Source organism: Mycobacterium sp. (genome assembly GCF_052144515.1).
Lineage (GTDB): Bacteria > Actinomycetota > Actinomycetes > Mycobacteriales > Mycobacteriaceae > Mycobacterium.
This window is the reverse complement of record NZ_JBKQQD010000288.1, coordinates 1-40,495: the sequence shown is the minus strand read 5'-3', so window position 1 is coordinate 40,495 and position 40,495 is coordinate 1. Positions and strand designations below refer to the sequence as shown.

The 40,495-nt window shown below is 65.4% G+C and carries 43 protein-coding genes and 4 pseudogenes; 24 read left to right on the top strand and 23 right to left on the bottom strand.

What is annotated here, in order from left to right:
* Positions 1-339: pseudogene (locus ACLP9N_RS19030) on the top strand (hypothetical protein); the annotation flags it as partial.
* A 50-nt stretch (positions 340-389) separates the two neighbouring features.
* Here the strand turns inward: ACLP9N_RS19030 and ACLP9N_RS19025 are convergent.
* Complete coding sequence (locus ACLP9N_RS19025) at positions 390-1,145, bottom strand: L,D-transpeptidase (RefSeq protein ID WP_442408876.1); 756 nt, start codon at positions 1,143-1,145, stop codon at positions 390-392.
* 161 nt (positions 1,146-1,306) lie between these two features.
* Between ACLP9N_RS19025 and ACLP9N_RS19020 the strand changes: the two genes are divergently transcribed.
* Entirely contained in the window at positions 1,307-1,963 is a 657-nt protein-coding gene (locus ACLP9N_RS19020; RefSeq protein WP_442408875.1) for a cysteine hydrolase family protein, read from the top strand.
* 17 nt (positions 1,964-1,980) lie between these two features.
* On the top strand, positions 1,981-2,913 hold the full coding sequence (locus ACLP9N_RS19015) for a LysR family transcriptional regulator (protein WP_442408874.1): 933 nt from the start codon (positions 1,981-1,983) through the stop codon (positions 2,911-2,913).
* Between the two features lie 7 nt (positions 2,914-2,920).
* Here ACLP9N_RS19015 and oxc read toward each other — a convergent pair whose 3' ends face one another.
* A complete protein-coding gene (oxc, locus tag ACLP9N_RS19010) occupies positions 2,921-4,612 on the bottom strand; it encodes an oxalyl-CoA decarboxylase (RefSeq protein ID WP_442408873.1) in 1,692 nt (563 codons plus the stop codon).
* Between the two features lie 235 nt (positions 4,613-4,847).
* On the opposite strand from oxc, the gene ACLP9N_RS19005 reads away from it, so the two are divergent.
* Complete coding sequence (locus ACLP9N_RS19005; RefSeq protein ID WP_442408872.1) at positions 4,848-6,437, top strand: FadD7 family fatty acid--CoA ligase; 1,590 nt, start codon at positions 4,848-4,850, stop codon at positions 6,435-6,437.
* Positions 6,438-6,441: 4 nt separating this feature from the next.
* On the opposite strand, the gene ACLP9N_RS19000 is transcribed toward ACLP9N_RS19005, so the two are convergent.
* From ACLP9N_RS19000 to ACLP9N_RS18990, 3 genes are all read right to left on the bottom strand, one after another.
* Positions 6,442-6,945 (bottom strand): DUF2231 domain-containing protein, encoded by a 504-nt coding sequence (locus ACLP9N_RS19000; protein WP_442408871.1) that lies wholly within the window; start codon positions 6,943-6,945, stop codon positions 6,442-6,444.
* Positions 6,946-6,959: 14 nt separating this feature from the next.
* Positions 6,960-9,140: an elongation factor G-like protein EF-G2 gene (locus ACLP9N_RS18995; RefSeq protein ID WP_442408870.1), complete on the bottom strand. Its 2,181-nt coding sequence runs from the start codon at positions 9,138-9,140 to the stop codon at positions 6,960-6,962.
* Between the two features lie 149 nt (positions 9,141-9,289).
* A complete protein-coding gene (locus tag ACLP9N_RS18990; RefSeq protein WP_442408869.1) occupies positions 9,290-9,715 on the bottom strand; it encodes a TIGR03668 family PPOX class F420-dependent oxidoreductase in 426 nt (141 codons plus the stop codon).
* A 190-nt stretch (positions 9,716-9,905) separates the two neighbouring features.
* On the opposite strand from ACLP9N_RS18990, the gene ACLP9N_RS18985 reads away from it, so the two are divergent.
* The 4 genes from ACLP9N_RS18985 (at position 9,906) to ACLP9N_RS18970 (ending at position 14,982) form a co-directional block, all read left to right on the top strand.
* Positions 9,906-10,979 (top strand): S1C family serine protease, encoded by a 1,074-nt coding sequence (locus ACLP9N_RS18985; RefSeq protein WP_442408868.1) that lies wholly within the window; start codon positions 9,906-9,908, stop codon positions 10,977-10,979.
* Positions 10,980-11,100: 121 nt separating this feature from the next.
* Positions 11,101-12,876 carry a maltose alpha-D-glucosyltransferase gene (gene treS / locus ACLP9N_RS18980; protein ID WP_442408867.1) on the top strand — a complete coding sequence of 592 codons (1,776 nt, stop codon included), beginning with the start codon at positions 11,101-11,103 and terminating at the stop codon, positions 12,874-12,876.
* Complete coding sequence (locus tag ACLP9N_RS18975) at positions 12,873-14,249, top strand: maltokinase N-terminal cap-like domain-containing protein (protein ID WP_442408866.1); 1,377 nt, start codon at positions 12,873-12,875, stop codon at positions 14,247-14,249. The genes treS and ACLP9N_RS18975 overlap by 4 nt, the downstream gene beginning before the upstream one ends.
* A gap of 52 nt (positions 14,250-14,301) precedes the next feature.
* A complete protein-coding gene (locus tag ACLP9N_RS18970; RefSeq protein WP_442408865.1) occupies positions 14,302-14,982 on the top strand; it encodes a YoaK family protein in 681 nt (226 codons plus the stop codon).
* 77 nt (positions 14,983-15,059) lie between these two features.
* Here the strand turns inward: ACLP9N_RS18970 and ag85C are convergent, their stop codons facing one another.
* The 5 genes from ag85C to ACLP9N_RS18945 all read right to left on the bottom strand — a co-directional run bounded on the left by ag85C (position 15,060) and on the right by ACLP9N_RS18945 (position 18,895).
* Positions 15,060-16,061, bottom strand: a complete 1,002-nt coding sequence (ag85C, locus tag ACLP9N_RS18965) for a diacylglycerol acyltransferase/mycolyltransferase Ag85C (RefSeq protein ID WP_442408864.1) — start codon at positions 16,059-16,061, stop codon at positions 15,060-15,062.
* Between the two features lie 169 nt (positions 16,062-16,230).
* Positions 16,231-17,049, bottom strand: a complete 819-nt coding sequence (locus ACLP9N_RS18960) for an ABC transporter permease (RefSeq protein ID WP_442408863.1) — start codon at positions 17,047-17,049, stop codon at positions 16,231-16,233.
* Positions 17,039-17,881 (bottom strand): ATP-binding cassette domain-containing protein, encoded by an 843-nt coding sequence (locus ACLP9N_RS18955; RefSeq protein WP_442408862.1) that lies wholly within the window; start codon positions 17,879-17,881, stop codon positions 17,039-17,041. Before ACLP9N_RS18955 ends, ACLP9N_RS18960 begins: the two co-directional genes overlap by 11 nt.
* Positions 17,878-18,339: a MarR family winged helix-turn-helix transcriptional regulator gene (locus ACLP9N_RS18950; protein ID WP_442408861.1), complete on the bottom strand. Its 462-nt coding sequence runs from the start codon at positions 18,337-18,339 to the stop codon at positions 17,878-17,880. Before ACLP9N_RS18950 ends, ACLP9N_RS18955 begins: the two co-directional genes overlap by 4 nt.
* A gap of 52 nt (positions 18,340-18,391) precedes the next feature.
* Positions 18,392-18,895: a metallophosphoesterase family protein gene (locus ACLP9N_RS18945; protein WP_442408860.1), complete on the bottom strand. Its 504-nt coding sequence runs from the start codon at positions 18,893-18,895 to the stop codon at positions 18,392-18,394.
* 19 nt (positions 18,896-18,914) lie between these two features.
* Between ACLP9N_RS18945 and ACLP9N_RS18940 the strand changes: the two genes are divergently transcribed.
* Positions 18,915-19,370, top strand: coding sequence for a MaoC family dehydratase (locus ACLP9N_RS18940; protein ID WP_442408859.1), 456 nt, complete (start codon positions 18,915-18,917; stop codon positions 19,368-19,370).
* Positions 19,371-19,554: 184 nt separating this feature from the next.
* On the opposite strand, the gene ACLP9N_RS18935 is transcribed toward ACLP9N_RS18940, so the two are convergent.
* Complete coding sequence (locus ACLP9N_RS18935) at positions 19,555-20,889, bottom strand: acyl-CoA dehydrogenase family protein (RefSeq protein WP_442408858.1); 1,335 nt, start codon at positions 20,887-20,889, stop codon at positions 19,555-19,557.
* A 71-nt stretch (positions 20,890-20,960) separates the two neighbouring features.
* Here ACLP9N_RS18935 and ACLP9N_RS18930 point away from each other — a divergent pair, with 71 nt between their 5' ends.
* Complete coding sequence (locus ACLP9N_RS18930) at positions 20,961-21,383, top strand: PPOX class F420-dependent oxidoreductase (RefSeq protein WP_442408857.1); 423 nt, start codon at positions 20,961-20,963, stop codon at positions 21,381-21,383.
* A 21-nt stretch (positions 21,384-21,404) separates the two neighbouring features.
* Here ACLP9N_RS18930 and ACLP9N_RS18925 read toward each other — a convergent pair whose 3' ends face one another.
* Together ACLP9N_RS18925 and ACLP9N_RS18920 are read right to left on the bottom strand one after the other, a co-directional pair.
* On the bottom strand, positions 21,405-22,502 hold the full coding sequence (locus tag ACLP9N_RS18925) for a F420-dependent hydroxymycolic acid dehydrogenase (RefSeq protein ID WP_442408856.1): 1,098 nt from the start codon (positions 22,500-22,502) through the stop codon (positions 21,405-21,407).
* Positions 22,503-22,613: 111 nt separating this feature from the next.
* Positions 22,614-22,739 carry a hypothetical protein gene (locus ACLP9N_RS18920; protein WP_442408855.1) on the bottom strand — a complete coding sequence of 42 codons (126 nt, stop codon included), beginning with the start codon at positions 22,737-22,739 and terminating at the stop codon, positions 22,614-22,616.
* Positions 22,740-22,794: 55 nt separating this feature from the next.
* Between ACLP9N_RS18920 and ACLP9N_RS18915 the strand changes: the two genes are divergently transcribed.
* Both ACLP9N_RS18915 and ACLP9N_RS18910 read left to right on the top strand, forming a co-directional pair.
* Complete coding sequence (locus ACLP9N_RS18915; protein WP_442408854.1) at positions 22,795-23,400, top strand: GNAT family N-acetyltransferase; 606 nt, start codon at positions 22,795-22,797, stop codon at positions 23,398-23,400.
* 91 nt (positions 23,401-23,491) lie between these two features.
* Positions 23,492-23,623, top strand: a complete 132-nt coding sequence (locus ACLP9N_RS18910) for a hypothetical protein (protein ID WP_442408853.1) — start codon at positions 23,492-23,494, stop codon at positions 23,621-23,623.
* A gap of 227 nt (positions 23,624-23,850) precedes the next feature.
* Here ACLP9N_RS18910 and ACLP9N_RS18905 read toward each other — a convergent pair whose 3' ends face one another.
* Together ACLP9N_RS18905 and ACLP9N_RS18900 are read right to left on the bottom strand one after the other, a co-directional pair.
* Positions 23,851-24,249: a DUF732 domain-containing protein gene (locus ACLP9N_RS18905; protein ID WP_442408852.1), complete on the bottom strand. Its 399-nt coding sequence runs from the start codon at positions 24,247-24,249 to the stop codon at positions 23,851-23,853.
* Positions 24,250-24,315: 66 nt separating this feature from the next.
* Positions 24,316-24,990, bottom strand: coding sequence for a TetR family transcriptional regulator (locus ACLP9N_RS18900; protein ID WP_442408851.1), 675 nt, complete (start codon positions 24,988-24,990; stop codon positions 24,316-24,318).
* 70 nt (positions 24,991-25,060) lie between these two features.
* On the opposite strand from ACLP9N_RS18900, the gene ACLP9N_RS18895 reads away from it, so the two are divergent.
* Genes ACLP9N_RS18895 through ACLP9N_RS18880 form a run of 4 tightly spaced genes read left to right on the top strand, consistent with a single transcriptional unit; the run spans position 25,061 to position 28,889 of the window.
* On the top strand, positions 25,061-26,146 hold the full coding sequence (locus ACLP9N_RS18895) for a ferredoxin reductase (protein WP_442408850.1): 1,086 nt from the start codon (positions 25,061-25,063) through the stop codon (positions 26,144-26,146).
* A gap of 26 nt (positions 26,147-26,172) precedes the next feature.
* Positions 26,173-27,282 carry a fatty acid desaturase family protein gene (locus ACLP9N_RS18890; protein WP_442408849.1) on the top strand — a complete coding sequence of 370 codons (1,110 nt, stop codon included), beginning with the start codon at positions 26,173-26,175 and terminating at the stop codon, positions 27,280-27,282.
* A gap of 42 nt (positions 27,283-27,324) precedes the next feature.
* Positions 27,325-27,840 carry an SRPBCC family protein gene (locus tag ACLP9N_RS18885; protein ID WP_442408848.1) on the top strand — a complete coding sequence of 172 codons (516 nt, stop codon included), beginning with the start codon at positions 27,325-27,327 and terminating at the stop codon, positions 27,838-27,840.
* Positions 27,840-28,889, top strand: coding sequence for an LLM class flavin-dependent oxidoreductase (locus ACLP9N_RS18880; protein ID WP_442408847.1), 1,050 nt, complete (start codon positions 27,840-27,842; stop codon positions 28,887-28,889). Before ACLP9N_RS18885 ends, ACLP9N_RS18880 begins: the two co-directional genes overlap by 1 nt.
* Here ACLP9N_RS18880 and ACLP9N_RS18875 read toward each other — a convergent pair.
* A complete protein-coding gene (locus ACLP9N_RS18875) occupies positions 28,886-29,989 on the bottom strand; it encodes a DUF1214 domain-containing protein (RefSeq protein ID WP_442408846.1) in 1,104 nt (367 codons plus the stop codon). The genes ACLP9N_RS18880 and ACLP9N_RS18875 overlap by 4 nt on opposite strands.
* Entirely contained in the window at positions 29,986-30,573 is a 588-nt protein-coding gene (locus ACLP9N_RS18870) for a TetR/AcrR family transcriptional regulator (protein ID WP_442408845.1), read from the bottom strand. The genes ACLP9N_RS18875 and ACLP9N_RS18870 overlap by 4 nt, the downstream gene beginning before the upstream one ends.
* A gap of 97 nt (positions 30,574-30,670) precedes the next feature.
* Between ACLP9N_RS18870 and ACLP9N_RS18865 the strand changes: the two genes are divergently transcribed.
* Complete coding sequence (locus ACLP9N_RS18865; protein ID WP_442408879.1) at positions 30,671-31,846, top strand: sulfotransferase family protein; 1,176 nt, start codon at positions 30,671-30,673, stop codon at positions 31,844-31,846.
* A 327-nt stretch (positions 31,847-32,173) separates the two neighbouring features.
* Here ACLP9N_RS18865 and ACLP9N_RS18860 read toward each other — a convergent pair.
* The 3 genes and pseudogenes from ACLP9N_RS18860 to ACLP9N_RS18850 form a co-directional block, all read right to left on the bottom strand.
* Positions 32,174-32,407: pseudogene (locus ACLP9N_RS18860) on the bottom strand (zinc-binding dehydrogenase); the annotation flags it as partial.
* A 109-nt stretch (positions 32,408-32,516) separates the two neighbouring features.
* Positions 32,517-32,729: a TOBE domain-containing protein gene (locus ACLP9N_RS18855; protein WP_442408844.1), complete on the bottom strand. Its 213-nt coding sequence runs from the start codon at positions 32,727-32,729 to the stop codon at positions 32,517-32,519.
* A 51-nt stretch (positions 32,730-32,780) separates the two neighbouring features.
* Positions 32,781-33,416 (bottom strand): TetR/AcrR family transcriptional regulator, encoded by a 636-nt coding sequence (locus ACLP9N_RS18850; RefSeq protein WP_442408843.1) that lies wholly within the window; start codon positions 33,414-33,416, stop codon positions 32,781-32,783.
* A 139-nt stretch (positions 33,417-33,555) separates the two neighbouring features.
* Between ACLP9N_RS18850 and ACLP9N_RS18845 the strand changes: the two genes are divergently transcribed.
* Positions 33,556-34,881 (top strand): cytochrome P450, encoded by a 1,326-nt coding sequence (locus ACLP9N_RS18845; RefSeq protein ID WP_442408842.1) that lies wholly within the window; start codon positions 33,556-33,558, stop codon positions 34,879-34,881.
* Positions 34,882-34,941: 60 nt separating this feature from the next.
* Here ACLP9N_RS18845 and msrA read toward each other — a convergent pair whose 3' ends face one another.
* Positions 34,942-35,469 (bottom strand): peptide-methionine (S)-S-oxide reductase MsrA, encoded by a 528-nt coding sequence (gene msrA, locus ACLP9N_RS18840; protein WP_442408841.1) that lies wholly within the window; start codon positions 35,467-35,469, stop codon positions 34,942-34,944.
* Positions 35,470-35,556: 87 nt separating this feature from the next.
* Here msrA and ACLP9N_RS18835 point away from each other — a divergent pair, with 87 nt between their 5' ends.
* The 4 genes and pseudogenes from ACLP9N_RS18835 (at position 35,557) to ACLP9N_RS18820 (ending at position 38,384) form a co-directional block, all read left to right on the top strand.
* Positions 35,557-36,066 carry a nuclear transport factor 2 family protein gene (locus ACLP9N_RS18835; protein WP_442408840.1) on the top strand — a complete coding sequence of 170 codons (510 nt, stop codon included), beginning with the start codon at positions 35,557-35,559 and terminating at the stop codon, positions 36,064-36,066.
* On the top strand, positions 36,063-37,106 hold the full coding sequence (locus ACLP9N_RS18830; protein WP_442408839.1) for an NAD-dependent epimerase/dehydratase family protein: 1,044 nt from the start codon (positions 36,063-36,065) through the stop codon (positions 37,104-37,106). Before ACLP9N_RS18835 ends, ACLP9N_RS18830 begins: the two co-directional genes overlap by 4 nt.
* Positions 37,107-37,158: 52 nt before the next feature.
* Positions 37,159-37,954, top strand: a pseudogene (locus ACLP9N_RS18825) (class I SAM-dependent methyltransferase).
* A gap of 49 nt (positions 37,955-38,003) precedes the next feature.
* Positions 38,004-38,384 carry a DUF427 domain-containing protein gene (locus tag ACLP9N_RS18820; RefSeq protein WP_442408838.1) on the top strand — a complete coding sequence of 127 codons (381 nt, stop codon included), beginning with the start codon at positions 38,004-38,006 and terminating at the stop codon, positions 38,382-38,384.
* On the opposite strand, the gene ACLP9N_RS18815 is transcribed toward ACLP9N_RS18820, so the two are convergent.
* Positions 38,381-38,737, bottom strand: a complete 357-nt coding sequence (locus ACLP9N_RS18815; RefSeq protein ID WP_442408878.1) for a nuclear transport factor 2 family protein — start codon at positions 38,735-38,737, stop codon at positions 38,381-38,383. The genes ACLP9N_RS18820 and ACLP9N_RS18815 overlap by 4 nt on opposite strands.
* Positions 38,738-38,840: 103 nt before the next feature.
* Here ACLP9N_RS18815 and ACLP9N_RS18810 point away from each other — a divergent pair, with 103 nt between their 5' ends.
* Together ACLP9N_RS18810 and ACLP9N_RS18805 are read left to right on the top strand one after the other, a co-directional pair.
* Entirely contained in the window at positions 38,841-39,752 is a 912-nt protein-coding gene (locus ACLP9N_RS18810) for a DNA-3-methyladenine glycosylase family protein (RefSeq protein ID WP_442408837.1), read from the top strand.
* A 45-nt stretch (positions 39,753-39,797) separates the two neighbouring features.
* Positions 39,798-40,097 (top strand): annotated as a pseudogene (locus ACLP9N_RS18805) (Dps family protein); the annotation flags it as partial.
* On the opposite strand, the gene ACLP9N_RS18800 reads toward ACLP9N_RS18805, so the two are convergent.
* Positions 40,079-40,372, bottom strand: a complete 294-nt coding sequence (locus ACLP9N_RS18800; protein ID WP_442408877.1) for an EAL domain-containing protein — start codon at positions 40,370-40,372, stop codon at positions 40,079-40,081. The pseudogene ACLP9N_RS18805 and the gene ACLP9N_RS18800 overlap by 19 nt on opposite strands.
* Positions 40,373-40,495 lie beyond the last annotated feature (123 nt).

Here is a 40,495-nt window from a genome sequence, read left to right as displayed (position 1 = left end):
CTGTTCGCCAACCCCGACAACAGCCGCCGCATCGGCGACACCATCTTGATCGTCGCCGATCCCGCGACGGCAGCGGCCGGACTCGACAACACCAAAACCAATTACGCGGGTAAGGTCAGCGGTGCTTGGCAGCCAGTCGATGTCGGCTCCAATGGAGCACTGATCTCCGGCACTTCGCCAGACAATTCCCAGGCGATCACGGTGCTGTTGTTCACCGAGGGCAAGGCGCTGGTCAATATGGAATTCGACAGCGCGCCCAGCGATCCGATCGATGCCGACATTGCCAAGGACATCGGCCGCAAGCAGGACACCGCGATCAAGAAGGGGCTACCCAGCTAGCGGTATTTGCGTTGTGCCACCGTCTGTTTCGCGCGCTCTGAGTGCCGGCGTCAGGCTACGACCTGGATGGGGTCGCCGACGTTCACATTGTTGAAGTACCACGCGGCGTTGTCCGGGCTCAGGTTGATGCAGCCGTGGCTGACGTTGGCGTAGCCCTGCGAGTCCACCGACCATGGGGCGGAGTGCACGTAGACACCGCTCCAGGTGACGCGGACCGCGTACTGGGCGGTGATCTTGTAGCCCTCGGGTGAACTCAGCGGGATGCCGATGGTCCGCGAGTCCATCACGACGGAACGCTCTTTCTCCAAGGCGGTGAAATTGCCGATCGGTGTCGGGCGGGAGGGCTTGCCCATTGACGCCGGCATGGTGCGGAGGACCTCTCCATTCCTGCTCACAGTGAAGGTGTGCGCGGAGAGGCTGGCGACGCCGAGCAGCGCATCACCGGTGTCGAAGCCCGTCGTCAGCGCCTGCACACCCACCGACACATGGGCATGGGCGGGCCAGTACTGGGCGGGAACCCACTGCACGACATTGTTGTCGACCCACTCGAAGTGTCCGGTCGTGTTGCTGGGGGAGGTGACTTGGATGGACCGTTCGGCGGCGCCGCGGTCGGTGACCGGCGCGGTGAACGTCACGACGACGGGGTGCGCCACGCCCACCACTGCGCCATCAGCCGGCAAAACGGAAGCGACGGCGGGAACCGGCTGGGGTACCGGGACCGCGGCCTGGCTGCGGCTGAGCGAACCAGTCAGCGTCATTGTCGCCATCACGCCGATAACGACTAGATAACGAGCAGCGCGGCGCATAGCGTTAAACCCTTCGAGACGGCGTGATCAACACAACCGTATTGTAGTTGTCGTCTACCCATTACGTGTTTTTAAGCAAACTGTGACACGGCTGCCGATCGTCTCGGTAACGGCCTGGTCACTGTTCGATTTCGGTCCGCGCCCCGGCGAGGAGAGCAGGGATGATCGTCGGCGATTCGTACACCCGCCCGTCAGCGGGTTCGGCCGCCCTGGTGCTGATCGATGTGCAGCGCGATTTTCTGGACACCCCTGGCGGCCAGGCGCCGATGCCGGTCACCGGTACATGTGCGGCGATCGCAGCAATGGCCAAGTTGGCCAGAGCCTTTCGCGAGCGCGGACTTCCGATCGTGCATATCGTCCGGCTGTACCAACCGGACGGTTCCAACGCCGATTTGGTGCGGCGGCGGCTGATCGAACAAGGCGCGCGGATCGCCGCGCCGGGCAGCGCCGGATCGCAGATCGCCGCGGAACTGATGCCCGATGTTGTTGAGCTGGAACATGAATTGCTGCTTTCCGGTGGCGTGCAACAGATCAGGGCAGCCGAGCACGTCATGTACAAACCGAGGTGGGGTGCTTTCTACCGCACCGGTCTCGAGCGGCATCTGCGTGAGAGCGGGATCGACACAGTGGTTTTCGCGGGATGCAACTTCCCGAACTGCCCCAGGACATCGATCTACGAGGCCTCCGAACGCGACTTCCGGATTGTGTTGGTGTCTGATGCGGTCTCGGGCCTGTATGACCGTGGTGTCGACGAGTGCCGTGCCATTGGGGTGGACGTCCGAGATCTCTCTGCGACACTAGACTGGCTGGCCCGGTAGCCGAAGGAAGTGGTGTGGTGCTCTTCCGTCAACTGGAGTACTTCGTCGCGGTCGCCCAGGAGCGGCACTTCGCGCGGGCGGCAGAGAAGTGCTACGTATCCCAGCCCGCGCTGTCCGCGGCGATCGCCAAGCTGGAACGCGAGCTCAACGTCACGCTGATCAACCGCGGACACAGCTTCGAGGGCCTCACGCCTGAGGGCGAGCGGTTGGTCGTGTGGGCCAAGCGGATTCTGGCCGAACACGATGCGTTCAAGGCCGAGGTGCACGCGGTGCGATCCGGCATCACCGGCACACTTCGGCTCGGCACCGTTCCCACCGCCTCGACCACCGCATCGCTGGTGCTGTCCGCGTTCTGTTCGGCGCATCCGTTGGTGAAGGTGCAGATCCGTTCCCGGCTGGCCGCCACCGAACTGTACCGGCGTATGGCCGACTTCGAACTCGACGCGGTCATCGCGCATGCTACGTCCGACGATGGCCACGAGGTGGACCTGGTCCCGCTGTATGAAGAGCACTACGTGCTGCTGGCGCCGGCGGATATGCTGCCCTCCGGCGCATCGACCCTGACGTGGCCGGACGCCGCGCAGCTGCCGCTGGCGCTGCTCACTCCCGACATGCGCGACCGCCAGATGATCGACCGGGCCTTCGCCGGCCACTCCATCTCGGTGACTCCACAGGTCGAAACCGACTCGGTTGCTTCGCTATTCGCGCAAGCCGCCACCGGGAATTGGGCCTGCATCGTTCCGCACACCTGGCTGTGGACCAGCCCGATGGGCGGGGATATCCGGGCGGTCGAGATGGCGGACCCGGTGCTGACCGCCGAGGTTGCGCTGGCCACCAACTCCGCCGGGCCGGGTTCCCCGGTGGCGCGCGCACTCACCGCGTGCGCAAAGGAGCTGGCGCTGCACGAGTTCTTCGATGCCCAACTCGCGGGGATCACCCGACGGCGCTGATCGGCAGCTATGCCGGTGTGGCGGCGCTGGTGGGGTTGCGGCTGGCCAGGTGCCCGCTTTCCACCCCCGCGGCCGGGTCCAGTTCGCAGTCGATGATCGACGGACCGTTCGACGCGATCGCTTCCGTCAACGCCTTGCGTAGCTCGGATGGAGTAGTGACGTGATACCCCTTGCCGCCGAACGCTTCTGCGATCAACTCGTGACGCGCGTGGGCGTTCAGCACCGTCGGCGCCGGGTCGCCTCCAGTCGCGACCTCGTCACCGCGGTAGACCCCGCCGTTGTTGAGGATGACAACGGTGACCGGCAGTCGGTAGCGGCAGATGGTCTCGATTTCCATGCCGCTGAAGCCAAATGCGCTGTCGCCCTCGATCGCAACCACCGGCTTGCCGGTCTCCACGGCCGCCGCGATGGCGTAGCCCATACCGATACCCATCACCCCCCAGGTTCCCGTGTCGAGCCTGTGCCGCGGCGCCTCCATGTCGATGACGTTGCGCGCCACGTCGAGTGCGTTGGCTCCCTCGTTGACGACATAGACATCCGGATTCGACTGCAGGACATCACGAATAGCCCCCAACGCGTTGTAGAACCGCATCGGGTGCAGATCGTCGGCCAGGTGGCGGCGCATCTTGGCGTCGTTGGTTGCCTTGCGCTCGGCCAGTTCGCCGGCCCAGTCGGCGGGGATGGCGAGCGGATGCGCGGACACGCCGTCGAGTAGCGCCGACATCACTGAGCCGGTGTCGCCGACCAGCGGCGCCGCGATCGGCTGGTTGCTGTCGAGCTCCGTTGCGGCGATGTCGACTTGAATGAACTTGGCATCGGCAGACCATTGCGGCGACTCCCCGTGGTCGAGCAGCCAGTTCAGCCGGGCGCCGACCAGCAAGACCGCATCCGCGCGGGCGATCGCCAGCGAGCGCGCCGCGGCGACCGACTGCGGGTGTGAGTCCGGCAGTAGCCCTTTGGCCATCGACATCGGCAGAAACGGAATTCCGGTGGTCTCGACAAACTCTCGAATCACGTTGTCGGCCTGTGCGTATGCCGCACCCTTGCCGAGTACGATCAGCGGTCGCTGCGCCTGGGCCAGCACGCCGAGCGCGCGGTCGACGGCTTCCGGCGCGGGCAGTTGCCGCGGAGCCGGGTCAACGATCCGCCAGATCGTGTCGGCGCCGGCCGAGGTTTCCATGGACTGCCCCAGAACATCACCGGGGATGTCGAGGTAGACGCCGCCCGGCCGGCCAGAGATCGCGGTGCGGATGGCGCGCGCGACACCGCGACCGATGTCATCCACCCGGCTGATCCGGTACGCCGCCTTCACGAAAGGCCTTGCGGCGTTGAGCTGGTCGAGGTCTTGGTAGTCACCCCGCTGCAAGTCCACGATCGGCCGACTGCTGGATCCCGAGATCTGGATCATCGGAAAGCAGTTGGTGGTGGCGTTGGCCAGCGCGGGCAGACCATTGAGAAAGCCAGGGCCGGATGTCGTCAGGCAGACACCGGGCCGCTTGGTCAGGTATCCCGCGGCGGCAGCCGCGTTGCCGGCGGAGGTCTCTTGCCGGAAACCGATGTAGCGGATGCCGGACGCCTGCGCGACGCGAGCGAGGTCGGTGATCGGAATGCCGACGATCCCGTAGATCGTGTCGACGTCGTTGGCCTTGAGGGCGTCCACCATGAGATGGAAGCCATCGGTCAAACGGGTCGTGGTCATGTCGCGGCTCCTCGTGTGTTTGTCTGTGCTCCGTAATCACTGTGGTCCGCGTGACCCACCGGTGTCCAAGACCCAGCGGCTATCCGGCGATTCACGCCGTCTATCGACCCATTGATAGCTACCGGTTATGGGCCGGTAGTGGATCGGTATTGGACGACGCATGAGGCAGCCCGGCATGGTCTAAATAGAACCGATTTCGCACCTGCGAAAGGAACGAAAGGGAAGGAGTGCGGCGATGACGTCTCACCCGATCACCAGCACCGAATTCGCGAGCTCCCGCATCGCCGATCTGGTCGAGGTGGCGGCAACCCGGCAGCCGGGTGCGCCGGCGCTTATCGTCACCGCCGATCGCGTCCCGCTCGGCTACCGCGACCTGGTCCGCCTGGTCGACGACTTGGCCGGCCAGTTGACGCGGGGCGGGCTGCTGCCGGGTGATCGGGTCGCGCTGCGCGGGGCCAGCAACGCCGAATTCGTCCTCGGCTTGTTGGCGGCATCTCGAGCGGACCTGATCGTGGTTCCGCTGGACCCGGCCCTGCCGGTCAGCGAGCAGCGCGCCCGCAGCGAAGCGGCCGGCGCGCGAGTGGTGCTCGTCGACGGCGCCGAGCCGGGCGACACGGGTGAATCGATCCTGCCGTGCTGGCCGATCGCGGTGTCCGTCGGCCAGAACGGTGGCGACCTGTCAGTCCGGCTGGACACATCCACGCCACCCAACCCGGTGAATTCCGCCCCTGACGGGCTCCAACCGGACGACGCCATGATCATGTTCACCGGCGGGACAACGGGTTTGCCGAAGATGGTCCCCTGGACGCAGTCAAACATCGCGGGCTCGGTGCGGGCCATCATCGCCGAGTACGGGCTCGGCCCGCAGGACGCGACCGTCGCGGTGATGCCGCTGTACCACGGGCATGGGCTGATCGCCGCCTTGCTGTCCACCCTGGCGTGCGGGGGCACCGTGTTGCTGCCCGCTCGCGGGCGGTTCTCGGCGCACACGTTCTGGGATGACATCGACGCCGTCGGCGCCACCTGGTACACGGCGGTGCCGACAATTCACCAGATCCTGTTGGAGCGCAACAAGACCGCCTCGGAAACCAGCTCGGCGGAGCGGCACCCAGCCGCACTGCGCTTCATCCGTAGTTGCAGCGCGCCGCTCACCCCCGAGACGGCGCAAGCGCTGCACGACGTGTTCTCGGCGCCGGTGGTGTGCGCCTTCGGCATGACCGAAGCCACGCACCAGGTAAGCACCACCAGCATCGACAGCAACGAAAACCCCGCCGCGACATCGGGTCTGGTGGGCAGATCGACTGGGCCCCGGATCCGGATCGTCGGGTCCGACGGGCAGCCGCTGCCCCAGGGGGCCGTCGGCGAGGTTTGGCTGCACGGCCCCACCGTGGTGCGCGGCTACCTCGGCGACCCGGCGATCACCGCAGCCAACTTCACCGAGGGATGGTTGCGCACCGGTGATCTGGGGTCACTGTCCGCGGAGGGCGACCTGACCATCCGCGGCCGGATCAAGGAACTCATCAACCGGGGCGGCGAGAAAATCTCGCCGGAGCGGGTCGAAGGAGTGCTGGCCAGCCATCCCGACGTGCTCGAGGTCGCCGTGTTTGGCGTCCCGGACAAGATGTACGGGGAGACGGTGGCCGCGGTGATCATTCCCCGCGGATCCGCTGCGCCGACCCCGGCGGAGCTCGCGGAGTTCTGCCGCGAGCGGCTGGCGGCCTTCGAGGTGCCGACCAGCTTCCGCGAGGCGAGCGCCCTGCCGCACACCGCCAAAGGCTCGCTCGATCGCCGCGCCGTTGCCGAACAGTTCGGCGGCGGCGCCTGATCCGCTACGGCAAGGACCCGGCCGAGTACCCAGCCGAGTTTGAAGCCGTGCTTCCCCACGCGGCGCGCGCACCCGATTCTCCGACGCGGTAGGTCTGCACCAGCGTGGCGATGGCGGCGGCGATGACCAGCACCCCGACCACCGCGTGCAGGCCGACTTGCACCGTGCGTCCGCGCGTCTGGCGAATGTGGACGGCGGTCAACAGAACGATGGTGGCCACGAGCGCCGCCACCATGTAGATCAGGGTTTCGCCCAGTTCCTGGTGAACCTTGACCGGCGGCGGGGCGCCGACCTTCCCTGCCAACCACGCACCCGAGTTGGTGGTCAAGGGCGTCAGGATCAGCGTGCCCACCGACAGCACCAGAACCAGCCAGATCAGACGGCGTCGCGCCGCGGGCCACAGCGCGCAAAGGATCGCGAGGATCGCAGACAGCGGGCCGAGGACAACGACGAAATGGTTGAGCAGGATATGGGCGGGAAGTCCGTTGACCGTAGTAACCGGAGCCATGAGTCCGCGGGACTCTAGGAGACGTCGGTTTTCACTTTGGCCGCTGCGGATTCCGGCATCGGTTCATAGCGGACAAACGAACGGGTGAAGGATGCCGCCCCGTGCGCCAGCGAGCGCAGGTCGATCGCGTAGCGCGTCAGCTCGATCTGCGGGACTTCGGCTTTCACGACCGTGCGTTCGTGGCCCGCGGTGTCGGTGCCGAGCACCCGGCCGCGATGGCTCGACAGGTCGCCCATCACCGCGCCGACAAAATGATCGGGTACCAGCACCGAGATCTCGTCGATCGGCTCGAGCAAAGTCACCTTGGTCGCGGCCGCCGCCTCCCGCAACGCCAGCCCGCCCGCCATCTGGAACGCGAAATCCGAAGAGTCGACGCTGTGCGCCTTGCCGTCGAACAGCGTGACCCGGATGTCGACCACCGGGTAACCCGCCTGCACCCCCTTTTCCATCTGCGCGCGGACACCCTTCTCCACACTGGGGATGAAATTCCGCGGCACCGCTCCACCCACCACCTTGTCGACGAACTCGAAGCCGGAGCCCTCCGGCAGCGGCTCCACCTCGATGTCGCACACCGCGTACTGGCCGTGCCCACCGGACTGCTTGATATGGCGGCCATGGCCTTTCGCCTTGCCGCTGATGGTTTCCCGCAGCGGCACCCTCAGCTCGATCGTGTCCACGGTGACGCCGTACCGATTGGCCAGTGCGTCGAGAACGACGCCGGCATGGGCCTCGCCCATGCACCAGAGCACGATCTGATGGGTCTCCTGATTTTGCTCGATGCGCAGCGTCGGGTCTTCGGCGGCCAACCGCCCCAGGCCGACTGACAGCTTGTCTTCATCGGCTTTGGCGTGTGCCTGAATGGCGATCGGCAGCAGCGGCTCCGGCATAGTCCAGGGTCTCAGCACGAGAGGCTCGGACTTGTCCGAAAGCGTGTCGCCGGTCTCGGCGCGGGTCAGCTTGCCGATCGCACAGATGTCTCCCGCCACCACGGCCGACGCCGGGCGCTGCTGCTTGCCGAGCGGGAACGACAGCACCCCGATCCGTTCGTCTTCGTCGTGGTCGGGGTGCGAGTTCAGACTCCCATTGCTCCCAGGGCTCCCGTTGGATCCTCCGAAGAAGGACGCAAAATGGCCCGACACGTGAACCGTCGCGTCGGGCTTGATGGTCCCGGAAAACACCCGGACCAGGCTGACCCTGCCGACGTAGGGGTCCGACGTCGTCTTGACCACCTCGGCCAGCAGCGGCCCGTTGGCGTCGCAGGCCAGTGTGGCGTGGCCGGCGCCCTGCGGCGTAAAGACCTCCGGCAGCGGGTGTTCCAGCGGGGACGGGAAGCCGCGGGTGGCGATCTCCAGCAATTCGAGCGTGCCGACGCCGGTGCCGCTGCACACCGGGATCACCGGGAAGAAGGAACCCCGGGCAACGGCTCGCTCCAAGTCCTCCACCAGCACCGACTCGTCGATCTTCTCGCCACCGAGATAGCGCTCCATCAGGGACTCGTCCTCGGACTCCTCGATGATCCCCTCGATCAGGGTGCCCCGCGCCTCCTCGATGCGATCGGCGTCCGACGGGTCCGGCGGCTGCGTGGTCCGCTCGCCGCCGTCGTACTTGTAATAGGTCTGTGAAAGCAATCCGATCAGGCCTGTGCAGGCTTGCATGCCGGTCGGCAGATAAAGGGGTAAAACCTTGTCCCCGAACGCGTTTTGCGCTGCGGCCAGCGCCTCTTGGTAGTTCGCCCTGGCGTGGTCGAGCTTGGTGATCACCACGGCACGGGGCATGCCGACCTGGCTGCATTCCTGCCAGAGCGACTTGGTCGGCTCGTCGACACCCTCGTTTGCCGCGATGACGAACAGCGCGCAATCCGCGGCTCGCAATCCGGCTCGCAGCTCACCCACGAAGTCGGCGTATCCGGGCGTGTCGACGAGGTTGACCTTGATGCCGTCGTGCAAGAGGGAAGCCACGGCAACACCGACCGAACGCTGCTGCCGGATCTCCGCCTCCTCGAAGTCGCTGACCGTGGTGCCGTCTACCACCGAGCCCTGCCGGGACAGCACCCCGCCGGCGACCAGCAGCGCCTCGACGAGTGTGGTCTTGCCGCCGCCCGACGGCCCGACCAAGACCACGTTGCGAACGGCGCTCGGACCGTCCGCAGTGGGAGCGACTCCCGCGCCCTGGGAACCATTCGCTCTGTCGGCCATGACTTCCTCCAGTGTTTGCTCGCCCGGATGCAAGTGTGCGGGTGTGTCCTAGACCACACCCGTAAGCAACTTTTCCCCCAACCGCCGCCCAACACAAGGCCACGGACCAGACACAACCGGGTTGACGCGCGGGTCGCGCAGCGCCCGGCTCAGGCGTGCCAGCTCGACCAGCGCCGCAAGGCGACCGTGATTACCGGTCCGTCTAACGAAACTGATTGGTACTGAGGGTATTTGGCGCGCAGCAGCCGGTATCCCGTGTGCATCTGCTCGCCGTCGTAATGAATCGTGGCGACACCGTCGGCCCGCACCCACCACAACTGCGTCCAGTCATCGGAGTAATGGTCGACCAGCAGGCTGGCCTGCGGATTGTTCTCGATGTTGGCCAGGCGCCGCAGTCGGTGCGTCGTCTTCGGTTTCGCATCGACAGCGGTGTAGACGATCTCTGCGCCGTCCTGGCCGTCGGGGTCGACCGCGAAGACCACGGGTACCAGGTGCGGTACGCCGTCGGGCGTGACGGTGGCCAGTCGCGCTACCGGGGACCGGCGAAAGCTGGCCCGCGGGTCGAATTCGCCCACTTTGCCAGCTTAGAAGCCAGCTTAGAAGCCAGCTTAGAAGCCAGCTTATGAGCTGCGGGTTGGGTTGACGGGATGCCTGACCAAGCCCAAGGTGAGCAACGTGGTTTACGGTGAACAGACCAATGACGTGCAGCCCAGAGCCAGAGGCTGGGGCAATGCTGATTCCCACCCCGACGCAGGAGGAAACGCGATGAGCAAATGGCACCACCGGTCGCCCTGGTGGTCATGGTTAGTCAGCGTGCTGGCCGTGGTCGGGCTGGGACTGGCCACGGTGCCGGCGTCCGCCGCACCTTCCGTGCCACTCGCACCTGCCCACGATGGGTTCGGTGGGTTCAGCGAGCGGCCTGCGCCAAAGCTCGACCCCGCCGGGATGGTTGCGCCGCAGGTAGTCAACATCAACACCCGGTTCGGCTTCAACAACGCGGTGGGAGCCGGAACCGGCATGATCATCGATCCGGGCGGTGTGGTGCTGACGAACAACCACGTGATTTCGGGCGCTACCGACATCAGCGCGTTCTCCGTCGCAAACGGCCAGACGTACGCCGTCGACGTAATCGGCTACGACCGCACCCAGGACGTCGCGGTGCTGCAGCTGCGCGGCGCGGGCGGCCTTCCCTCCGCCGCGATCGGTGGCGGGGCCTCGGTCGGCGAGCCGATCGTCGCGGTGGGCAACACGGGTGGCCAGGGCGGAGCGCCCAGCGCGATGCCGGGCCACGTGGTCGCCCTCAACCAGACCGTCCATGCATCAGATTCCCTGACCGGCGCCGAAGAAACGCTGAACGGGTTGATCCAGGTCGACGCGCCGATCAAGCCCGGCGACTCGGGCGGGCCGATTGTCAACAACGCCGGGCAGGTGGTCGGGATGACCACCGCGGCCACCGATAACTTCAAGATGTCGGGCGGGGCGGGCTTCGCCATCCCGATCGGTCATGCGATCGGCGTCGCAGGCGCGATCCGAGGCGGTGGCGGGTCGCCCACCGTGCACGTCGGGCCGACGGCCTTCCTTGGTCTGGGCGTTGTGGACAACAACGGAAATGGTGCGCGGGTCGAACGCGTGGTCGGGACTGGCCCGGCATCGGAGGCCGGGCTCTCTCCGGGCGACGTCATCACCTCGGTCGACGGTGCCTCCGTCACCTCGGCCACCGCGATGGCGGATGTGCTCGTCCCGCATCACCCGGGGGACACCATCGCGCTGACCTACCGCAGCGCGTCGGGCAACGTACGCACCGTGAATGTGACATTGGCAGACGGGCCTCCGGCCTGAGATCCGCCCGTATCGTGCCTGGCTGTCGGCCAATTTCGCTTCCGCCAGAGCCGATTTGCCGATTGTTGGCGGGCGTGATTCCAGGTGTCCCGCCTCGGGTACCCGTGGCATCGTGGAAGCGATGAACGACGGAAAAGACGCTGTCGAACACCATCCAACCGGGGGCAGTCACGTCGAAGGAGGTGTGGTCGAGCACCCGAGCGCCGACGATTTCGGCGACGCCGCGGTACTGCCCGCCGACCCGACCTGGTTCAAGCATGCGGTTTTCTACGAGGTGCTGGTCCGCGCGTTCTTCGATGCCAGCGCGGACGGTTCCGGCGATCTGCGTGGACTGCTCGACCGCCTGGACTACCTGCAGTGGCTCGGCATCGACTGCATCTGGCTGCCCCCGTTCTACGACTCACCGCTGCGTGACGGCGGCTATGACATCCGGGACTTCTACAAGGTGCTGCCAGAGTTCGGTACGGTCGACGATTTCGTCGCGCTGGTCGACGCCGCTCACCGGCGCGGCATCCGGGTGATCACCGACCTGGTGATGAACCACACATCCGAGTCGCACCCGTGGTTTCAGGAGTCGCGCCATGACCCCGATGGGCCGTACGGCGACTACTACGTGTGGAGCGACACCAGCGACAAGTACACCGATGCCCGCATCATCTTCGTCGACACCGAAGAGTCGAACTGGACGTTCGATCCGGTCCGCCGCCAGTTCTTCTGGCACCGGTTCTTCTCCCACCAGCCCGACCTGAACTACGACAACCCGGCCGTGCAAGAGGCGATGATCGATGTCCTTCGCTTCTGGCTCGACCTGGGCATCGACGGGTTTCGTCTGGACGCGGTGCCGTACCTCTTCGAGCGCGAAGGCACCAACTGCGAGAACCTGCCCGAGACGCACTCCTTCCTCAAGCGCGTCCGCAAAGTCGTCGACGACGAGTTTCCGGGCCGCGTGCTGCTGGCCGAGGCCAATCAGTGGCCGGCCGACGTCGTGGAGTACTTCGGCGACGCCAGCACCGGCGGCGACGAATGCCATATGGCGTTTCACTTTCCGCTGATGCCGCGCATTTTCATGGCGGTGCGCCGCGAGTCGCGGTTTCCGATCTCGGAGATCCTGGCGCAGACGCCAGACATCCCGGACATGGCCCAGTGGGGAATCTTCTTGCGCAACCATGACGAGTTGACCCTGGAGATGGTCTCCGATGAGGAACGCGACTACATGTACTCCGAGTACGCCAAGGATCCGCGGATGAAGGCGAACGTCGGGATCCGCCGCCGCTTGGCGCCGCTGCTGGAAAACGATTTCAACCAGATGCGATTGTTCAACGCACTGCTGCTGTCGCTGCCCGGCTCTCCGGTGCTGTATTACGGCGACGAAATCGGCATGGGCGACGTCATCTGGCTCGGGGACCGCGACGGAGTTCGCACGCCGATGCAGTGGACACCGGACCGCAACGCCGGATTCTCCACCGCCAACCCGGGTCGGTTGTACCTGCCGCCAAGTCAGGATCCGGTATACGGCTATCAGGCCGTCAACGTCGAAGCGCAACGCGACACGTCAACCTCCCTGCTCAACTGGACTCGCATCATGCTGGCCGTACGCCGTCGACATGACGCCTTCGCGGTCGGCACATTCGAGGAATTGGGCGGGTCGAACCCGTCGGTGCTGGCGTTCGTGCGCCAAGCGGCAGATGATGGCGACACTGTGCTGTGCATCAACAACCTGTCGCGGTTCCCCCAGCCAATCGAACTGAACTTGCAGCACTGGAACGGCAGCACGCCGGTCGAGCTGACCGGACAGGTCGAGTTTCCGCGCATCGGACACCTGCCTTATCTGCTGACGCTGCACGGACACGGGTTCTACTGGTTTCAGCTGATCCCATCTGAGGAGAACAACGCATGACTGACTCAGCCAAGCACCCAGCCACGCTGGTGGCCAAGCTGCCTTGGTCTGAGTGGCTGCCCCAGCAACGTTGGTACGCGGGACGCAACCGCGAGCTGTCCGCCGCTGAGCCCGCCGTAGTCGTCCCGCTGCGCGACGACCTCGACCTGGTGCTCATCGACGCCGAATACACCGACGGCTCATCGGAGCGCTACCAGGTGATCGTCGGATGGGATTCCGCGCCAGTCTCCGAGTACAGCACCGTGGCCACCATCGGCGCTGCCGAGGACCGCACCGGCTTCGACGCCCTGTATGCCTCCGACGCGCCGCAGTTTCTGCTGTCGCTGATGGACACGTCGGCCGTGCGCGATGAGTCCGACGTCGAAGTGGCGTTCATCAAGGAGCCCGACGTCGAACTGCCGCTGGAGTCCGATCCGCATGTCTCCGACGCCGAGCAGTCCAACACCAGCGTGATCTTCGACCGGCGCGCCATCTTCAAGGTGTTCCGCCGGGTCAGTGACGGCATCAACCCGGACATCGAACTGAACCGGGTGCTCGCGCGGGCCGGCAACCCGCACGTGGCCCGACTGTTTGGCACCTACGAGATAGCCGCGTCTAATCCCGATAAGGCCTGCCCGCTTGGCATGGTGACCGAGTTTGCGGCCAACGCCGCCGAAGGTTGGGCGATGGCCACCGCCAGCGTCCGCGACCTGTTCGCGGAGGGCGACTTGTACGCCCACGAGGTCGGCGGTGACTTTGCCGGCGAGTCCTACCGGCTCGGTGAAGCGGTCGCGTCCGTGCATGCCACCCTGGCCGAGTGTCTCGGAACCGCGCAAATGCCCTTTCCGGTGGACAATGTGATGGCGCGATTATCGTCGACCGTGGCTGCCGTGCCCGGGCTGCGCGAGTATGCGGCGACGGTCGCAGAGCGATTTCAGAAGCTGGCCAACGAGACGATCACCGTTCAACGGGTGCATGGTGATCTGCACCTGGGACAGGTGCTGCGCACCCCGGAGAGCTGGCTGCTGATCGACTTCGAAGGCGAGCCGGGCCAGCCGCTGGACGAGCGGCGCGCGCCGGATTCGCCCTTGCGCGACGTGGCCGGCGTCCTGCGTTCCTATGAGTACGCCGCCTACGGGCCGCTGGTGGACCAATCCAGCCAGTCCCCCGACAGGCAACGTGCCGCCCGCGCCCGGGAGTGGGTCGAACGCAACCGCACCGCGTTCTGCGACGGCTACGCGGCCGCGTCGGGGGTCGACCCACGCGATTCAGCGCTGCTGCTGGCTGCCTACGAACTCGACAAAGCGGTCTACGAGGCCGGGTACGAGGCGCGGCACCGGCCTGGATGGCTGCCGATCCCACTGCGGTCCATCGCACGGCTCACCGCTGTTTAGTCCGGCGCAACTGTGCGCTGCGTCTGCGGTGCCCGGATGAAATCATGTGCGTGTGGCGGGTGAGATCTTCAATGGTGAGTCGCGATTGTCGTGGGTGCTGGCGGTGCTGGCCGGCGTGCTGGGGGCTACCGCGTACATGCACTCCGCGGGATACTTTGTGACCTTCATGACCGGGAACGCGCAACGCGCTGTGCTGGGGTACTTCAGCAACGATGCGAAGCTGGCGGTCTCAGCGGGGGCGCTCATACTGTGCTTCGTCGCCGGCGTGGTGGTCGCATCGATGTGCCGGCGACGTTTCTGGACAGGGCATCCGCACGGCCCGACCGTGCTGACCACCTTCAGTCTGCTGGTCGCCACCGTGCTGGACGTCATCGATGAGGGATGGGAAGAACTTCAGCTTGATTTCATGCCAATCATGTTGGTGGTCTTCGGCGTTGGCGCGTTGAACACGTCGTTCGTCAAGGATGGCGAGGTGTCGGTGCCCTTGAGCTATGTGACCGGCACGCTGGTTAAGATGGGCCAGGGCATCGAACGCCACATCGCTGGGGGAAAAGCGTCGGACTGGCTCGGCTATTTTCTGCTTTTCGCCAGCTTCGTTCTGGGCGCCGCGGTCGGCGGCGGCATCAGCGTGCTCGTCAATGGCACCTGGATGCTGGTGGTCGCCTCGGTCATGTGCGCGTTGACAACTGGCTACACGTATTTCCATCAGGATCGCCGCGCTCAATTCGACTGAGCCGCAAAAAGAAGCATCGGCAGCAGCGCTGGCCGTTGCGCTGCTGCCGATACTGGCTTGGTGTTACCGGCGGACCCTTACGCCGAGTTGTTGCTCGCGTTGAGCACCTGCTGGATGTCGGGCTTCATCGCGACCAGCTGGGCATTCCAGTAGGGCCACGAGTGCGTCCCATTGGCCGGGAAGTTGAACACGCCGTTGCGTCCACCCGAAGCCGTGTAGGTCTGCTGGAATTGCTCGTTGGTGCGCAGGGTCATGCCTTCCAGCATCTTCGCCGGCACGTTGTCGCCGCCGAGGTCGCTCGGATTGCCGTTACCGCAGTAGACCCAGACCCGGGTGTTGTTGGCGACCAACCGCGGAATCTGGACCATCGGGTCGTTGCGCTTCCACGCCGGGTCGGTCGACGGGCCCCACATGCTGTTGGCGTTGTAACCGCCCGAGTCGTTCATCGCCAGGCCGATCAGCGTAGGCCACCAGCCCTCGGACGGGTTGAGGAAGCCGGAAAGCGATGCAGCGTAAGGGAATTGCTGCGGGTAGTACGCGGCCAGGATCAGCGCCGAGCCGCCGGACATCGACAAGCCCACCGCAGCGTTGCCGATCGGCGAAACCTGCTTGTTGGCCTGCAGCCAGGCGGGCATCTCCTGAGTCAGGAAGGTTTCCCATTTGTAGGTGTAGTTCTGCCCGTTGCCCGACGACGGCTGGTACCAGTTGCTGTAGAAACTGGACTCGCCGCCGACCGGCATGATCACCGACAGACCCGACTGGTAGTACTCCTCGAAGGCGTTGGTGTTGATGTCCCAGCCGTTGTAGTCGTCCTGTGCGCGCAGGCCGTCGAGCAAGTAGACCGCGTGTGCTCCGCCGCCCTGGAACTGCACTTTGATTTCGCGGCCCATCGACGGTGATGGAATCTGCAGGTATTCCACCGGAAGACCCGGCTTGGAGAACGCCCCCGCGGTCGCCGTGCCGCCGACGGCACAGACAAGACCGGACAACACGGCAGCTCCTATTGTCGCAACAGCCAGCCGGCGCGGCAGCTTTGCCGTGGCGCCGCGAAACTTTCGCATCCCCTCGAAGAGCGTCATAGCTTCTACCCATCCCAACTTTCATCGACTCTTAGGTGCCGCGTCATGCGGTCGAATCTGTCAGGGCGAGTGAAACACAGGGGGACGGCTCGATTCAGATGTCGTGGCCGAAACTCGACGTCGCGGTTGGCTAACGATTAGGAGTCGGTGCGGACTCGTCTGCGCGACTCTACGTGACCAAGCGGCGCAATAACGTTGACGCCGTAGCGATTCCGATCATCGCCGCCGCCACCAGCACGACGATGTCGAGCGGATTGAACGACGTGCCGATCAACAGCGCCCGCAAGGCGTTGACCTCGTAACTAAGCGGGTTGACCGTGCTCAGCGTGTGCAGCCAGGCGGGCATCACGTCGACGGGGTACAGCGCGTTGGACGCGAAGAACAACGGCATGGTGATGGCTTGGCCGATCCCCATCAGGCGATCGCGACTGCGCACCAGCCCTGCCAGCGTCATCGACAGGCACGCGAAGAACGCGGCACCGAGCATGACGATGGCCATCGCCGCCAGGATCCGCAATGGGTTGATGGTCAGGCCGATGTCCATCAGGTATGCCAGCGCCATCACGCCGACGACCTGGGCGACCGACCGCACGCCCGCCGCGAATGCCTTGCCGGTGATCAGCGCCGACGCCGGCGCCGGGGTCACCATGAGTTTGGCGAGGATGCCGGCGTCTCGATCCCAGATGATCTGTATGCCGTAGAAGATAGAAATGAACAGCGCCGACTGGGCGATGATCCCCGGCGCCAGAAACGCCAGATAGGACACCGAGCCGGTGTGAATGACGTGCAGCTTGCTGAACGTGGTGCCGAAGATCAGCAGCCACAGCGCGGGTTGCACCATCCGGGTGACGAGTTCGGTGCGGTCGTGCTGCAGCTTCTGCAGTTCGACGATCGCGAACGCGCTGACGCGGTCCAGCGTTGCGGCGACTCGGTGCCATCCGCGCGGGGCGCGGACCAGCGTGACTCCGGCAGCGTGATCAACTTGCACGGCTGGCAACCTTTCTGCTGGAACGGATTTGGCGGAACGACTCGGCTGCTTCCTGCGAGTCCTCCGATCCCCGGGACAAGTCGTGCGCCGTGTAGTGGCGGAACACATCCTCGAGCGTGGCGCGCGGCGACACCTTGGATATCTGGGCCTTCAAATCGGCGGGAGTGCCCACGGCCCGCAACACGCCGTGATGCATCAACGCGACCCGATCGCACAACGCATCGGCTTCCTCCATGTAATGGGTGGTCAGCAGCACGGTCATGCCGAACTGAGACTGCATGTTCTGCACCTGCGTCCAGACGCCGTCCCGGGCGATCGGATCCAGCCCCACGGTCGGTTCGTCGAGCACCAGCAGCGACGGGCGGTTGACCAGTGCCTGGGCCACTTCCAGGCGGCGCACCATGCCGCCGGAGTAGGTCCCTGCCAGCCGGTCGGCCACGTCATGCAATTGCATGGCGGCCAGTGCCTGATCGGCGCGCTCGGCACGCTGGGCGCGGGGCACCCCGTACAGCCGTGCGAACCATTCCACGTTCTGCCGGCCGGTCAGCGCCGGCTCGATCGAAAGCTGTTGCGGCACATAGCCGATATTGCTTCGGATATCGACAGTCTGATCGCGCGAGTCCATTCCGAAGATGCGCAATTCGCCCTGCTGCACCGGTGTCAGCGTGGTGAGCATTCGCACCAACGTCGTCTTTCCCGCGCCGTTGGGGCCCAGCAGGCCCATGGTCTCGCCGGGCCGTACCTGCAACGTCAGGTCGTCGACGGCGGTGAACCGGCCGTAGCGGTAGGTCAGCTTCCGGCAGTCGATGGCCATTGGCAGTGATCCGCTCATGAACGTCGCTCCTGCAATAGTTGGGATATCGTGTCAAGCACCTCTAACCCCTTTGTCAGAGAACCGATTTGATCGCCGTCAAGTTCGCCGAGCACCTCGGACAGCAACGCTCGCCGTGCGGCGCGGGACGCGTCGACGATCCGCTGGGTGGGCTCGGCCAGCCGTAGCTGACCGACCCGACGGTCGGCGTCGCCGACCGTCCGGATGAGCAATCCGTTGGCTACCAGCTTGGAGACCAAAGTCGAGGCGGTGTTGGGCACCAGTCCGAGTTCGGCGGCCGCGGCGCTGACCGAGATCCCCGGTTGCCGGCCGACCAGCCATAACAGCTCCGATTGCGATTCGGTGAGCCGCGCGGAGTCGAACCCGCGACCGGCCGACCGGCGGAGCTGCCGGCGGAATCTCCCCACGACGCCGAACACCTCGGCGACCAGCTCGGTGCGTTCCTTGAGTGCCTGCATATATCTCTGTTTACGAGCTATATATGTGTGCGGGCTATGTATGGCCTAGCTGTCAGCTACTTTTCGAAAGACGATGCAGCACCACGTCCTTCAGTTCCCCGTCGTCGGCGCCCGCGGTCATGTAGCTGCAGAACGGTTGGCGGCGGCGGTCGGTCGGCGAACCTGGATTAAGCAGGCGCAACCCGGTGCTTGTCCTCGTATCCCAGGGGATATGACTGTGCCCGAACACCAGGACGTCGCTGTCCGGATACAGCCGCGACAACCGGCCTTCGCGGCCGGCCGCCGCCCCGGTCTCGTGCACGACGGTGAAACGAACGCCCGCCAACGTCGTGTCGGCGCGCTCCGGCAACCGCTGCCTTAAGGCGGATCCGTCGTTATTTCCCCAACACGCGATCAGTCGAGTCGCCCTGGCTTCCAGCTCGTCGAGCAGGTCGGGTGTTACCCAGTCGCCGGCGTGTATGACGACGTCTGCGTTCGCGACTTCGTCCCAGACCTGTGCGGGCAGGTCGCGTGCGCGTTTGGGGATATGGGTATCGGCAATCAGCAGCAGTCTCACAGGTTCTATGCTTACCCCCATGCGCACTTTCGAGTCAGTAGCAGACCTTGCCGCGGCCGCGGGCGAGACCATCGGGCAGAGCGACTGGGTGACCATCACCCAGGAAGACGTTAACCTGTTTGCCGATGCGACCGGCGACCATCAGTGGATCCACGTCGACCCCGAACGCGCGGCCGAGGGCCCGTTCGGCAAGACGATCGCGCACGGCTACATGACGCTTTCGCTGCTGCCGCGGCTACAGCATGAGATCTACACCGTGAACGGCATCAAGCTCGCAATCAATTACGGCCTCAACAAGGTTCGCTTTCCTGCGCCGGTACCCGTCGGATCGAGGGTTCGCGCCACCAGCTCGTTGGTCGGTGTCGAGGACGTCGGGAATGGAGCCGTGCAGGCGGTCGTGTCGACCACCGTCGAGATCGACGGGTCGCCCAAGCCAGCGTGCGTGGCCGAAAGTATCGTTCGCTACGTTTCGTGACGTTCCGGTACCGCGAAACTTAAACCACGGCTGCGTTTTTCGGCGTGTCATGTGCGTGGTTTAAGTGTCGCGGTGGTGATGGGCGTCGGGATGGTGCCGAGCCCGCGCCAGGCTTCTCGAGATATAAACCACGGCTGCGTTTTTCGGCGTGTCGTGTGCGTGGTTTAAGTGTCGCGGCGCCCGATCAGAACTCGGCGATGGAGTGCTCCAGGCGCTCAGCCAGCCGGGCCTGGGCTTCGGCCCGCCGGGTGGGTATGTGCTGCGACGGGAAAGGTGTTGTCACAGGCTGGTATTCGCGCAACGTGCGGCGGGCCACCGTCATCTTGTGCAGCTCGGTGGCGCCGTCGGCGATGCCCAGTGACTCGGCGGCCACCATCATCTTGACGAACGGCATCTCGTCGGAGACGCCGAGCGCGCCGTGCAGGTGCAGGGCCCGCTGCGCGACGTCATGCAACACCTGCGGCATGACGACTTTCACCGCCGCGATGTCGCGGCGCACCTTCTGGTAGTCGTGGTGTTTGTCGATCAGCCAAGCGGTGCGCAGCACCAGCAGCCGGAACTGCTCGATCTGGATCCAGCTGTCGGCGATCTTCTCCTGGGTCATCTGGAAGTCGGCCAGTCGACCGTGCCTGGTCTGCCGCGACACCGCGCGCTCACACATCATGTCGAAGGCCTTGCGCGCCAAGGCGATTGTGCGCATAGCGTGGTGAATGCGGCCACCGCCGAGGCGCGTCTGCGCGATCATGAACGCCTGGCCTTCGCCGCCCAGCACATGATCGGCCGGCACCCGGACGTCGTTGTAGCGGACGTAGCCGTGCGAGCCGTGCTTACCCGACTCGCCTCCCACCGCGACGTTGCGGATGATCTCGATGCCCGGTGTCTCGCCGGGAACGATGAACAGCGACATCTTGTCGTACGTGCGGACGTCGGGCTTGGTCACGGCCATCACGATGAAAAAGGAGGCGTGTTTGGCGTTGCTGGAAAACCACTTCTCCCCGTTGATCACCCAGTCGTCACCGTCGCGGGTCGCACCCGTCACAAACATCCCGGGATCAGACCCACCCTGCGGTTCGGTCATCGAATAGCAGGACGTGATCTCGCCGTCCAGCAGCGGCTGCAGATAGCGGGCCTTCTGCTCGTCGGTGCCGAACAGCGCCAGAATCTCGGCGTTTCCCGAGTCGGGTGCCTGACAGCCGAACACCGACGGCGCCCAGCGCGAGCGCCCGAGGATCTCATTGAGCAGCGCGAGCTTGACCTGGCCGAAGCCCTGCCCGCCGAGCTCGGGTGTCAGGTGCGCGGCCCACAACCCCTGGTCCTTCACCTGCTGCTGCAGCGGCCGCAGGATCGCCATCATCTCGGCGTTCTTCTTGTCGTAAGGATCAAGGGAGACCAGATCGAGCGGTTCGAGTTCCTCGACCATGAACTTTTCCACCCAGTCCAGCTTCGCCTGGTATTCCGGGTCCGTTTCGAAGTCCCACACCGTCGGCCACCGTTCCCCGGCGCAGCATCGCACCGGCATCTTAGGTATAGCGAGCTGGAGCCATGGTAAATCCGGGAATTAAATGGCCAGCGAGGCGGTACAACGAACGTATGAAACTCAACGACGCCGCACGTGACCTCATCGGAAAGGGTGCCGACGCCACCCTGGTCACCCTCAATCCCGACGGCAGCCCGCAGGTGTCCCTGGTCTGGGTCGCACTGCAGTCGACACCGGACGGGGACGAACTCGTCACCGCCCACCTCGCCGAACACAAGAAGGTTCGCAACGTCCGCAACGATCCCCGGGTGGCCCTCACGATCGCCGCGGTGGGAGATGTGGCCCCGGAGCTACGGTCCTACCTCGCGGTCTATGGCACCGCCCGGATCGTCGAGGGCGGTGCGCCCGAGCTCTTGAAACAACTCGCCCAGACCCTGTCCAACCCGGACGTGTTTCCGCCGGCCGGAGCACCGCCTGGAGTCCTGACGCGCATCCACATCGACAAGATCGGCGGCATCGGCCCCTGGGTGTCCTGAACCTGCTGCGGTGCAACCGATTTAATGCAGCTTGGGTAGGACGTTGGTGCGGTAGAAGTCGATCGCGCTGATGGGGTCGTCCTGGGGAAAGTGCAGAAACGGAATGGCGCCGGCGTCGATAACCGTCTGCACGGCAGCGATGTGAGGGGCGGGGTCGGTGCCGACCGTCCAGTTGCCGAGGACTTTGTCAATGGGATTTGATTCGGCGGCACGCTGGATCTCGACGGGATTGGGCTGGTCGACCGCCCCGGCGGTGAACCGCCATAAGGCGGCGGCGCGGGCGGCTTGGGCGTTATCGCCGACGACGGCGAACAGTTCGGCGCGTTTACCAAGGCCGGCGGCGTCGCGCCCGGCGGCTTGGGCGCCCGCGTTGAACGCGGCGAGCAGTTTCGTGTTCGTGACGTCCCGGGCCTGGGTGATCCAGCCGTCCCCGTATTGACCGGCCAGTGTTGCGCTTTTGGGACCACTGGCAGCCACGAAGATCTGCGGCGGCTTGGGCGGTTGGTCGTAAAGCTTCAAGGCATTCGTCTGAAAATATCTGCCCGTGAACGAGATTCGGTCACCGCTCCACAAGATGCGGATCAGTCCGATCGCTTCGATCAGCCGGTCGTGGCGCTCGGTGTAGCGGCCGAAGGTATTGGTGGCGGCCTGTTCGTTGAGTCGTTCGCCGGTGCCGAGCCCTAAAAACACCCGTCCCGGACTCAAGATCGCCAGTGAGGCGAATGCTTGGGCCACCGTGGCCGGATGGTAGCGGTAAATGGGGCAGGTCACCCCCGTGCCGAACTCGATGCGGCTGGTGCTGCTGCCCACCAGGGCCAGGGTCAGCCAAGGAAACATCGAATGACCCTCGTTGTCCTGCCACGGCTGAAGGTGGTCGCTGGCCCACACATATTGAAAGCCGGCCTTTTCGGCGGCCTGGGCTTGCGCCACAAGCTGATCGGTGCGGAACTGTTCATGCGACAAAATGACGCCCACGCCCTTGCCCGGCGAGGGCTCCGGACCGCTGGACATGGCGTGCTGGGAGGTCGGCCCGCCGCAGCCGCCCGATAACCCGCCGGTGCCGGGCACGCCGAGCCCGGCAGTCATCCGCCCAAACGCCCGCCGCGAGATGCCGGTCACCCGATCAAGATACCCGCCGCGCGGCCCGCTACATCCGGCGGTTTCGGGACGGGCGCGGGTGGAAATTGCGAGCTTTATGGCGCGGGGTGAGCATCCCCAGCGCACACCGCTTTACGGCGTGTGCTTGTTGGCGGGCGCATTCTTTTCGTGCTGGCCGACCTCGTCGATCCACATCCCGTGGCTTTCGATCGTCATCTCTCTGTTGGCCGCCATTGCCGCGGTGGTCGGCTTCGTCATGACTTTCCGCGACTACTCGTTTTAGCCGTCCCGGTCACCCGCTAGCGTGGCTCGGGTGGCTCCCCAGGCACGTCCAGCGCGCAAGGTCGATGTCCGCGAGCTGTCACGCACCTTGGCACGGGCGTTTTATGACGACCCCGTGATGGTCTGGCTGCTTCCCGATGAGAAGCCGCGGACCGCGCAGCTATACCGGTTGTTTGCGACGATGACCCGCCATCACCACCTGGCTCGTGGCGGCGTGGAGGTCGCCTGCGATGGACCGGACATCGGCGCGGCGGCGCTCTGGGATCCGCCCAATGAATGGCAAGAAACGCGCTGGGCACAGCTGGCGATGACGCCAACGTTCATCCGGGTATTCGGCGCGCGTTCGATGCGGGGACGCGCGGTGCAGGAACTGATGAAGCGCGTACACCCCGAAGAACCGCATTGGTATTTGGGTGTGATTGGAAGCGATCCAACGGTGCGCGGCAGGGGTTTTGGGCAGGTGTTGATGCGGTCGCGCCTGGACCGTGTTGACGCTGAACGTGCGCCTGCTTATCTGGAGTCGACCAAACACCAGAATATTGGTTATTACCAACGGTTTGGCTTTGAGGTGACTGACGAGATCGTGCTACCGGACGGCGGTCCCACCATTTGGCCGATGTGGCGGGCGCCGCGCTGATTTCCGCAACTGGTGTTCGGTGTGGGGTATCTACTGCTGATTTAGCCGAAACGCTTAATTGGGCGAGCGGGATTTCGTTGCTGAGTTTAAATTGGTTAGCAGTGCGTTGTTGTTGGTCGCCGGCATTCGTGGTGCCACCGCCGGTCTCGGCGGAGCCGGCGGCACCGGCCCCGCCGGCCTGGGTAACGCCGGCTCTCCCGGCCCCACCGGAAAGCCGTTCTGAGACTTCATGGCTACGTGCTCGCAGGTCTCGCTGAGCGGCTGAGGAGCTGAGGAGGGAAAGCCCGCACCTTTGCACGCTGTGGTATGCCTGGTAAGGCTTGACATTCAGCCTTTTCGCGATTGGCCAACCCAGAAATACCGCGCTGGACTGGGTCCGTCTAACGCCACTGACGGCACCGACCACCGCCAGGTGAGCGGTGGCCGTTGCCGTTGTAGCGGCGGCGTCGCCTAGGAAATCGGCACGTTCATCGGCCCGCCCGGCACTGGTGTCGGATTGACGATCGGCACTGGTGTCGGATTGACGATGGATTTGTACTGCGGGCAGTATGCGGCGATGGCCGACCCGGTGAAGAGGGAGCTGTCCGCGATCGACAGGTTGGTGTCGGTCGCCACGCCGGAAACAACATCGTTAATCGATGCGCCGGGGTTGCCGTCCAATTGGCCGCAAACGTCGGCCTTGGCTACCGAGATCGCCTTCTCGAGGGTGCCGTACTGCAGGCCGAAGCCATCGAGGGCTTGGAGGAAGTAGTCGTCGGCGACGTCCGCCCGGGCCGGCGCCGGAACCCCGGTCCCAGCGATCCCAGCCGCCACGATGGCCGCCGCGGTGAGAGATGCGCGGTAGTACATGCGCCGCAGCGTATGCGCCTGCGCGGTCGGTCACACCGGGAATCGGAAATTCTCGTCTAGCCCAGGTCAGGGGCTGCTTCGCCAGCCGGCAATACCGATGGCGATCATCCGCAGCTGTTTGACGGCGACGCGCCGGATCTCTTCCAGCGCTTCGGCGCTCTGGGCGTCCTCGATCAGCTCGGCGGTGGCGATCATGGCGTTGACGAAAAGCGTTGCCAGCACGTTGAGGTCTTCGGTGCTCCAGGCGTTGAGCCCGGGGAAGCGCGCCAGGTCGGTGGCCAGCTCGGAGGTGATCAGCCGGATCTCGGTGCGGATGGCGTAGCGCAGCACCGACAGGCCGCTGGAGCGCTCGCGGCCGATGAGGCGCCAGTGCTCGCGTCGTTCGGCGACGCTGCCCACCAGGATCTCGACGGACGATTCGATGACCCGGGTCGGGTCGAGCTTGCCCGCGCGCGCTCCACGCAGGGTGTCGCGCAGGGTGCGGAACGACTCGTCGATCAGCACCAGCCCGAGGGCCTCCATCGATTCGAAGTGACGGTAGAACGCCGCGGGCACGATTCCCACCTCGCGGGTCACCTCGCGCAGGCTGAGGCTGGAAAAGCTGCCGTCCTGCAGCAGCTTGAGCGCCGCGGCGATGATGGCGCGCCGTGTCGCCTCCTTGCGCTCCTCGCGCGAGGGGGTTTCGCGTGAACGGTCCCGCCCCGACCGGCGTGGGTGTGAGCTAGGAGCACGGCTGTTCACTATGTGAAACCTACCACATACCAGCAAAAAAGCCTTGACTAGCTGGGGTGTCTAGCCGCACGGTGTACATATGTTCACTCAAACTTCCACTCGGACTCTTGCTCAGAGTTTACGCAGGCGAGTTCTGAGTTCAGACCTGGTAGACCTGCTCACCGGTCCGCACGGCATCGACCGCTACACCGAACTGGTGGCACCGACCTGGACGATCGGCGAGGCCCGGGCCAAGGTCGTCGACGTGCGCCGGAGCACTCCGCGCAGCGTCACCCTCACTCTCGCTCCGAACCAGACCTTTACCTCCACCTACTCCGTCAAGGCCGGTCAGTACGTCAACCTCACGGTCGACATCGATGGCCGCCGGCACACTCGCTGCTACTCGCCGGCCAACGCCGAAGGCGGTCCCAACCTCGAGCTGACGATCGGTCGCCACGACGGCGGGCTGGTCTCGACCTACCTCTACGAGCATGCCCGTCGCGGCATGGTGGTCGGCCTGGCCGGCGTCGGCGGCGACTTCGTGTTACCCGAGGAGCGGCCCCGACGAATCCTGTTCGTCTCGGGCGGGAGCGGCATCACGCCCGTCATGGCGATGCTGCGCACGCTGGTCGCCGAGGGCCACCGGGGCGAGATCGCGTTCGTCCACTACGCGCGCACCCCGCAAGAGGCGTGCTACCGCGACGAGCTGGCCGCACTCAGGCGCGTACGGGTGCTGCACGGCTACACCCGATCGGGCGCCGGCGATCTCGTCGGCTCCTTCGGACCGCAGCATCTGGCTACCGCGATGCGGTCGCCCGACGTGGTGTTCGTCTGCGGGCCAACCACTTTGGTCCAGGCCGTCCAGCAGCACTGCGAGAACGTGTACACCGAGAGCTTCGTGCCGCCGGTGTTCGAGCCGCCAGTGAAGCCGTCCGGTGGCCGAATAACATTCGCGGACAGCGGTATTGACGTCACCGACGACGGCCGCTCGCTGCTGGAACAGGCCGAATCGGCCGGCCTGACACCACAGAACGGATGCCGAATGGGCATCTGCCACACCTGCACAAGGCGCAAGACCGCCGGCACCGTGCGAAACCTGACCACCGGCTCGGTCTCCACCGTCCGAGACGAAGACGTGCAGATCTGCGTGTCCGTCCCGGTCGGCGATGTCGAGCTGGCCCTCTAGTCCAACCAGACCCAAAAGGAAAAGCCATGCCAAATAACACGATCGCCCTCACCCCCGAGCAGGCCGAAGCATTCGGCCGCGAACTCGACGCCATCAAAGAACGCGTGATAGCAGACCTCGGCGAAAAGGACGCCGACTACATCCGTCGCGTCATCAAAACCCAGCGCGCGCTGGAAGTGGGTGGGCGCGCCCTGTTGTTCCTGCCCCCGGCGTGGCTGCTGGGTACCGGGATGCTCGGCATCGCGAAAATCCTGGACAACATGGAGATCGGCCACAACATCATGCACGGTCAGTACGACTGGATGCGTGACCCGGCGATCTCCGGCCAATCCTTCGAGTGGGACACCGCCTGCCCCGCCGATCAGTGGCGGCATTCGCACAACTACATGCATCACACCCACACCAACATCGTGGGCATGGACCGCGACATCGGCTACGGCATCCTGCGGATGAGCGAAGACCAGAAGTGGAGCCCGTATTTCCTGGGCAACCCGGTCTACGCGTTCCTGCTGATGGTGCTGTTCCAGTACGGCGTCGCGCTGCACGAAATGGAAACCGAGCGCATCACCTCCGGTGAAATCAAGCTTGCCGACAAGCGCGACGTGCTGCGCGCGATCTGGAAGAAGACCCGCCGCCAGACGCTGAAGGATTACGTCGCCTTCCCGCTGCTGGCCGGCCCGTTCGCGCCGTTCGTGTTCAGCGGCAACCTCACGGCCAACCTGATGCGCAACGTGTGGTCGTACATGATCATCTTCTGCGGCCACTTCCCGGACGGCACACAGGAATTCACCGTCGAGGAGACCAAGGATGAGTCGCGCGGCAGGTGGTACTTCCGTCAGGTCCTCGGTTCGGCGAACCTGACCGGCGGCAAGTTCTTCCATCTAATGTCCGGCAACCTGTCGCACCAGATCGAGCACCACCTGTTCCCGGACGTTCCGGCGCGCCGGTACGCCGACATCGCGCCCGAGGTGCAAGAGATCTGCGAACGCTACGGCGTCCCGTACAACAGCGGCCCGCTGCCGCGGCAGTTCGGCACCGTCGTCCGCAAGATCGTCAAGTTGGCCTTCCCGGAGTCCTGGCCTCTGCGGCGCACGGCCCAGGGCAAGCCAGCCGATCGAGTCCCAGCCGCCGCGTAATTGGCGGGTGTCGCCCACCTCCGGGTGGGGGACAATGGGGCCGTGGAATGGACCGGCGCCCGCTACGCGGACAACCCAACAGTGGAAGCATCGACATGGATCGACGTCGATCCAGAGCGGGTCTGGAGTCTGGTCTCCGATATCCAGCTGATGCCGACGCTCAGCAACGAGCTGCAGCGGGTGGAGTGGGCCGACGGAGCCGACAGGCCCCGGGTGGGTGCCCGCTTCGTCGGATACAACGAGCACGAGGCGTTCGGACAATGGAGCTCCACCTCGCAGATCATCGAGTACGACGAGCCCCGTGAATTCGCTTGGGCGGTAGGCGACCCCGACAATCCCTCGGCGAAGTGGCGCTTTCGGCTGACGCCCCGCGACGGGGGTACCGCACTGAGCTTCTGGATGCAGATGGGCCCGGGACGCTCGGGCTTGTCGGTGGCGATCGACTCGATGCCCGATAAGGAACAAAAGATCGTTTTCGTGCGGCTGCGTGAGTTCGAGGCCGCGATCGACAAGACTCTGGCGGCGATCAAGCGGCTGGCTGAACACGGGGTGCGGTGATGCGGACCGCGACGACGGTCGAATTGTCCGGCACGGGTCGCGATGTCAGTGAAATCGTGGCATTTGTCGTCGAGGCGGAAAAGCTGGGGCTGGACGTCTGCTGGGTCGCGGAGGCATGGGGTTCGGACGCGCCGTCGGCGCTAGGCTATCTCGCGGCGCGGACCAGCCGGATGCTGCTCGGTTCGGGGATCCTGCAGCTCGGCATCCGGTCGCCGGTTCTGGTCGCCCAGACCGCGATCACGCTATCTAATCTGTGCTCTGGGCGGTTTCTACTCGGCCTGGGCGCGTCCGGTCCGCAGGTGATCGAGGGCCTGCACGGCTCCTCGTTCAACCGGCCGCTGACCCGCATGCGCGAAACCGTCGACATCGTGCGGCAGGCGTTTGGCGGCGGCAAAATCTCATACTCCGGCAAAGAGTTTCAGATCCCTCGCCCCGGCGGGGAAGCGGTGCCGATGCGGTTGTCGACGCGTCCAGAGCACGACATCCCGATCTACCTGGCCGCGCTCTCGCCGGCAATGTTGCGGTTGACCGGAGAGGTCGCCGACGGATGGCTGGGCACCAGCTTCGTCCCGGAAGGCGCCGGGGACGCCTACTTCGCCCACCTCGACGACGGCCTGGCGGCTGCCGGCCGCACTCGTGCCGACATCGACATCTGTCAGGGTGCCGAAGTCGCCTTCGCCGCCGACGAAGACGAACTCACCAGCATGGTCGCCGACCGCAAGAAAGAACTCGCGTTCAGCCTCGGCGGCATGGGATCGTCGAGCACGAATTACTACAACCAGGCCTACAGCCGGCAGGGCTGGGCCGAAGTCGCGGGCGAGGTACGCCAGCGCTGGCGGGGCGGCGACCGCGACGGCGCGGCCGGGCTGGTGACCGACGAGATGGTGCTGGCCACCACCCTGATCGGGACTCAGGAGATGGTGCGGGCGCGACTCGCTGTCTGGCGAGATGCCGGCGTGAATACCGTGCGGCTGTATCCGGCGGGGGACACGGTGGATGCCAAGCTGGCCATCCTGGGCCGGGCCAGCGAGCTGGTCCGCGAGGTTTAATACACGTCGGTCGGCGCGTCCGATGTCTTGAGGAGTTCTACCTCCGGCCGTGCCGGCACCCCGTCGGCGAGGAACCACCGGAAGGCGAGGTTGCCACGTGGATAGCCCAGCGCGGTCAGTGAATTCGGGTGTGCCGTCATGCCGCGGGACAAGACGATCGTCACGGAGCCGTCACTATTGAGCACTGCGCTGTGGCCGTTGAGGGAGCAACGAGCATCTGAGGCTCCATAGGTGGCCATGAACTGGTTCCACACCACCAGGTTCCAGAACCTGCACGACGGCGGCCGGTGCCTGATGACCAGCGCTTCGTCGTCGTCGAGCACGAAACTGCCGTATGAGTAGCAGGCGTCGCGCGCCGACCAGCCGAAGTTGGCGTCGGGCACCTGGTAGGGGTCGGCGAATTGGTTTGCGGCATGCGCGGTTTCGTGCCCGAGTGCGTGCTTCTCGTCCGTGCGCGTTCCGACGGCCAGAGGAACGATGGCGAACATGGTGCGCAGCCAGGTGGCCGTCGCCCGCAGACGTGCGGCGGTCTCCGCGTCGCCGTGCCGTAGCGGGTCGGGCTCGTCGAGCGCTTCGATTTGCCAGGAAACCGGGCGGCCGGTCAGCGGGTCGGCCTGGTAGTCACGGGTCATCAGCACGGCGGCGTCGGGTGTCGCGGGAAATTCGAAACTGAAGTTGCCGTCGGCGCCGATGTCGAGGTCGGTGTCCCGGATGATCGCAACGACCCGGTCCGACCACGCGCCGGGCGATGGTTCGTTGTACGCCGTCACCGAGAAGTACACGCTGTCGCCCTTATTGCCGCTGATGCGGTAGCGCCGCGTGGGCTCGACGGGGCAGATGAGGTAGTACGCGTCGGTGTTGTCGCCGCCCCAGCGACGATCGCGCCGGAACGGCGTGTTCACCGCGACGAACTGCGGCCGGCCGGGTTCGGGGAACAGATAGGTGTCGAACGCCACGCCCAATGTGGCGGCGAGCATCCGGTAGCCGTCGGCGATGTGCCGGTCGTCGGTGACCGCGCGGTCGCCCTCGAGGAAGCCGCGGTCCAGTTCCCCGACGGTCGCCAGCAGCTCTCGCCACGCGGCGGTCGATTCGTTCGTCATGCGCTGATTCCCTTCAGGAGCAACGTGGTGGTGCTATCGACCCAGGTGTCGTCGAGTTCGGCGGGGCGCGTGAGCAGGCCCATCAATGTGATGCCGGCGATGGCTTCCGTCAATTGGGAGGCGAGCTCGCCGGCGGTCACGTCGGCGCGGACCTCGCCCCGCGCCGCGGCTCTTTCCAGCAACTCGGCGAGCCCACCGCCGATGATGCCGGCGAACCGCTCCAACAGCGCCGAATGCAGCGTCGGATCCGCCGCCATCTCGCCGACCAGCCCCGGCAGCGCCGCCGTGGCGGCCGGTGTCGTCAGGAAAACCATTGCGCGGCGCACCATTTCGCGCAGGTCCTCGGGCAGCGATCCGGTATCGGGAATGGCCGTCGCGGCGCCGATCGGGAACACGGCCTCGTACACGAGGTGCGCTTTGCTCGGCCAGCGCCGGTAGATCGCCGGCTTGCTGGTGCCGGCCCGCTCGGCGATGGCGGAGACCAGCAGCCCCGGATAGCCGGTTTCGGAGAGAAGCTCAACCGTGGCGCGCAGCACCGCACCGTCGATGCGTGAGTCACGGGGTCGGCCAAAATCAACAACCATTACGAAACTCAGAGTAACATAAGTCGCCGTGACCCAAGTTCGTCTTGACGACCTGGCCGAACCTCGATTCAGCACGGAGGCCCAGCAGATCCTCGACATGATGGCCACGCTGGCCCCGCAGTGCCCGTTGGATGCCGACGCGCTGCACGCCCAGGCCAGCGCCGACACCGGCATGCGCGATTTCGGTCCCGACGACTACCGCGAACGGTTCGACGTCTACCTCGCCGCGCTGCGCGAGATCGACGGTCTGCACGACGCCGGGGTGGTCAACTTCTACGGGCAACTGCTGCAGTTGCTCAAGAACCGGCTCCTGCTGGCCGACCTGTTGAGCCGGCACCCCGAGATCGACGACATCGAACTGCGGCCGCCGGTGGTGATCGCCGGGCTGCCCCGCACCGGCACCACCCACCTGCACAATCTGCTGGCGGCGGCGCCCACCTTCCGCACTATGCCGTACTGGGAAAGCGTCGAGCCGTTCCCATTGCCGCAGGAGGTTGGCCGGGACCCTCTATTAGAGCCGGATCCGCGGCGGACGCGGATGGACGTCGCGGTCGGGGTGATCAACATGGTGATGCCGCATTTCGCGCTCATGCACGAGATGACCACCGATCACGTCCACGAAGAGATCCAGCTGCTCGCCAACGACGTGTCCACGATGCTGTTCGAGACTCTCGCCGACGTTCCGCGCTGGCGTGACTACTACCGGGCCCACGACCAGACGCCCCACTACGAATACCTGGCCACCCAGCTCAAGGCGATGCAGTTCCTGCGCGGGGGGCGGCGCTGGCTGCTCAAGTCGCCCCAGCACCTCGAGCAGGTGCCGGTGCTGGATCGCGTTTTCCCCGGCAGCATCGCCGTGTTCACCCATCGCGACCCGGTGCCGGTGGCGTTGTCGATGGTTGCGATGATCACCTACTCCGCCCGCATGCACCGCGCACCGGTGCCGGTGGAACAGATCGCGAATTCCTGGATCGACCGTCTCGAACAAATGCTGAACGCGCTCGTCCGCGATCGCGACACCATCGGACCCGACCGCTCGATCGACATCCGATTCGACGATTTCATGGCCGACGAATTCGGGGTTGCCGAAAAGGTCTACGCCCTGGCCGGCGAACCGTTCACCGAACAAGCGCGCAGCGCTGTCGCTGACTATCTGAGTGGCCACCGGCGCGGCCGGCTGGGAAGCGTCGAAACGTCCTACGAGATGTTCGGGCTGCGGGAGGACGATCTGCGTTCCCGATTCGCGCCGTATGTCGAGCGATTCCTGGAGTAGCTGTGGGCGCCTGGGCGGGCACAACGGACATCGTCTTTGCGGAAGACCGGTGTGACAGATGTGGCCGACAAATACCCCACAGGGCGCATGGGTCACATTTACCACACTGGGCTCTGGGGGGAGTCGGCTACAATTTGCCACCTCAGCGCGACAACATGGCTGATTCGTTTGGCCTGCTAGACCGAACGGCCACTGGATAATCCACCAGCGAGCACGGCGTGGCACCGGATACGAGCCTGCCTCGACGCCGATTCATAAACTGCGGCGGTGCTTTTCGGCGTGTCGTATGCGTGGTTTATGTGTCGCGGCGTGTGTGCCGGGCTTTTCTCAAGGCTTGACCAGGATGCGGATCGGGTTGCCCTCCTGACGCTCCAGCTTCTCGATGCCCAACGCGACATCTTCGAGTGAGACGATCTCGCTGATCGAACGCGACACGTCAAGGCGCCCACACGACACCAATTTCGCCAGGGTTGCGATGTCGACGTTCTGGTAGCCGAGGTGGCCGAGCACCTGCTTGCGGGTCAACCCGAACACTGCCGTGGGCCCGATGGTCGGCGCCTGACCTTGATCAGAACCTCGCCGGGTCCCGGCTCGGGGATCGGAACAGCTTCCAGCGCAACATTTTTGGTGTCGGCATAGAAGCTTTCGGCGCGCACGGTGGCGGCCACGGTTATTCGACGCCGATCGTCACTTCTGTCGACTTGATGAATACCGTCGCGGGCTGACCGACCGCCAGGCCGAGGTCAAGCGCGGCATCTTTGGTCACCGAGGAGGTCACGATCTGATCGCCGCCGTCGAGTCGAACCTTCACGACCGCCATCACGGTGCCGAGGTCGACTTCGGTGATGGTGCCCTTGAGCTGGTTTCGGGTGGATAGCCGCATCGCAGTCCTTAAGTTTCTTGGCGGTTTGCGATGAGCCTAGGCGACGTGTGCTCAGTGTCGAGGCCCGAGCAGCGCTACCGACGCATCCACTCCCGGTTCGACGATCTCCCGGACGGGTCGTCCATCTTCGACGGCAAGCGCGGTCAGTTCACGCAGGCCGCCCAGCAGGATCACGGCCAGCGGCGCCGTCAGCGGCGGCAGATCAGCCCGCCGAAAGCCCGGGCTGGCACTGAGATCGATGAGCAGGTTGGACAACAGCTGCAACCCGCGGCGCTGGACCGGGCGGGCGGCGGCACCCAGCGACGGGAGTTCGCGAATCCAGCTCAAAGTGATGGCCGGCCGGGCCTCGATATATCCGACGTATGCCTCGACCGCCTGACGGATCTGCCGGTGCCAGTCGGCTTCGGGATCGACCGCTGCCTGGATGCTGTCGCCGAGCCTGTCGATGTCGGCGCGCAACAGCTCCAGAAAGCACTGCTCCTTGCCCGGGAACTGGTCGTAGAACGTCCGCTTCGACGTGCGGGCGTGGCGGACGATGTCGGCGACTGTGGTGGCACGGTATCCGCGCTCACCGATCGAGGCGGCGAGGCCGTCGAGCAGCCGCAGCCGAAAAGGGTCCGGCTTGGCTACCGGCTCGCCGAGAGCCGCGTCGCCGGCCACTGCTGTCGCCGCTGCCGCTGATGTCACGCCCGGCCCCCTTTCGGTGAATACGGGACCTCGAAAGACCTTGTCATCTTTGGTACCACAGAGTACCGTACCGGCAAAGCCCCGGTACACCGCGGTACCAGCCCCGAATTCGGGGGCCAAATGTTGGGAGCACCCCGCCATGAGCGAAGCAGTCGTCGCCCCGCCGGCGTCACCCGCAGTCCGACTGCCCCCTGCCACCCGGCTCCCAAAGATGTTCCAAGGCATGGCCTTTGCGATGTCGCGGCGGTGGATGATCCGGCATCTGGTGCGCCGCTACGGCAACGTCTTCACACTGAACGTGCCGATGTTCGGCCGCGTCGTCGTGGTCGCCGACCCGGAGCTGGCCAAGCAGATCTTCACCACCAGCCCCGACGAGCTCGGCAACATCCAGCCCAATCTCAGCCGCCTGTTCGGAAGCGGGTCGGTGTTCGCCCTCGATCGCGAGGAGCACCGCCGTCGGCGACGGTTGTTGGCGCCTCCGTTCCACGGCAAGAGCATGAAGAACTACGAGGCGATCATCGAAGAAGAGACCCTGCGTGAGACCGCGAAATGGCCCGAAGGCCAACCGTTCCCAACGCTGCCGTCGATGATGCACATCACGCTCAACGCCATCCTGCGCGCGGTCTTCGGGGCCGACGGGGCCGAACTCGACGAGCTGCGCCGGCTGATCCCGCCCTGGGTCACCCTCGGCTCGCGCCTGGCAGCGTTGCCGAAACCCAAACGCAGCTATGGACGCTACAGCCCGTGGGGCCGATTGGACGTGTGGCGGCGCCAGTACGACGTCGTCATCGACAAACTGATCGCCGACGAGCGGGCGGACCCGAACTTCGCCGATCGAACCGATGTGCTCGCGTTGATGCTGCGAAGCACCTACGACGATGGTTCGGCCATGTCGCGCAAGGACATTGGCGACGAACTTCTCACCCTGCTGGCCGCCGGGCACGAAACCACCGCCTCCACGCTGGCCTGGGCGTTCGAGCGGGTAACCCGGCACCCGGATTTGCTGGCCGCCTTGGTCGAGGAAGCCGACAGCGATGGCCAGGAGTTGCGTCAGGCGACGATCCTGGAAGTCCAAAGGTCCAGGACCGTCATCGATTTCGCGGCTCGCAGCATCTACCCGCCGGTCTACCAACTCGGCGAATGGGTCATTCCGCGCGGCTATTCGATGATCGTCAGTATCGCGCAGATACACGAGAACCCCAACGTCTTTCCCCACCCGGAACGTTTCGATCCGCAGCGGTACGTGGGAGCCAAGCCGTCCGCCTTCGCGTGGATTCCGTTCGGCGGTGGCACCCGCCGGTGTGTGGGGGCCGCATTCGCCAACATGGAGATGGACGTGGTGCTTCGAACGGTGTTGCGCCACTTCACTATCGAGACCACCGATGCCCCCGCGGAGGGCTGGTACTGCCGCGGTGTTGCCTACACCCCGAAAGATGGCGGACAGATCGTCGTGCGCCGGCGCTGAGTCTGCGGTGACGTCACCGAGCCTGCATCCAGGGCCTGGGACCGGCCGAAAACCTGGCCCTCAGTGCAGGGTCGGCGTGTTAGCGTCAGCCCGTCGCGGCAGCTTCCAGCCGGGACGCACGTAGTGGCAGGTGTACCCATCGGGGTAGCGCTCTAGGTAATCCTGATGCTCGGGCTCGGCCTCCCAGAAATCCCCGGCCGGGCTGACCTCGGTCACGACTTTGCCGGGCCACAGGCCGGACGCCTCGACGTCCGCGATGGTGTCCAGCGCGATTCGCTTCTGCTCGTCGTCGAGGTAGAAGACGGCCGACCGGTAGCTGGGCCCCATGTCGTTACCCTGCCGGTTCTTCGTTGTGGGGTCGTGGATCTGGAAGAAGAACTCCAGCAGCGTGCGGTAGTCGGTGACCGCGGGGTCGTACACGATTTCGACGGCCTCGGCGTGCATGCCGTGATTGCGGTAGGTCGCGTTGGGGACCTCGCCGCCGCTGTAGCCGACCCGGGTCGAGAGCACGCCGGGCTGCTTGCGGATCAGGTCTTGCATTCCCCAGAAGCAGCCGCCGGCGAGGATCGCTTTTTGGGTGTTTGTCATGCTGTGTTCCTCCTGAGCGCCCGGGAACCAAAGACGTTCCCCAGGCTACACTCCGGCGATGACCTGCAACGGCGCCAAGGAGCCCAGATGACCACGCGAGCGTTCTCGCGTAGCGAACTTTCGGGCGCGTTCGACAAATTTGAGGAGACGGTCGCCCGGGCCGCCGAAACACGCGACTGGGACGCCTGGGTCGCTCAGTACACGCCGGACGTCGACTACATCGAGCACGCGGCGGGCACGATGAAAGGTCGCGAGCAGGTGCGCGACTGGATTCAGCGGACGATGACCACCTTCCCGGGCAGCCACATGATCGCGTTCCCGACGTTGTGGTCGGTCATCGACGAGTCCACCGGAAGGATCATCTGCGAACTGGACAATCCGATGGCCGACCCCGGTGACGGCAGCGTCGTCAGCGCAACGAACATCTCCATCGTCACCTATGCCGGCGACGGCCTGTGGTGCCGCCAGGAAGACATCTACAACCCACTGCGCTTCCTGAAAGCGGGGCTGAAGTGGTGCCGCAAGGCGCAGGCCCTGGGCACGCTCGACGACGCCGCTGCGCGCTGGATGCAGGAGAACGGCGGTGGGCAGCAGTGAGCACCAAACCCAAACTGGACAAATTGGTCATCGGCGCCAACGGTTTCTTGGGTTCACACGTCACCCGCCAGCTGGTCGCCGACGGTGAACAAGTGCGGGCCATGGTGCGGCCGACCGCCAACACCCGCGGCATCGACGACCTTCAGGTCATCCGCTTTCATGGCGACGTCTTCGACACCGACACGTTGCGCGAGGCGATGGACGGTGTCGACGACGTGTACTACTGCGTCGTCGACACCCGCGCCTGGTTGCGTGACCCGGCGCCGCTGTTTCGCACCAACGTCGAAGGCCTGCGCAACGTTCTCGACGTCGCCGTCAAACAACCCGACTTGCACCGGTTCATCTTCACCAGCACCTACGCGACGGTGGGCCGGCGGCATGGTCACGTGGCGACCGAGGACGACGTGATCGGCTCGCGCGGATTGACTCCCTACGTTCAATCCCGGGTTCAGGCCGAGAATCTGGTGATGCAGTACGTGGCCGAGGCCGGCCTGCCTGCCGTCGCAATGTGCGTCTCGACGACCTACGGCAGCGGCGACTGGGGCCGCACCCCGCACGGCGCCTTCATCGCCGGCGCGGTCTTCGGCAAGCTGCCGTTCGTGATGAGCGGCGTCCAGCTGGAAGTCGTCGGCGTCGACGATGCCGCCAGGGCAATGATTCTCGCCGCAGAACATGGGCGCATCGGCGAGCGCTACCTGATCTCCGAACGGATGATCCCGCTGAAGGATGTGGTGCGCATCGCTGCCGACGAGGCCGGTGTGCCGCCGCCGGCACGCTCGATCTCGGTGCCGGCGCTGTATGCGCTGGGCGCGCTGGGCAGCCTCAGGGCCCGGCTCACCGGCAAAGACGCCGAACTCAGCCTCAAATCGGTGCGGATGATGCGCGCCGAAGCCGATGTCGATCAGAGCAAGGCGGTCCGCGAACTGGGCTGGCAGCCGCGTCCGGTCGAGGAATCGATTCGCGAGGCCGCCCGGTTCTGGGCCGCGATGCGTACCGCCGGGAAAAACAGGAAGAACAGCGCCGCCGCCCAACCCGAATAAGCTCGCCCACGTGGAGCGCATTCGTGTCGACTTGAACGGGCCGCCCCAAACCATGCTGGCGACGCTGTACGCCAAGGCGCTCGACGCCGATGCGCTCCGCTCGATCCTGGGGGACCAGCACGCCAAGGCGGCTGTCGCGCGCATCAACTACGACTGGGAAGCAACGGGTATCAATGCGCGGCAGGCCCCGTCGGTCGCCATCCGCACCCTGCACTTCGACGACTGGACCCGCCAATTCCTGGCCGTGCATGAGGAAGTCACTGTGCTGCACGTGGGTTGTGGCCTGGATGCGCGCGTGCATCGGCTGGATCCGCCCGCGGGTGTGCGGTGGTACGACATCGACTACCCCGAAGTCATCGGACTGCGCGAACGCGGGTATCCCGGTCGGGCGAATTACCGGATGCTGGCGGCGTCAGTGACCGACCCGTCCTGGCTGGCCGAAATCCCGGCCGACAGCCCCGCCCTGCTCGTTGGTGAGGGCCTGACGCCGTACCAGGGACGACGGGCTGGCGCTGCTGCGTCGTGTCGTCGATCGGTTCCCTTCGGGCGAACTGCAGTTCGATGCGTTCAGTACGTTCGGGATTCGCTCGTCGCAGCTCAGCAACCCCATCGTGCGCCGCTCGGGTTCGAGGCTGCACTGGGCGACCAACGGGCCCGCCGACATCGTCGACGCGGTTCCGGCGGCCCGTCTTTTGGCCTGGCAATCGGCATTCGACAGCCACACATTCGATTTGCTGACGCCCGTGAACCGCTGGTTGGGCAGGGCGATGGCTGCAGTAGCGCCATTGCGGAAGTTTGGGCAGTACCACCGCTACGCATTCGGGCAGCCCGAGATCGGGAAGCGTTGAGCGCCGGTCGGTGTTGCACCAATCACCTGCGTCTGAGGAGGAATCAACCATGGCCCACCGGGAAGTCTTAGAACCCAGCGCTGGACACCCGATCACCATCGAGCCGACCAAGGGACGGGTGCAGGTTCGCGTCAATGGCGAACTCGTCGCCGACACCACGGCGGCGCTGGTATTGCAGGAGGCCACTTTGCCTGCGGTGCAATACATTCCGCTGGCCGACGTCGCCGAAGACCGGCTGACCCGGACCGACACCGCCACCTACTGCCCCTTCAAGGGAGACGCCAGCTACTACAGCGTGACCACATCGGCCGGCGATACCGTCGAGGACGCGATCTGGTTCTACGAACAGCCCTATCCCGCGGTCGCGGCGATCGCCGGGCACGTCGCCTTCTACCCCAACAAAGCCGAGATCACCGTCTTAGCCGATTAACTGAGCCCGGGAAATACCGACGCCGCCACCCGGGTGTCGCTGTATTCGCGCATCGCCACGATCAACCCGTCGCGGGTATCGAAGATGCAGACGAACGGGCTGTCATAGCGGGCTCCCGTTTCCGTGGTGGCGTCGACATGCCCTTCGATGACCACCGTTTCGCCCTCGTTGACGCAGCGGATCAGCTCGATGTTGACCTCTGGGAGAAGGTGTTTGCGTTGCTCGATCGCCGCACGCAGCGTTTCCTTGTCGAAGGAAGTACCGGTGATGATGCTCCAGTGGGTGAAGTCGTCGCTGAGCAGCGCCAGGCCTTCCTCGATATCGGCGCCATCGCACAGGCACTGCAGAAACATCCAGGCCAGTTCCGCCTGCGGGTCGTCGAACGGCGTGGTCACATGGTCATAGTGTCTCGGTAGACAGATCGCGGTCAATCATGGCGGCCAGGGAGCTATTGAGGTGAAGAGCGAGCGCACGGTCACGTTCCCCGGCACCGCCGGCTTCAGGCACACGCTGGCGCCGCTGCGCAGGGGTCCACGAGACCCGAGCTTTCAGACCGCCGAAGACGGCACCATCTGGCGAACCAGCCTGCTGGCCACCGGCCCCGTCGCGGCGCGGATCAGCCGCGCGGCGCCCAATGCCGTCCACTGTGCGGCGTGGGGCGGGGGAGCCGAGGAGTTCATCGAGCGGCTGCCCGCGCTGCTGGGTGCCGATGACGACGCCTCCGATTTCGCGCCGACGGACCCGACGGTCGCTGCCGCGCACCGACGGGTGCCGCATCTGCGCATGGGCCGCACCGGACAGGTGCTGGAAGCGTTGGTTCCGGCGGTCATCGAGCAGCGGGTGCCCGGCGCCGATGCCTTCCGGTCCTGGCGGGTGCTGCTGACCAAGTACGGGACACTGCCGCCCGGCCCCGCGCCGGCCGGCATGCGTGTCCCGCCATCCGCGCAGGTGTGGCAGACCATCCCGTCGTGGGAGTTCCACCGCGCCAATGTCGACCCCGGGCGGGCCCAGACGGTGGTGAGCTGCGCGCGTCGGGCTGCGTCGCTGGAACGCCTGGCATCGTGGCCGGCGGCGCAGGCGCGCGACGCGTTGACGTCGCTGCCGGGAGTCGGGGAGTGGACCGCCGCCGAGACCGCGCAACGGGCGTTCGGTGACGCCGATGCTGTTTCGGTGGGCGACTACCACATCCCGAAGATGATCGGCTGGACGCTGCTAGGTCGCCCGGTCGATGACGGCGTCATGCTGGAACTGCTGGAACCGATGCGACCGCATCGCCACCGCGTGGTTCGCCTGCTTGAAGCCAGCGGAATGGCATACGAGCCGCGCCGCGGCGCCCGGCTGCCTGTGCAGCACATTCGCTCGATTTAGCGAGGGCCGCGGTTAGCGATCGAGGTATCGGGTTACCCGTGATTGATGACACAGTTCACGATTCCGGGCTTGACGGACAAGCAGGGGGCGCGGCTTGCCGAACTGCTGCAGAAGCAACTGAGCACTTACAACGATCTTCATTTGACGCTCAAGCACATTCACTGGAATGTCGTGGGGCCCAACTTCATCGGGGTGCACGAGATGATCGACCCGCAGGTCGACGCGGTGCGGGCTTATGCCGACGAGGTTGCCGAGCGCATCGCGGCCCTCGGGGCGTCGCCTAAATGCACTCCGGGTGCGATTGTCAAGGATCGCGCCTGCGATGACTATTCGGTCGGCCGCGACGCAACCGGCACGTCGACGGATGCGGCGTGCCACACCACAGCATCGTCGAGCGCCCTGTTCACCACGAAATCGTTGACAGGTCCCATCAGGCCCTCCCGACGGGCCAGGGGCAGGAACTCCTCCGGTGCGAGGATGCCGCGCTCGGGGTGGGGCCACCGCAGCAACGCCTCGACGCCCACGATCTTCGTGGTGCGCAGGTCGAACTTGGGCTGATAGACCAGTGTCAGCTCGAGCCGGTCGATGGCCTGACAAAGTTCCCCCAGAAGCTTGACCATCGCCGCTCCGTCGGACGCAGCCAAAGGTGGCGCGCCCCGCCGCAACAGGGCCTTATCAATGGTGTCGGACGACTGCATTTCCGGTTTGAAGGTGTGCACTCCGCCGATCCGTGACCGCTTGCC

Coding starts and splice junctions, on each gene's coding strand:
- ACLP9N_RS19025 (WP_442408876.1), bottom strand. CDS start 1,145: ATGCGCCGCGCTGCTCGTTATCTAGTCGTTATCGGCGTGATGGCGACA.
- ACLP9N_RS19020 (WP_442408875.1), top strand. CDS start 1,307: ATGATCGTCGGCGATTCGTACACCCGCCCGTCAGCGGGTTCGGCCGCC.
- oxc (WP_442408873.1), bottom strand. CDS start 4,612: ATGACCACGACCCGTTTGACCGATGGCTTCCATCTCATGGTGGACGCC.
- ACLP9N_RS19005 (WP_442408872.1), top strand. CDS start 4,848: ATGACGTCTCACCCGATCACCAGCACCGAATTCGCGAGCTCCCGCATC.
- ACLP9N_RS19000 (WP_442408871.1), bottom strand. CDS start 6,945: ATGGCTCCGGTTACTACGGTCAACGGACTTCCCGCCCATATCCTGCTC.
- ACLP9N_RS18995 (WP_442408870.1), bottom strand. CDS start 9,140: ATGGCCGACAGAGCGAATGGTTCCCAGGGCGCGGGAGTCGCTCCCACT.
- ACLP9N_RS18985 (WP_442408868.1), top strand. CDS start 9,906: ATGAGCAAATGGCACCACCGGTCGCCCTGGTGGTCATGGTTAGTCAGC.
- treS (WP_442408867.1), top strand. CDS start 11,101: ATGAACGACGGAAAAGACGCTGTCGAACACCATCCAACCGGGGGCAGT.
- ACLP9N_RS18975 (WP_442408866.1), top strand. CDS start 12,873: ATGACTGACTCAGCCAAGCACCCAGCCACGCTGGTGGCCAAGCTGCCT.
- ag85C (WP_442408864.1), bottom strand. CDS start 16,061: ATGACGCTCTTCGAGGGGATGCGAAAGTTTCGCGGCGCCACGGCAAAG.
- ACLP9N_RS18955 (WP_442408862.1), bottom strand. CDS start 17,881: ATGAGCGGATCACTGCCAATGGCCATCGACTGCCGGAAGCTGACCTAC.
- ACLP9N_RS18950 (WP_442408861.1), bottom strand. CDS start 18,339: ATGCAGGCACTCAAGGAACGCACCGAGCTGGTCGCCGAGGTGTTCGGC.
- ACLP9N_RS18940 (WP_442408859.1), top strand. CDS start 18,915: ATGCGCACTTTCGAGTCAGTAGCAGACCTTGCCGCGGCCGCGGGCGAG.
- ACLP9N_RS18935 (WP_442408858.1), bottom strand. CDS start 20,889: ATGCCGGTGCGATGCTGCGCCGGGGAACGGTGGCCGACGGTGTGGGAC.
- ACLP9N_RS18930 (WP_442408857.1), top strand. CDS start 20,961: ATGAAACTCAACGACGCCGCACGTGACCTCATCGGAAAGGGTGCCGAC.
- ACLP9N_RS18920 (WP_442408855.1), bottom strand. CDS start 22,739: ATGACGAAGCCGACCACCGCGGCAATGGCGGCCAACAGAGAGATGACG.
- ACLP9N_RS18905 (WP_442408852.1), bottom strand. CDS start 24,249: ATGTACTACCGCGCATCTCTCACCGCGGCGGCCATCGTGGCGGCTGGG.
- ACLP9N_RS18895 (WP_442408850.1), top strand. CDS start 25,061: ATGTTCACTCAAACTTCCACTCGGACTCTTGCTCAGAGTTTACGCAGG.
- ACLP9N_RS18890 (WP_442408849.1), top strand. CDS start 26,173: ATGCCAAATAACACGATCGCCCTCACCCCCGAGCAGGCCGAAGCATTC.
- ACLP9N_RS18880 (WP_442408847.1), top strand. CDS start 27,840: ATGCGGACCGCGACGACGGTCGAATTGTCCGGCACGGGTCGCGATGTC.
- ACLP9N_RS18875 (WP_442408846.1), bottom strand. CDS start 29,989: ATGACGAACGAATCGACCGCCGCGTGGCGAGAGCTGCTGGCGACCGTC.
- ACLP9N_RS18870 (WP_442408845.1), bottom strand. CDS start 30,573: ATGGTTGTTGATTTTGGCCGACCCCGTGACTCACGCATCGACGGTGCG.
- ACLP9N_RS18865 (WP_442408879.1), top strand. CDS start 30,671: ATGATGGCCACGCTGGCCCCGCAGTGCCCGTTGGATGCCGACGCGCTG.
- ACLP9N_RS18855 (WP_442408844.1), bottom strand. CDS start 32,729: ATGCGGCTATCCACCCGAAACCAGCTCAAGGGCACCATCACCGAAGTC.
- ACLP9N_RS18845 (WP_442408842.1), top strand. CDS start 33,556: ATGAGCGAAGCAGTCGTCGCCCCGCCGGCGTCACCCGCAGTCCGACTG.
- msrA (WP_442408841.1), bottom strand. CDS start 35,469: ATGACAAACACCCAAAAAGCGATCCTCGCCGGCGGCTGCTTCTGGGGA.
- ACLP9N_RS18835 (WP_442408840.1), top strand. CDS start 35,557: ATGACCACGCGAGCGTTCTCGCGTAGCGAACTTTCGGGCGCGTTCGAC.
- ACLP9N_RS18820 (WP_442408838.1), top strand. CDS start 38,004: ATGGCCCACCGGGAAGTCTTAGAACCCAGCGCTGGACACCCGATCACC.
- ACLP9N_RS18815 (WP_442408878.1), bottom strand. CDS start 38,737: ATGTTTCTGCAGTGCCTGTGCGATGGCGCCGATATCGAGGAAGGCCTG.
- ACLP9N_RS18800 (WP_442408877.1), bottom strand. CDS start 40,372: ATGGTCAAGCTTCTGGGGGAACTTTGTCAGGCCATCGACCGGCTCGAG.